The organism is Mesorhizobium sp. Root695 (assembly GCF_001428185.1).
Taxonomy (GTDB): Bacteria; Pseudomonadota; Alphaproteobacteria; order Rhizobiales; family Rhizobiaceae; genus Mesorhizobium.
Genome location: NZ_LMHO01000001.1, coordinates 563,626 through 620,292, shown reverse-complemented (window position 1 = coordinate 620,292; position 56,667 = coordinate 563,626). Strand labels below are relative to the sequence as shown.

Annotated in this window: 53 protein-coding genes and 1 pseudogene (2 of these 54 cut by a window edge); 28 read left to right on the top strand and 26 right to left on the bottom strand. The window is 63.0% G+C overall.

Annotation, left to right across the window (positions count from 1 at the left end):
• On the top strand, positions 1–300 hold the 3' portion of the coding sequence (locus ASD99_RS02980; RefSeq protein ID WP_056590194.1) for an MmcB family DNA repair protein. Its footprint begins 201 nt before the window's first position; 300 of the gene's 501 nt are visible here — the last part of the coding sequence; its start codon lies off the left edge, out of view; the stop codon is at positions 298–300.
• Between the two features lie 9 nt (positions 301–309).
• On the opposite strand, the gene nhaA is transcribed toward ASD99_RS02980, so the two are convergent.
• From nhaA to ASD99_RS02955, 5 genes are all read right to left on the bottom strand, one after another.
• Positions 310–1,518 carry a Na+/H+ antiporter NhaA gene (nhaA, locus tag ASD99_RS02975; protein WP_057142705.1) on the bottom strand — a complete coding sequence of 403 codons (1,209 nt, stop codon included), beginning with the start codon at positions 1,516–1,518 and terminating at the stop codon, positions 310–312.
• A 60-nt stretch (positions 1,519–1,578) separates the two neighbouring features.
• On the bottom strand, positions 1,579–2,142 hold the full coding sequence (locus tag ASD99_RS02970; RefSeq protein ID WP_056590011.1) for an ActR/PrrA/RegA family redox response regulator transcription factor: 564 nt from the start codon (positions 2,140–2,142) through the stop codon (positions 1,579–1,581).
• Positions 2,143–2,227: 85 nt separating this feature from the next.
• Positions 2,228–3,559 carry an ActS/PrrB/RegB family redox-sensitive histidine kinase gene (locus ASD99_RS02965; protein WP_057142638.1) on the bottom strand — a complete coding sequence of 444 codons (1,332 nt, stop codon included), beginning with the start codon at positions 3,557–3,559 and terminating at the stop codon, positions 2,228–2,230.
• Between the two features lie 118 nt (positions 3,560–3,677).
• Positions 3,678–6,137 (bottom strand): ATP-dependent helicase HrpB, encoded by a 2,460-nt coding sequence (gene hrpB, locus ASD99_RS02960; protein WP_057142637.1) that lies wholly within the window; start codon positions 6,135–6,137, stop codon positions 3,678–3,680.
• Between the two features lie 56 nt (positions 6,138–6,193).
• The gene (locus tag ASD99_RS02955; RefSeq protein ID WP_057142636.1) at positions 6,194–7,084 is read right to left on the bottom strand and encodes a DMT family transporter; all 891 of its coding nucleotides are present in this window, start codon (positions 7,082–7,084) and stop codon (positions 6,194–6,196) included.
• 28 nt (positions 7,085–7,112) lie between these two features.
• Here ASD99_RS02955 and ASD99_RS02950 point away from each other — a divergent pair, with 28 nt between their 5' ends.
• From ASD99_RS02950 to ASD99_RS02880, 15 genes are all read left to right on the top strand, one after another.
• Positions 7,113–7,802, top strand: a complete 690-nt coding sequence (locus ASD99_RS02950) for a PIG-L deacetylase family protein (protein WP_057142635.1) — start codon at positions 7,113–7,115, stop codon at positions 7,800–7,802.
• 284 nt (positions 7,803–8,086) lie between these two features.
• Positions 8,087–9,418 (top strand): ABC transporter substrate-binding protein, encoded by a 1,332-nt coding sequence (locus ASD99_RS02945; RefSeq protein WP_057142634.1) that lies wholly within the window; start codon positions 8,087–8,089, stop codon positions 9,416–9,418.
• A 124-nt stretch (positions 9,419–9,542) separates the two neighbouring features.
• Positions 9,543–10,490 carry a carbohydrate ABC transporter permease gene (locus ASD99_RS02940; RefSeq protein WP_056589993.1) on the top strand — a complete coding sequence of 316 codons (948 nt, stop codon included), beginning with the start codon at positions 9,543–9,545 and terminating at the stop codon, positions 10,488–10,490.
• Positions 10,487–11,437 (top strand): carbohydrate ABC transporter permease, encoded by a 951-nt coding sequence (locus tag ASD99_RS02935; RefSeq protein ID WP_056589989.1) that lies wholly within the window; start codon positions 10,487–10,489, stop codon positions 11,435–11,437. Before ASD99_RS02940 ends, ASD99_RS02935 begins: the two co-directional genes overlap by 4 nt.
• Positions 11,434–11,640, top strand: a complete 207-nt coding sequence (locus ASD99_RS02930; protein ID WP_056589986.1) for a hypothetical protein — start codon at positions 11,434–11,436, stop codon at positions 11,638–11,640. Before ASD99_RS02935 ends, ASD99_RS02930 begins: the two co-directional genes overlap by 4 nt.
• A 2-nt stretch (positions 11,641–11,642) precedes the next feature.
• Complete coding sequence (locus ASD99_RS02925) at positions 11,643–12,755, top strand: ABC transporter ATP-binding protein (protein ID WP_057142633.1); 1,113 nt, start codon at positions 11,643–11,645, stop codon at positions 12,753–12,755.
• Positions 12,748–13,761, top strand: coding sequence for an ABC transporter ATP-binding protein (locus ASD99_RS02920; RefSeq protein ID WP_057142632.1), 1,014 nt, complete (start codon positions 12,748–12,750; stop codon positions 13,759–13,761). The genes ASD99_RS02925 and ASD99_RS02920 overlap by 8 nt, the downstream gene beginning before the upstream one ends.
• 79 nt (positions 13,762–13,840) lie before the next feature.
• Positions 13,841–15,484: a dihydroxyacetone kinase subunit DhaK gene (locus ASD99_RS02915; protein WP_057142631.1), complete on the top strand. Its 1,644-nt coding sequence runs from the start codon at positions 13,841–13,843 to the stop codon at positions 15,482–15,484.
• A 72-nt stretch (positions 15,485–15,556) separates the two neighbouring features.
• A complete protein-coding gene (gene dhaL / locus ASD99_RS02910) occupies positions 15,557–16,159 on the top strand; it encodes a dihydroxyacetone kinase subunit DhaL (protein WP_056590188.1) in 603 nt (200 codons plus the stop codon).
• On the top strand, positions 16,156–16,545 hold the full coding sequence (gene dhaM, locus ASD99_RS02905; RefSeq protein WP_056589973.1) for a dihydroxyacetone kinase phosphoryl donor subunit DhaM: 390 nt from the start codon (positions 16,156–16,158) through the stop codon (positions 16,543–16,545). The genes dhaL and dhaM overlap by 4 nt, the downstream gene beginning before the upstream one ends.
• A gap of 22 nt (positions 16,546–16,567) precedes the next feature.
• Entirely contained in the window at positions 16,568–16,870 is a 303-nt protein-coding gene (locus tag ASD99_RS02900; RefSeq protein WP_056589970.1) for an HPr family phosphocarrier protein, read from the top strand.
• Between the two features lie 266 nt (positions 16,871–17,136).
• The gene (ptsP, locus tag ASD99_RS02895) at positions 17,137–18,711 is read left to right on the top strand and encodes a phosphoenolpyruvate--protein phosphotransferase (protein ID WP_057142630.1); all 1,575 of its coding nucleotides are present in this window, start codon (positions 17,137–17,139) and stop codon (positions 18,709–18,711) included.
• Positions 18,712–18,722: 11 nt separating this feature from the next.
• A complete protein-coding gene (locus tag ASD99_RS02890) occupies positions 18,723–19,145 on the top strand; it encodes a hypothetical protein (protein ID WP_056589964.1) in 423 nt (140 codons plus the stop codon).
• A 37-nt stretch (positions 19,146–19,182) separates the two neighbouring features.
• Positions 19,183–20,169 (top strand): dihydroxyacetone kinase subunit DhaK, encoded by a 987-nt coding sequence (gene dhaK / locus ASD99_RS02885; protein ID WP_057142629.1) that lies wholly within the window; start codon positions 19,183–19,185, stop codon positions 20,167–20,169.
• 70 nt (positions 20,170–20,239) lie between these two features.
• Complete coding sequence (locus ASD99_RS02880) at positions 20,240–21,262, top strand: nucleotidyltransferase family protein (protein ID WP_057142628.1); 1,023 nt, start codon at positions 20,240–20,242, stop codon at positions 21,260–21,262.
• A gap of 7 nt (positions 21,263–21,269) precedes the next feature.
• On the opposite strand, the gene ASD99_RS02875 is transcribed toward ASD99_RS02880, so the two are convergent.
• From ASD99_RS02875 to ASD99_RS02860, 4 genes are all read right to left on the bottom strand, one after another.
• Positions 21,270–22,247 carry a hypothetical protein gene (locus tag ASD99_RS02875; protein ID WP_057142627.1) on the bottom strand — a complete coding sequence of 326 codons (978 nt, stop codon included), beginning with the start codon at positions 22,245–22,247 and terminating at the stop codon, positions 21,270–21,272.
• Complete coding sequence (locus ASD99_RS02870; protein ID WP_057142626.1) at positions 22,244–22,678, bottom strand: lasso peptide biosynthesis B2 protein; 435 nt, start codon at positions 22,676–22,678, stop codon at positions 22,244–22,246. The genes ASD99_RS02875 and ASD99_RS02870 overlap by 4 nt, the downstream gene beginning before the upstream one ends.
• Before the next feature lie 19 nt (positions 22,679–22,697).
• On the bottom strand, positions 22,698–22,982 hold the full coding sequence (locus tag ASD99_RS02865) for a PqqD family protein (RefSeq protein ID WP_082583128.1): 285 nt from the start codon (positions 22,980–22,982) through the stop codon (positions 22,698–22,700).
• 414 nt (positions 22,983–23,396) lie between these two features.
• Complete coding sequence (locus ASD99_RS02860) at positions 23,397–24,209, bottom strand: DUF2259 domain-containing protein (RefSeq protein ID WP_244497591.1); 813 nt, start codon at positions 24,207–24,209, stop codon at positions 23,397–23,399.
• A 146-nt stretch (positions 24,210–24,355) separates the two neighbouring features.
• Here ASD99_RS02860 and ASD99_RS02855 point away from each other — a divergent pair, with 146 nt between their 5' ends.
• A complete protein-coding gene (locus ASD99_RS02855; RefSeq protein ID WP_057142625.1) occupies positions 24,356–26,263 on the top strand; it encodes a propionyl-CoA synthetase in 1,908 nt (635 codons plus the stop codon).
• A 178-nt stretch (positions 26,264–26,441) separates the two neighbouring features.
• Here the strand turns inward: ASD99_RS02855 and ASD99_RS34515 are convergent, their stop codons facing one another.
• Positions 26,442–26,738 (bottom strand): hypothetical protein, encoded by a 297-nt coding sequence (locus ASD99_RS34515; protein WP_244497589.1) that lies wholly within the window; start codon positions 26,736–26,738, stop codon positions 26,442–26,444.
• Between the two features lie 42 nt (positions 26,739–26,780).
• Here ASD99_RS34515 and ASD99_RS34510 point away from each other — a divergent pair, with 42 nt between their 5' ends.
• Positions 26,781–27,023 (top strand): hypothetical protein, encoded by a 243-nt coding sequence (locus ASD99_RS34510; protein ID WP_244497588.1) that lies wholly within the window; start codon positions 26,781–26,783, stop codon positions 27,021–27,023.
• Positions 27,023–27,424, top strand: coding sequence for a hypothetical protein (locus ASD99_RS34505; RefSeq protein ID WP_244497586.1), 402 nt, complete (start codon positions 27,023–27,025; stop codon positions 27,422–27,424). The genes ASD99_RS34510 and ASD99_RS34505 overlap by 1 nt, the downstream gene beginning before the upstream one ends.
• A 175-nt stretch (positions 27,425–27,599) precedes the next feature.
• Here ASD99_RS34505 and ASD99_RS02845 read toward each other — a convergent pair whose 3' ends face one another.
• The 6 genes from ASD99_RS02845 to ASD99_RS02820 form a co-directional block, all read right to left on the bottom strand.
• Positions 27,600–29,987, bottom strand: a complete 2,388-nt coding sequence (locus ASD99_RS02845) for a polysaccharide biosynthesis tyrosine autokinase (RefSeq protein WP_057142624.1) — start codon at positions 29,985–29,987, stop codon at positions 27,600–27,602.
• Between the two features lie 236 nt (positions 29,988–30,223).
• Positions 30,224–31,120, bottom strand: a complete 897-nt coding sequence (locus tag ASD99_RS02840) for a UTP--glucose-1-phosphate uridylyltransferase (RefSeq protein ID WP_056589945.1) — start codon at positions 31,118–31,120, stop codon at positions 30,224–30,226.
• A 74-nt stretch (positions 31,121–31,194) separates the two neighbouring features.
• Positions 31,195–32,163 carry a glycosyltransferase family 2 protein gene (locus ASD99_RS02835; protein WP_056589941.1) on the bottom strand — a complete coding sequence of 323 codons (969 nt, stop codon included), beginning with the start codon at positions 32,161–32,163 and terminating at the stop codon, positions 31,195–31,197.
• Positions 32,153–33,103 (bottom strand): glycosyltransferase, encoded by a 951-nt coding sequence (locus tag ASD99_RS02830; RefSeq protein ID WP_057142623.1) that lies wholly within the window; start codon positions 33,101–33,103, stop codon positions 32,153–32,155. The genes ASD99_RS02835 and ASD99_RS02830 overlap by 11 nt, the downstream gene beginning before the upstream one ends.
• Positions 33,103–34,098, bottom strand: coding sequence for a glycosyltransferase family 2 protein (locus ASD99_RS02825; protein ID WP_056589936.1), 996 nt, complete (start codon positions 34,096–34,098; stop codon positions 33,103–33,105). Before ASD99_RS02825 ends, ASD99_RS02830 begins: the two co-directional genes overlap by 1 nt.
• A gap of 40 nt (positions 34,099–34,138) precedes the next feature.
• Positions 34,139–35,311, bottom strand: a complete 1,173-nt coding sequence (locus ASD99_RS02820) for a glycosyltransferase (RefSeq protein WP_057142622.1) — start codon at positions 35,309–35,311, stop codon at positions 34,139–34,141.
• A gap of 292 nt (positions 35,312–35,603) precedes the next feature.
• Between ASD99_RS02820 and ASD99_RS02815 the strand changes: the two are divergent.
• Positions 35,604–36,653 (top strand): annotated as a pseudogene (locus ASD99_RS02815) (polysaccharide pyruvyl transferase family protein); the annotation flags it as partial.
• 225 nt (positions 36,654–36,878) lie between these two features.
• Here the strand turns inward: ASD99_RS02815 and ASD99_RS02810 are convergent.
• The 8 genes from ASD99_RS02810 to ASD99_RS02775 all read right to left on the bottom strand — a co-directional run bounded on the left by ASD99_RS02810 (position 36,879) and on the right by ASD99_RS02775 (position 46,352).
• Positions 36,879–38,345, bottom strand: coding sequence for a lipopolysaccharide biosynthesis protein (locus ASD99_RS02810; RefSeq protein WP_057142621.1), 1,467 nt, complete (start codon positions 38,343–38,345; stop codon positions 36,879–36,881).
• Positions 38,342–39,511 (bottom strand): glycosyltransferase, encoded by a 1,170-nt coding sequence (locus ASD99_RS02805; protein WP_057142620.1) that lies wholly within the window; start codon positions 39,509–39,511, stop codon positions 38,342–38,344. Before ASD99_RS02805 ends, ASD99_RS02810 begins: the two co-directional genes overlap by 4 nt.
• A 369-nt stretch (positions 39,512–39,880) precedes the next feature.
• Complete coding sequence (locus tag ASD99_RS02800) at positions 39,881–40,960, bottom strand: glycosyltransferase (protein WP_056589925.1); 1,080 nt, start codon at positions 40,958–40,960, stop codon at positions 39,881–39,883.
• A 44-nt stretch (positions 40,961–41,004) separates the two neighbouring features.
• On the bottom strand, positions 41,005–42,336 hold the full coding sequence (locus ASD99_RS02795) for a UDP-glucose dehydrogenase family protein (RefSeq protein WP_056589922.1): 1,332 nt from the start codon (positions 42,334–42,336) through the stop codon (positions 41,005–41,007).
• A gap of 67 nt (positions 42,337–42,403) precedes the next feature.
• Positions 42,404–43,267 carry a family 16 glycosylhydrolase gene (locus ASD99_RS02790; protein WP_057142619.1) on the bottom strand — a complete coding sequence of 288 codons (864 nt, stop codon included), beginning with the start codon at positions 43,265–43,267 and terminating at the stop codon, positions 42,404–42,406.
• A gap of 151 nt (positions 43,268–43,418) precedes the next feature.
• On the bottom strand, positions 43,419–43,814 hold the full coding sequence (locus ASD99_RS02785; RefSeq protein WP_057142618.1) for a hypothetical protein: 396 nt from the start codon (positions 43,812–43,814) through the stop codon (positions 43,419–43,421).
• 289 nt (positions 43,815–44,103) lie between these two features.
• Entirely contained in the window at positions 44,104–45,126 is a 1,023-nt protein-coding gene (locus ASD99_RS02780) for a glycosyltransferase (protein ID WP_082583127.1), read from the bottom strand.
• Positions 45,127–45,221: 95 nt separating this feature from the next.
• The gene (locus tag ASD99_RS02775; RefSeq protein ID WP_057142617.1) at positions 45,222–46,352 is read right to left on the bottom strand and encodes a nucleotidyltransferase family protein; all 1,131 of its coding nucleotides are present in this window, start codon (positions 46,350–46,352) and stop codon (positions 45,222–45,224) included.
• A gap of 517 nt (positions 46,353–46,869) precedes the next feature.
• On the opposite strand from ASD99_RS02775, the gene ASD99_RS31725 reads away from it, so the two are divergent.
• The 6 genes from ASD99_RS31725 (at position 46,870) to ASD99_RS02750 (ending at position 52,732) form a co-directional block, all read left to right on the top strand.
• Positions 46,870–47,022: a lasso peptide gene (locus ASD99_RS31725; RefSeq protein ID WP_013891488.1), complete on the top strand. Its 153-nt coding sequence runs from the start codon at positions 46,870–46,872 to the stop codon at positions 47,020–47,022.
• Positions 47,023–47,154: 132 nt separating this feature from the next.
• Positions 47,155–47,469, top strand: coding sequence for a PqqD family protein (locus ASD99_RS02770; RefSeq protein ID WP_056589910.1), 315 nt, complete (start codon positions 47,155–47,157; stop codon positions 47,467–47,469).
• Between the two features lie 43 nt (positions 47,470–47,512).
• Complete coding sequence (locus ASD99_RS02765; RefSeq protein ID WP_244482907.1) at positions 47,513–47,971, top strand: lasso peptide biosynthesis B2 protein; 459 nt, start codon at positions 47,513–47,515, stop codon at positions 47,969–47,971.
• The gene (locus ASD99_RS02760) at positions 47,968–49,902 is read left to right on the top strand and encodes a lasso peptide isopeptide bond-forming cyclase (RefSeq protein ID WP_057142616.1); all 1,935 of its coding nucleotides are present in this window, start codon (positions 47,968–47,970) and stop codon (positions 49,900–49,902) included. The genes ASD99_RS02765 and ASD99_RS02760 overlap by 4 nt, the downstream gene beginning before the upstream one ends.
• A complete protein-coding gene (locus ASD99_RS02755; protein ID WP_057142615.1) occupies positions 49,899–50,879 on the top strand; it encodes a serine kinase in 981 nt (326 codons plus the stop codon). The genes ASD99_RS02760 and ASD99_RS02755 overlap by 4 nt, the downstream gene beginning before the upstream one ends.
• 8 nt (positions 50,880–50,887) lie before the next feature.
• The gene (locus ASD99_RS02750) at positions 50,888–52,732 is read left to right on the top strand and encodes an ABC transporter ATP-binding protein (protein WP_057142614.1); all 1,845 of its coding nucleotides are present in this window, start codon (positions 50,888–50,890) and stop codon (positions 52,730–52,732) included.
• A 17-nt stretch (positions 52,733–52,749) separates the two neighbouring features.
• On the opposite strand, the gene ASD99_RS02745 is transcribed toward ASD99_RS02750, so the two are convergent.
• Complete coding sequence (locus tag ASD99_RS02745; protein WP_244482906.1) at positions 52,750–53,094, bottom strand: exopolysaccharide production repressor exox; 345 nt, start codon at positions 53,092–53,094, stop codon at positions 52,750–52,752.
• Between the two features lie 533 nt (positions 53,095–53,627).
• On the opposite strand from ASD99_RS02745, the gene ASD99_RS02740 reads away from it, so the two are divergent.
• Both ASD99_RS02740 and ASD99_RS02735 read left to right on the top strand, forming a co-directional pair.
• Positions 53,628–54,305: a sugar transferase gene (locus ASD99_RS02740; protein ID WP_056589893.1), complete on the top strand. Its 678-nt coding sequence runs from the start codon at positions 53,628–53,630 to the stop codon at positions 54,303–54,305.
• Positions 54,306–54,405: 100 nt separating this feature from the next.
• Entirely contained in the window at positions 54,406–55,671 is a 1,266-nt protein-coding gene (locus ASD99_RS02735; RefSeq protein ID WP_056589890.1) for a polysaccharide biosynthesis/export family protein, read from the top strand.
• 470 nt (positions 55,672–56,141) lie between these two features.
• Here ASD99_RS02735 and ASD99_RS02730 read toward each other — a convergent pair whose 3' ends face one another.
• Positions 56,142–56,667: the final stretch of an O-antigen ligase family protein gene (locus tag ASD99_RS02730; protein WP_056589887.1), read on the bottom strand. The gene runs 788 nt beyond the window's last position; only the last 526 of its 1,314 coding nucleotides appear in the window; the start codon falls outside the window, past its right edge — the gene reads right to left on this strand; it ends in the stop codon at positions 56,142–56,144.

Here is a 56,667-nt window from a genome sequence, read left to right as displayed (position 1 = left end):
AAATCCTCGATCGAGGATTTCCGGGTCGACCGCAAATGGCCGGACTACCGGCTGCACTCCGACCGCTTCTTCTTCGCCACCCATCCCGGCGTACCCTCCGAGATCTTTCCGGAGGAGTGCGGCTTCATCCTCTCCGACGGCTACGGCGCCGAGATCCTGCGCGATGCGCCCGAACACCGCATGGCGGCGGCAACGCGCAAGGCGCTGATGCTGCGGATCGCGCGGGCCGGTGCCTCTCGGCTGCTGGCGGCGGAACTTGCCGGTGTGTCGGTGCCGGCGCTGGAGGGTGAAAGCGAGTAGGTTTTCGCCTTACTCTTCGCTCTCTTCCACCCCACCAACCGGCGGCGCCATCAAAAGCACGGCAGCCCCCAGGATGGCGGCGATGAAGGAGCCGGCGAGGATGCCGACCTTGACCGCGTCCTGCAACGCCACATCACTGGCGAAGGCGAGCAGACCGATGAACAGGCTCATGGTGAAGCCGATGCCGCACAGCAGAGAGATGCCGATCATATGCGACCAGCCGGCATTGGCGGGCAGGTCGGCAAGACCGAACCGGATGGCAAGTGCCGAGGAGCCGAACACGCCGACCAGCTTGCCTATAACCAGGCCGGCGGCGACACCCAGCGTCAGCGGCTCGATCAGCGCGCCAAAGCTCAGGCCGGCAAGCGAAACGCCGGCATTGGCAAAGCCGAAGATCGGAATGACGACAAAGGCCACTATCTTGTGCAAGCCGTGCTCGAGCCGATGCAGCGGCGAATGGTCGAGATCGTGGCCGATCCCGGCGGAGCGCTCGAGCGGGATGGTGAGCGGGATGGTGAGCGCCAACGCCACGCCGGCAAGCGTGGCATGGACGCCGGATTTCAGCACCAGCACCCACAGGATGACGCCCAGCACGAGATAAGGCACCAGCGTCATCACCCGCATGCGGTTGAGCACGACGAGCGCGGCAATGACCGCGAAGGCAGCACCCAGATAGGCGAGCGAAAGGCCGCTGGTGTAGAAGATGGCGATGATGATGACGGCGCCGAGGTCATCGATGATGGCAAGCGCGGTCAGGAACACCTTTAGCGAAGCCGGCACGCGGCTGCCGAGCAGCGACAGCACACCGAGCGCGAAGGCGATGTCGGTGGCGGTCGGGATGGCCCAGCCGGACAGTGCCGCCGCGTTGTTGCGGTTGATGGCGACATAGACGAGTGCCGGCACCACCATGCCGCCGGCCGCGGCGATGCCGGGCAGGACGCGGCGCGGCCAGGTGGAAAGCTGGCCGTCCAGCATCTCACGCTTGATCTCCAGCCCGACGAGCAGGAAGAACACCGCCATCAGCCCATCATTGACCCAATGCGACACGCTGAGCGGGCCGAGATAGGCGTGGAGCGCGGAGAAATAGGTTTCGGCCAGCGGCGAATTGGCGACGATCAGGGCAAGGGCGGCGGCCACCATCAGGATAATGCCGCCGGCCGCTTCGCTCTCGAGAAATTCGCGGAAGACGGAAACCGGCCGCTGCTTCAAGTCCTGCATGTCGCCTCCGTCATGCCGCCTGTCGGCCGGCGTCATTGCGCAAGATGCGCAAGTCGCGCCTCAGCGCGGCGCGCGCTTGGCCAGTATCCGCTGCAAGGTGCGGCGATGCATATTGAGCCGGCGCGCCGTCTCGGAGACATTGCGCTCGCACATTTCATAGACGCGCTGGATATGCTCCCAGCGGACGCGGTCGGCCGACATCGGGTTTTCGGGAGGCGCCGCGCGCTCACCGGCGGTGCGCGTGAGTGCGGCGAAGATATCGTCGGCGTCGGCGGGCTTGGAGAGATAATCGACAGCACCGAGCTTCACCGCCGTCACCGCGGTGGCGATGTTGCCGTAGCCGGTCAGGATGATGGTGCGGGAATCCTGACGCTTTTCGCGGATGGCCGCGACCACGTCGAGGCCGTTGCCGTCGCCGAGCCGCATGTCCACCACGGCATAGGCGGGCGGATTGGCGCGCGCCTTGGCAACCGCCTCCTCGACGTTCTCGGCCGTCTCGACCACGAAGCCCCTGGTTTCCATGGCGCGGGCCAGACGCGTGAGGAACGGCTTGTCGTCATCGACGATGAGCAGCGAGGTGTCCTCGCCTTCAACCATTGCGCCAATATTTTCGTCGCCTGTCATAGTCTCAAAATTCCTGATGCCTTAATTTTACGCAGATATAGTTCCTGAACCTCATTGTCCAATTTTTAGAGCTCCTTCAAGGCTCTCAGGCGGTATCGAACATGCTGGCCGAAGTGATTTCCGGATTGAGAAACACACCGCGCGGCCACGATATCTGTACCACGGCGCCCTCGCCCAGGCCGCTCGAATTGCGGAAATCGAGTGTCGCGCCCGAGCGTTCGAGCAGCGTCTTGGCAATGAACAGGCCGAGCCCCAGGCCGCCGCCGGCTTCATTGCCCTGGCGCGTCGACATATAGGGCTCGCCGATGCGGTCGATGATCTCGGCCGGAAAGCCGGGTCCGTCATCGATGATCGAGAAGGTCACAGAGGCGTCGTCCCAGCTCCAGCGCACGGTGACGCTCTTGCGGGCGAAATCGACGGCGTTCTCGACCAGATTGCCGAGGCCGTAGATGACGCCCGGATTGCGGCGACCGACCGGCTCCGGCCCGATGCGTTCGCCGGGCCGAAGCTTGATCGAAATGCCGAAATCGCGGTGCGGCGCGGTGACCTCCTCGACCAGCGAAGTCAGCGGCAGCCGCGAAAGATGCGCCTCGCCCTCGGTGGACAGGCTGGTCAGCCGCTTGAGGATTTCGCGGCAGCGCTCGCTCTGCGAGCGCAACAGCGTCACGTCTTCCCCGTATTTCGGATCCTTGCCGAGCGCCTTTTCCATCTCCTTGGCGACAAGCGCGATGGTGGCAAGCGGCGTGCCAAGCTCGTGCGCGGCCGCGGCGGCCAGTCCGTCGAGCGCCGAAAGGTGCTGCTCGCGCTGCAGCACCAGCTCGGTGGCGGCAAGCGCATTGGCCAGAAGCCGGGCTTCGGCGGCCACCCGAAAGGCGTATATGGCGGTGAAGGCGATCGAGGACAGCACCGCCATCCACATGCCGGCGACATAGATGAAGGGCATCGCCAGCGGAGCGTCTTCGTGCCATGGCAGCGGCAGATGGACAAAGACCAGAAACGTCGCCGCCGACATCACCAGCCCGCCGAGGATGGCGGTCAGGCGCAGCGGCAGCGATGTCGCCGAAATGACGACAGGCACGGTCATCAGCAGCGAGAACGGATTGGTCAAGCCGCCGGTCATGTAAAGCAGGCCGGCTAGCTGCAGGCTGTCGAAAATGAGGATGCCTAAGGCCGCCAGCGGGGTGAGCCGGTGCGCCGCCGGAAACCGGAAGGCGAGAAACAGGTTCATCCAGGCCGAACAGGCGATCAGCGCGAAGCACAGGCTGACCGGAAACGGAAACTTCAGGCCATAGGCGACGACGAGCACCGTCAGGCTCTGACCGACAATGGCAAGCCAGCGCAACCGGATCAGCGTGTTGAGGCGCAGTCTCTGGCTCTGCTGGAAATCGGGCGAACGCAAAACGTTGATCATGGCCATGGATTACAGCCGTCGGACTGGAAGCGCTAGGTCCCGCTCCAATCCGAGGAATCGGATTGGAGCTCTACTTCTTGTTTGAGCATGATCTTTTCCAAAAACCGGTTCCCACTTTTTGGGATCATGCTCGCGGTTTGGCCCGGGCGGTGGCGGCGGCGAGCAGCGGGTTTTCCGGCCAGACATGCTTGGGATAGCGGCCGCGCATGTCGGCGCGCACATCGGCCCAGGAGCCGCGCCAGAAACCGGGCAGGTCACGCGTCGTCTGGATCGGCCGGTGCGCCGGCGACAGGAGTTCGAGCGTCAGCGGCACGCTGCCATTGGCGATGGCGGGATGCCGGTCGAGGCCGAACAACTCCTGCACGCGAACCGCCAGCACCGGCCATTCGCCGTCATAGCGGATCGGCACATGGCTGCCCGACGGGGCGTCGAAATGGGTTGGCGCCAGCGTATCGATCCTGCGCTGCAGATCATGCGGCACGAGTGTGGCCAATCCGGCCGAGACAACGCCCGCATCGATGGCGGCAAACGATGCCGCGCCGGACAGGAACGGCAGCAGCCAGTCGTCGAGGCGCTCGATGAGGGCGGCATCGGCCATATCGGGCCAGGGCGCGCCGAGGCCGCGATGCAGCCAGCCAAGCCGCTGGCGCAGCGTTTGCGCCTCCTTGCTCCAGGTCAGCAGCGACAGCCCGTGCTCGCGCACCGCATCTGTTATTGCGCGATCGGCGTCAGCGCCGGTTGGCGGCGGCAGCATGCGCTCGGCAAGCGTGATGGCACCCAAGCGCACGGTTTCGCGCACGCGCACGGCGCGCTTGTCGCGATCGAAGCTCGTTTCACGGCGTGTTTCGATCCTGCCTGAAAGCGCGGCGCGGACATCGTGCTCACTGATGGCCGCCGCCGCCGTGATGCGCGCATTCTGTGCCTTGCCCTGCAGGTCGGCGACGACCAGAAAAGGCTCGCCGGCCAGCGCGTCGGCGGCGTCGAGCATGGCGCCTGAGCCATTGGCCAGCACGAAACGGCCGCGCTCGCCGCGCGCCTTGGCCACCCGATCCGGCCAGGCGTGGACGAGAAGCGCGCCGACGGCGGCAGCTTCGCTGCCCTTCGCCCCGCCAGCCTGCCGCGCCAGCCGTTCGGCGAGCTGCTTGGCGGCTGTAGCGCGCGGCGATCTTTCCTGGCGAAAGCGGATCAGCCGTCGCTCCAGATCGGCGCCGTCGCCACCAAGGCCGCGTTCGGTGAGCAGCACGGCAAGCATCGCCGCCGCGAAGGCATGGCCGCTCTTCGCTGCCTCGGCGACCATATGCGCCAACCGCACCGGCAGAGCGAGCTTGCGCATCGCAGCACCCGTATCCGTCAGGCGCCCTGTCTCGTCGATGGCATCCAGCGCGCGCAGCAGCACCCTTGCCTCGTTGAGCGCCGGAGCGGGCGGCGGATCGAGAAAGGCGAGCCCTGCCGGATCGGCAACGCCGAAGGCGGCGCAATCGAGCAGCAGCCCCGACAGGTCGGCCTCGAGGATTTCCGGCGGCGTGAAGGCGGGGAGTGCAGCCGTCTGCTCGGCCCGCCACAACCGGATGGCGATGCCAGCTTGCGTGCGCCCGGCACGGCCGGCGCGCTGGTCGGCGGAAGCCCTGCTGACGCGCACGGTTTCCAGCCGAGTCAAGCCGCTGGCCGGCTCGTAGCGCGGCAGCCGCGACAGGCCGGAATCGATGACCACGCGCACGCCGTCGATGGTGATCGAGGTTTCGGCGATCGAGGTCGCCAGTACCACCTTGCGACGGCCCGACGGCGGCGGCTTGATCGCCGCGTCCTGCGCCTTGGCGTCGAGCATGCCGTAGAGCGGCACGATGTCGGTTTCAGTGCCGACCTTGCCGGCCAGCCGCTCGGCGGTGCGCTCGATCTCGCGCTGACCGGGCAGGAAGGCAAGCACGCTGCCGCTCTCGTCGGCAAGGGCTGCGCGGATCGCCTTGGCCATGGCGTCCTCGATCGTGGTGCCAGCGGAACGCTCGTCATAGCGGATGTCGACAGGGAAGGCGCGGCCTTCGCTTTCGATCACCGGCGCGCCCGACAGCAGCTTGGCGACACGCGCACCGTCGAGCGTCGCCGACATCACCAACACGCGCAGGTCCGGCCGCAGCGCACCCTGCACGTCGAGCGCCAGCGCGAGACCAAAATCGCCATCGAGCGAACGCTCGTGGAATTCGTCGAAAATGACAGCCGAGATTCCAGGCAGTTCGGGATCGTCGAGGATCATGCGCGCCAGAACGCCTTCGGTGACTACCAGTATCCTGGTCTTTGCCGAGGTGCGGTTTTCCATCCGCATGGCATAGCCAACGGTGGTGCCGGGCTCCTCGCCCAACAATTCGGCCATGCGGCGGGCGGCGGCGCGGGCGGCGAGCCGGCGCGGTTCGAGCAGCACGATCTTGCCGGCACCCAGCCAGGACGCGTCGAGCAGCGCCAGCGGCACCAGCGTCGTCTTGCCGGCGCCGGGCGGCGCCACCAGCACGGCGCTGTTGCCATGGCCGAGCGCTTCGCTCAGCGCCGGCAGCACGGCGGATACCGGAAGCTCCGGCAGGGGTTTTGTGGTCATCGCGTCCGCATATCAGCGGTGGTGGTGGCCGTGCAACTTATCGCACCAACGCCAATTCAAAGCCGGGTGCGCGAAAACGGGTTCCAGCGCACCGTGCCCAACCGCGCTTCCTCGCGCACCATGGTCAGCAGGCCGGCCCCACCGACGACCGCCAGGCCGATCAGCGACAGCCCGTCGGGGTATTCCTGGAAGAACAGCGCGCCGAGGATCACCGCCCAGACGATCTGCGAATAATGCGTCGGCGCGACCCGGTTGGCGGGTGCGTATTTCATGGCCAGCAGCTGCAACAGCTGGCCGCAGGCGGTGAAGGCACCCGCCGCCACCAGCCACAGCAACTGTTTCCCGCTGGGAGCGGTGAATGCGGTGGCGGCGGCGCCGATGCCGTTGAACAGCAGGCCGTAGCCGACCAGCACGCCCAGCATGGTCGTGCGCTTTTCCTGCTGCGCCAGCGAGCGCATCAGGATGACACTGGTGGCGGCGAGGAAGGCAACCCCGAACGCGGCAAGGTGGCCGAGATTGAGTTCGCGAAAGCCCGGCCGCACCACCAGCATGACGCCGGCAAAACCGGCAACCACCGCCAGCCAGCGCCAGGGGCCGACCTTCTCCTTGAGGATCAGCGTGGAGAGGATGGTGACGCAGAGCGGCGCCAGGAAGATCAGCGCATAGGACTCGGCCAGTGGAATGGTGGTGAAGGCGTAGACGCTGAGCACGCCGGACGCGATGCCGGCCCAGGCACGCGCCTGCACAGCCCAAGGCCTCTTGGTGCGCCAGAAATCACGCCAGCGCTCGTCCGCCGGGCGCGTGAAGAAGAGAAAGCAGCCGGCAAACAGCGTCGTGAAGAAGCCAATCTCGAAGACCGAGAATTGTCCGCCCAGGCTTTTGACAACGGCATCGCTGCCCGAATAACTTGCGTAGGCGATCAGGGCGAGCAGGATTCCGTTCGTCACGTTGTTCCATTTCCGGGGAGAGAGTGGTTTGAAAATCCTGGCGCTCGGTGCGCATCCGGACGACATCGAGATCTTCATGTTCGGTACGATGGCCGCCTATGCCGCGCAAGGCGCAGAACTCACTTTTGCCATAGCCACGGATGGTGCCAGGGGCGGCAAGAGCGATCCCGCTGTTCTCGCCCGTGTCCGCCGCGAGGAAGCAACGGCCGCGGCCGCGCTGCTTGGGGCGGCGCCGCGCTTCCTCGACTTTCCCGACGGCGAACTGGTGGCCGATGCCGCGCTGATCGAGGCGCTGAAAAAGCTGATTCGCGAAACCGGACCAGATCTGGCGATCACGCACGCGCCCAACGACTATCACGCCGACCACCGCGCGCTGTCGGACGGCGTGCGCATCGCGGCGTCGTTCGGAGTTCCGGTGCTGCATGCCGACACGATGGGCGGCACCGGTTTTTCGCCGACGCACTATGTCGACATTTCACCCCAAGCCGAGATCAAGGCGAAGGCGATCCGCATGCATCAGTCGCAGGATCCCCACCGCTTCGTCGACGGCGCGCGAACGCAAAACCTCTTTCGCGCCGGCCAGTGCAACGGCGTTCAAGGCTCGTTGGCCGAAGCCTTCCGCTTCGAACCGACGTTCCCCTTCGCCGACATCCGCGCGCTGCTGCCGCCGGCGCCGCCGATCCGCAAGGTCATGGTGAGCACCAAACGAGTCGGCTGAGAGCCGCTACGATTTTGCAGCCGGGTCGGAACGAGCCCGCACGGCTTCGATAGGGGGCGGATCCGACTCGTGATCCGCACTTTTCCCAACGTTTTCCGAGACCGATGCAAGCATGCTGCGGCGCAGCAACGAATTCGCTTGCCTTGTTTAGTAAAAATTGCATCACTAAACAAATTACTAAACATCTGCGGTGCTGTCGCGCCGCCATGTTTGGGCCCCTGAGGAGAGGGGTTGAGGGCTCTTGAAACCGTCATCCGGGCGCGTTTCGCAAATGGGAGGAAGGCATGAAATCGAGCTTGAAACTGGCGTTGGGACTGACCTCGGCGATTACCGCGTCGACAACCGTCTCGAACGTCGCGCACGCTGAAGACCTGACGCTGTGCTGGGCCGCCTGGGACCCGGCAAACGCGCTTGTCGAACTGTCCAAGGATTTTACCAAGGAAACCGGCATCGGCATGAAATTCGAGTTCGTGCCGTGGACCAACTATGCCGACCGCTTCCTCAACGAACTGAATTCGCACGGCAAGCTGTGCGACCTGATCATCGGCGACAGCCAATGGATCGGCGGTGCCGCCGAAAACGGCCACTACGTCAAGCTGAACGACTTCTTCGACAAGGAGAAGATCAGCATGGACGACTTCGTCCCGGCAACCGTCGTCGGCTATTCGGAATGGCCGAAGAACACGCCGAACTACTGGGCGCTGCCGGCCATGGGCGACGTCGTCGGCTGGACCTATCGCAAGGACTGGTTCTCCAAGCCGGAGCTGCAGAAGGAATTCAAGGAGAAGTACGGCTGGGATCTCGGCCCGCCGACCACCTTCGACCAGCTGAAGCAGGTTGCCGAATTCTTCCAGAAGCGCGAGATCGACGGCAAGACCGTCTACGGCGCCTCGATCTACACCGAGCGCGGTTCTGAAGGCATCACCATGGGCGCCATGGACGTGCTCTACAGCTATGGCTTCCAGTACGAGAACCCGAAGAAACCCTATGAGATGGAAGGCTTCGTCAACTCCGACAAGTCGGTGAAGGGGCTGGAGTTCTACAAGGCGCTCTATGATTGCTGCACGCCTCCGGGCGCCTCGAACAGCTACATGGGCGAAGGCGTCGATGCCTTCAAATCCGGCCAGGTGGCAATGCATATGAACTTCGCCTTCACATGGCCGGGCCTGCAGAAGGACGAGAATGTCGGCGGCGACAAGATCGGTTACTTCGTCAACCCGAAGGGGCCTGACGGCGACCAGTTCGCCCAGCTCGGCGGCCAGGGTATCTCGGTGGTGTCCTATTCCGACAAGCAGGAATCGGCCCTGAAATACATCAAATGGTTCGCCAACAAGGACGTACAGGCCAAGTGGTGGTCGCTCGGCGGCTATTCCTGCCTCAACGCGGTGGTCAAGGATCCGGCCTTCCCGGCCAGCCAGCCCTACGCGCAGACCTTCCTCGACTCGATGGCCATCGTGAAGGACTTCTGGGCCGAGCCCAGCTACGCCCCGCTGCTGCAGGCCTCGCAGAAGCGCTTCCACGACTATGTCGTCGCCGGCCAGGGGTCGGCCAAGGATGCGCTCGACGGCCTGGTCAAAGACTGGACGCAGGTCTTCCAGGACGACGGGAAGATGTAACCGGGGCAAGATGTAACCGGCTCCTCCCGAGCTAGGCCCAAGCGTCCCGTGCCGCCTTGGCACGGGACGCGGTTCAGATAAGTTCCATGACAGAGACGACCAAGTGACCGAAGCAGGACTCACCATGCTCAATCGGACTGCGGAGAACGTTGCCCGGGCGACCCCGGAACCGTTGGCCCGCAAGGTCCGGGGCATCAGCGACAAGGGCCTCGCCTGGCTGTTCATCTCGCCGACGATCCTGTTGCTGCTGGCCATCAACATCTTCCCGCTGTTCTGGGCGATCTATTTGTCGTTCACCAACTACCGCGCCAACCGGCCGAACGAAGTGGTAAAAAATCTCGGCTTTGCCAACTACCAGCGCATCCTTGGCGACAAGGATATCTGGATCGCCATGCAGACGACGGCGCATTTCGTGTTCTGGACCATCCTGTTGCAGACGCTGATCGGCTTCACGCTGGCCTGGCTGATCGACAGGAAGTTCCGCGGCCACGCCTTCTGGACGACGCTGATCCTGGTGCCGATGATGCTGTCGCCGGCGGTGGTCGGCAATTTCTGGCGCTTCCTCTACGAACCGCAGATCGGCCTGTTCGCCTACGCGATTTCCTTCTTCACCAGGATTCCGCCGACCGATATCCAGATGCTCTCCAACGTCTCGCTGGCGCCGTGGTCGATCATCATCGTCGATACATGGATGTGGACGCCTTACGTGATGCTGATCTGCCTCGCGGGCTTACGCTCCATCCCCGAATACATCTACGAGGCGGCCGAGGTCGACCGCGCCTCGAACTGGCGGCAGTTCTGGTCGATCACGCTGCCTATGGCGCTGCCCTTCATCATGCTGGCGGTGCTGTTTCGCGGCATCGAGAACTTCAAGATGTTCGACATGGTCAATCTGTTGACCGGCGGCGGGCCGGGCTCGACCACCGAGGTCGCCTCGATCACGCTGAAGCGCCAGGCTTTTGAGAGCTGGCGCACCGGCTATTCCTCGGCCTTCGCCATCATCCTGTTCGTCGCGGTGTTTGGTCTAGCCAACATCTACGTCAAGGCGCTCAACAAGGTGAAGCAGAGATGAGCCTGACCACAGCCCATTCGGTCGTCGCACCCTCGGCCAACTCGAAGCGCATCGCCGGAACGATCATCGTGCTCTACGCGCTGATCTCGATCGTGCCGCTGCTGTGGATCTTCGCCACCAGCTTCAAGACGCCGCCGGATTCGATTGCCTATCCGCCCAAGATCCTGTTTCAGCCTAGTCTCGAAGGCTACTGCAATTTGTTCACGACGCGGACGCGGCAGACGCCGGACTATATCAACTCGCTGGGACCGGCGACGGGCTTCTGCGACGAGACCACGCGCAAGCGCAACATGGTGATCGCCGGCCCCTCCAACTTCCTGCCGCGCTTCGTCAATTCGCTGATCATCGCCTTCGGCTCGACCTTCTGCGCCGTCTTCCTCGGCACGCTGTCGGCCTACGGCTTCTCGCGCTTCAAGGTGCCGCTCGCCGACGACCTTCTGTTCTTCATCCTGTCGACGCGCTTCATGCCGCCGATCGCCGTCGCCATTCCGATCTACCTGATGTACCGCGAGCTTGGCCTATCGGACACCGCGCTCGGCATGATCCTGCTCTATACGGCGGTCAACGTGTCGCTGGCTGTGTGGCTGCTGAAAGGCTTCATCGACGAGATCCCGCGCGAATATGAGGAGGCGGCGATGATCGACGGCTATACGCGGCTGCAGGCCTTCTGGCGCACCGTGCTGCCGCAGGCGACGACCGGCATCGCCGCGACCGCGATCTTCTGCCTGATCTTCGCCTGGAACGAGTATGCCTTCGCGGCGCTTCTGACCTCCGGCACGGCGCAGACCGCGCCGCCCTTCATTCCGACCATCATCGGCGAAGGCGGCCAGGACTGGCCGGCGGTAGCAGCCGGAACGACGATCTTCCTGGTGCCGATCCTGGTCTTCACCATCCTGCTCCGCAAGCAATTGCTGCGCGGTATCACCTTCGGCGCGGTGCGCAAATGAGCTTGATCAACCCCCAGAAGCGCAAATCGCGCTGGCCAGCCTGGGCACGGCGCGGCCTGATGGAAAACATCGCCACGGCACTGATCGCCATCGGCTTCCTGATGCTGTTCCAGCCCTTCGCGCTGTCGCTCTACACCTACTCCTTCATCACCATGCTCGCCGGCACCGTGATGTTCATCATCGTCTCCAAGTTCCCGGAATAGTCATGGCCGAAATCCGCGTCCAGCACCTTAGAAAGGCCTTCGGCGATTTCGTCGCCGTGCAGGATTCCAACTTCGTCGTCGAGGATGGCGAGTTCTTCGTCATGCTCGGACCATCCGGCTGCGGCAAGACGACGACATTGCGCATGATCGCGGGGCTCGAATTGCCAACAGGCGGCCAGATCCTGCTTGGCGGCGACGACGTCACCATGCTGCGGGCACGCGAGCGCGACATCGCCTTCGTCTTCCAGCTGTTCGCGCTCTATCCGCACATGAATGTGCGCAAGAATATCGGCTTTCCTCTGCTGGCGCAAGGTATGCCGTCAGCCGAAATCCGCACCCGTGTCGAGGAGACAGCGAAGCTACTGCGCATCGACCATCTGCTCAACAAATCGGTCTCCGGCCTTGCCGGCGGCGACCGCCAGCGTGTGGCGCTCGGCCGCGCCATCGTGCGGCGGCCAAAATGCTTCCTGATGGACGAGCCACTCGGCACGCTCGACACCGAATTCCGCGATCTGATGGTCCACGAGCTGCGCGAGCTGCACAACCGCATCCACGCCACGACTGTCTATGTCACGCACGACCAGATGGAAGCCATGTCTATGGCCGACAAGATCGCGGTGATGAACCATGGCGTCATCGAACAGTTCGGAAGCCCACGCGAAATCTATGACCGCCCGGCGACAATGTTCGTCGCCGACTTCATCGGCTCGCCGCCGATGAACTTTTTGGGATTCGGCGGCGGGCTCGCCAAGGGGGCAAGGGAGATCATTGTCCAGGGCGCGAAGGTGGCGGTACCGGAAGTGCGCGAGGATATCGCACCTAGCGACATGGCGCTTGGTATCAGGCCCGAACACATCCGCTTCGACGATGCTTCCAAGCTGCGCGGCGCCATCTACGGCACCGAATATCTCGGCACAACGCAGATCGTCGCGGTGGAGACGGCGGATGGCATCATCAAGGCACGCGTGCCGGCCGAGATCCGGCTCTCCACCGGCGACCATGTCGGCCTGGCGCTGAGCAGCGCACGGCTGTCGCTGTTCGAGAAAGGATCCGGCCGCGCGGTGAGAACCGCGATCCACGATGTGGCCTCGGAACGGAGGGCCCAGCATGGCTGACGTGCACATCAAGAACGTGACCAAGAATTTTGGCGACCATGCCGCCGTCGACGCTCTCGACCTGCACATATCAGATGGTGAATTCGTCGTGCTGCTCGGGCCGACAGGGGCCGGCAAGACGACGACGCTGCGGCTGATCGCCGGGTTGGAACGGCCGGATTCCGGCACGATCGAAATTGGCGGCCACAATGCCACGACACTGTCGCCGGCCGAGCGCGACACGGCCTTCGTGTTCCAGCAGTACTCGCTCTATCCGCATCTGTCGGTGTTCGACAATCTCGCCTTCCCGCTGCGCTCGCCGGCCCGAAAGATGCCGGAAGACCAGATCCGCCGCCGGGTCGAGGAGGTGGCGAAAATGGTGCGCATCCATCACAAGCTCGCCAACCGCTCGACCAAGCTTTCGGGCGGCGAAATGCAGCGCGTCGCCATCGGCCGCGCGCTGGTGCGCAAGCCTTCGATCTATTTGATGGACGAGCCACTGTCGTCTCTCGACGCCAAGCTGCGGGCGGATCTGCGGCTCGAGCTGAAACGCATCCAGACCGAACTCGGCGCCACCATGCTCTACGTCACCCACGACCAGATCGAGGCGATGACCATGGCCGACCGTATCGGCATCCTCACCGAGGGCGTGCTGGTGCAGATCGGCTCGCCGCGCACCATCTATTCCGAGCCGGCAAACCTGCATGTCGCGGCGAGGCTCGGCCAGCCGGCGATCAATCTTCTGCCGACCGGACTGCTGCCCGATGGCGGCGCGCCGGCGGGAACCAAAACCATCGGCGCGCGTACCGAGCACCTGACGATCGCGAAAGCCGCGAATGGCCATGCCGACGGCGTCGTCGACTGGGTCGAGCATCTCGGCGACCAGAACCACCTGCATGTGACGGTGGGCCAAAAGAAGCTGGTGACGCTGACGGACCCCGACACGGATCTGGCGCAGGGCGACAGGGTGGTAATCCGCTACCGGTCGCCGCTGTATTTCGGTGCCGATGGACAACGACTGATGTGAACGGCTTCGGTGCTTCCTTCCCAAGGTTCAGCACCGGTTTTTGATTGACGATTGCGGATACGGGGCTGGACGAAATTCGATGAAGCACTTTTTCAATCGCAGGGAAACGATCGTCACCGAGGCGCTGGATGGCCTGTTGCGGACCATTGGATCAGGCGATCTCGCGCGTCTCGACGGCTATCCCGAAATCAAGGTCATCCTGCGCGCCGACTGGGACAAGACGAAAGTCGGCGTCGTCTCCGGCGGCGGCGCCGGGCACGAACCATCGCATGCCGGCTTCGTCGGCAAGGGCATGCTGACGGCGGCGGTCTCGGGCGAGATCTTTGCCTCGCCGAGCGTCGAGGCGGTGCTGGCGGCCATTCGCGCGGTCACCGGTCCGGCCGGCTGCCTGCTCATCGTCAAGAACTACACCGGCGACCGTCTCAATTTCGGCCTGGCGGCCGAGAAGGCGCGCGCCGAAGGGCTTCGCGTCGAGATGGTGATCGTCGCCGACGACATCGCGCTCCCCGACATTGCCCAGCCGCGCGGCGTTGCCGGCACCTTGTTCGTGCACAAGATCGCAGGCCACCTGTCGGAGGCCGGCCACGATCTGGCGTCCGTTGCGGCAGCCGCTCGCGCGGCGGCGAAGGACATCGTTTCGCTCGGCATGTCGCTGTCGTCATGCTCGATCCCGGGCCAGCCGCACGAAGACAGGTTTGGCGAGAACGATGGCGAACTCGGCCTCGGCATTCATGGCGAGCCGGGCGTCGATAGGATTGCGGTGCAAAGTGCCGACAGGCTGGTCGCGATCATGGCTGAGCGCCTCGCGGCACGGCTTGATCCCAAGGCCACCTACGCCCTTTTGATCAACAATCTCGGTTCGGTGCCGCCGCTCGAAATGTCTGTTATCGCCAACGCGGTGCTTGCATCGCCGCTCGCCAAAACCATCAAGCTGACGATCGGCCCCGGACCGCTGATGACGGCGCTCAACATGAACGGTTTCTCGCTGTCGCTGCTCCGGCTCGACGCCACGCGCGAGACGGCCTTGTTGGCGCCGGTCGGCCCGCACGCCTGGATGCCGGCAAAGCCTGTTGTGTCACCCGTCATCCTGCCGATGGCGAAACCAGCCGGACAGAGCGCGGCACGCAAGCCCAGTCAGAATGCGCGGACAAGATCCCTTGTCGTCACGGTCTGCGAAAGGCTGATCGCGCTCGAAGCCACTTTGAACGGGCTGGATGCCAAGGCGGGCGACGGCGACACCGGTTCGACAGTGGCGACCGGCGCGCGCAGTATTCTCGAGCGGCTTGATATGCTGCCGCTTGCCGAACCTGCAGCCACCCTTGGCGCGATAGGCGACATTCTGAGCGCATCCATGGGCGGCTCCAGCGGCGTGCTGCTGTCTATCTTTTTCACCGCGGCGGCGCAAGCGTTGGACAGCGACGCGAACCTTGCCAAGGCGCTGCTTGCCGGCCTTGAGCGAATGACTTTCTATGGCGGCGCGAGCATTGGCGATCGCACCATGATCGATGCCCTGGAACCAGCCTTGAAAGCGCTCGACTCCAGCGGTCTGGAGGAAGCGGCAGAAGCCGCTCGGCGCGGTGCCGAGGCCACCGCCGCCATGGACAGGGCGAAAGCCGGACGGTCCGCCTATGTCGGCAGCAAGCTGCAAGGCGTGGTCGACCCCGGTGCTCATGCGGTGGCCGAAGTCTTCGCGGCGGTCGCCGCGCTGCATGCAGCGGCCTGACGCATGCTCCAGTTGTCGAATGACCGTTCTTTCGATACTGCGGGCGGCATGGAAACCGGGAATGCGGGCGACATGGCGGCGTTGAACCTTGCCAGGCTGATCGCGGCCGCCGCGGATACGATTGCCGCGCACGCCGAGGAGTTGACCACGCTCGACCAGGCGATCGGCGACGGTGACCACGGGCTGAACATGAAGCGCGGCTTCGAGGCCGTGCGGGCCGAAGCCGCGGCGTTTTCGGCCAGGCCGTTGCCCGAAGCCCTGAAGGCGATCGGCACCAAGCTGGTGATGACGGTCGGTGGCGCCTCCGGCCCGCTGTTCGGCACCCTGTTCCTGGCGCTCGGCAAGCAGATTTCGGCGGCGCCCGACCGCGCCAATCTGACGGCGGCTTTCGGCAAGGCCATCGAAGCTGTGGCAGCTCGCGGCAAGTCGCAGGTTGGACAAAAAACCATGCTCGACGTGCTTCAGCCGGTGCACGACGCGCTGCTGCAGGGAAAGACAGCGCCGGAAATCGCCGATATCGCCGACGCTGCGGCCAAGGCGACCGTGCCTATGAAGGCCCTGCGCGGCCGTGCGTCGTTCCTCGGCGACCGTTCGATCGGCCATATGGATGCCGGCGCACGTTCGACCACGCTTCTGGTGCGCACGATCGTCGAAACGCTGGAAGGTCAGCCATGAGCAATGTCGGCATCGTCATCGTTTCGCATTCGCCGCTGGTCGCCGAGGGCACGGCCGACATGGTGCGCCAGATGGTGGGCGACGAAGTGCCGCTTGCATGGTGCGGCGGAAACGGTCATGGCGGGCTTGGCACCAATGTCGAGGCGATCATGGGCGCCATCGAGAAGGCCTGGTCGGAAGCCGGCGTCGCCATTCTGGTCGATCTCGGCGGCGCCGAGACCAACTCAGAAATGGCGGTGGAGATGATCGGCGAGCCACGGTCGCAAAAGATCATCGTGTGCAACGCGCCGATCGTCGAAGGCGCGGTGATGGCGGCGACCGAAGCCTCCGGCGGCGCCTCGCTCAGGGAAGTGGTGGCGACGGCGCATGAATTGTCGCCGTCGTGATTGAACAGGAATTTTGAAAGACATGTCCGTATCCGCCGAAGCGACCGTTGTGATCACCCACGAGGTGGGCCTGCACGCGCGTCCTTCGGTGAAGTTCACCAAGCTGGCCAAGACCTTTGCCGCCGAGGTGGAAATCGCGCTGGCCGCCAATGGACCATGGTTCGACGCCAAGAGCATCGTCAAGGTGATGGCGGCCAAGGCGCCGAAGGGCACGGTGCTGCACATCAGGGCCAGCGGCGACGGCGCCAATGATGCCGTCGACGCGCTGGTCGAACTGGTGCGGCGCGATTTCGATGAAGGCGCGGACCATGTCCGGACCGCTTAGGCTTAAGCCGCATTTCTCACACTCGATGTGGCCTGCGCCGGTTCAAGAAGCCGGCAGGGTAGGAGCCGCGCGACGAGCGATGCGGCTCCATCGGGCAAGCGCGGCGACGCCGCCTGCCGGTTTCTTCAACCGGCCCTTTCGGGTTGCCTTTCGGCGGGCATCTACGGCGACGGGCGGCTCAACCGTATGTCTCTATACGCTTTTCGCCGCCCGTCGCCGTATATGCCTCGCCGAAAGAGCAACGCAGGCCGCATGGAGTTCGAGAAATGCGGGTTAAAGGCATTTCGGCCTCGGCCGGCTATGCCGAGGGGCCGCTGTTCGACCTCGACAAGACTGTCGTATCCTATGTCGGCAAGGAAACAGCCGACGACGAGAAGGCCGCGCTCGAAACCGCAATCGCCATCGCGGCGGGCCGCCTTACAGTATTGATCGAGATGGCCGTGGGCGATGCCGCCGACATTCTCGAGTTCCAGATCGCCATGCTGGGGGATAATGCGCTGAGCAGCCCGGCCTTTGCCGCGATCCGGACCGGCCTGCCTGCCGACAAGGCCTGGCGGCAGGCGCTCGACGCCGAAATCGCCGGCTACGATGCTTCCGACCAGGATTACTTTCGCGCGCGTGCCGCTGACATCCGCGACATCAGGGACCAGGTGCTGCGAGCCCTGTCCGAGGATGGCGACGTCCCGGCGCCAGCCGGTGCCATCCTCTACGGCGAGGACATCGCGCCGACGCGCTTCCTCGAAACCGACTGGACCAGCGGCGGCGGCATCGCGCTAAAGGCGGGCAGCACCGCCAGCCACGTCGCCATGCTGGCGCGCTCGCGCGGCGTCCCCATGGTTGTGGGTCTTGGCAGCTCACCGGCCCATCCTGCCGGCATCGCCTTGCTCGACGCCGAACATGGCGGCATCGTGCTGTCGCCGTCCAAAGCCGAAATCGACGCCTTTCGCCAATCCTCTTCATCATTCTCGGCGCGCCGCGACCGGGCTGGAACGTTCCTGGCGCGGCCGGCGGTGACCAAGGCCGGCACGATGGTGCGTGTGCAGGTCAACATCGCCGACCCGTCCGATGTCGACGGCATCGACATCGCGACCTGCGACGGCGTCGGCCTGATGCGCACCGAATTCCTGTTCGGCAGGACTCTGCCGGATGAGGAGACGCAGTATCGCGCCTATCGCAAGGTGCTGGAGTGGGCCGGCGACAAACCGGTGACGATCCGCACCGTCGATGCCGGCGGCGACAAGCCGGTGCCGGGCTTCACCGTCGCGGAAGGCAATCCATTCCTCGGCCTGCGCGGGATCAGGCTGTCGCTGGCAAGACCCGAGGTGTTTCGTGTACAGATCCGGGCGCTGCTGCGCGCCGCCGTCCACGGCAGTCTGAAAGTGATGTTTCCGATGATCGCCATTGTGGAGGAATACCGGCAGGCAGCGGCGATGTTCGCCGAGGAGCAGGCGGTGCTTGCCACGCGCGGCATCGTGCACAAGATGCCGCCGCTCGGCATCATGGTCGAGGTGCCTTCGGTGGCGATCGTGCCCGAAGCCTTTACTGATGCCGCCTTCTTCTCGATCGGCTCCAACGACCTTACCCAGTATGTGATGGCGGCGGCCCGCGACAACGCTGCGGTGGCACATCTCAATTCGGTCCGTCATCCGGCCGTGCTGCGGCTGATCGCTGCCGTGACCGCGTTTGGCCAGCGGGAGAATATCCCTATCAGCCTGTGCGGCGATGCCAGCGGCGACCCAGCCTCGATCCCGTCACTGCTCGAGATCGGCCTGCGCGATCTTTCCGTTGCACCGGCGCAACTCGCCATGGCCAAGGCGGCCATCGCGGATATTTCGGTCTAGGCGCGGCTGGCATGGTCGACAAGGCACCCGAACCCGGTTCCGAAGAGGCGATCCGCGCCTACAAGACGATCCTGTCGCACGTCATCGACCAGCGCCCGTCCGGTATGCGCCAGCGCCTCGCCGATGCGCTCGGCAAGCACCGCAGTTTCGTCACGCAGATTTCCAGCCCGGCCTACTCGATCCCGATTCCATCAAAACATTTGCCGGCTATATTTTCCGTCTGCCATTTCAGCCCGGCCGAGCGTGACCAGTTTCTCGCTGCCTATCACCAGGCGCATCCAGGCAAGATGTCGATCGCATCGGGCATGCGCAAGACGCGGCATGTCTCGCTGATCGTGCCCGATTTCGGCGACGACAAGCAGAACGCCGCGCTCGACAGGGCGGTGAACGATTTTATCCAGAAGATCACCAGCATCACCGGAAAAGGTAGCTGATCGCTTTGTATAAGGCCTATTTCGGGAGGAGACGGCCGTGAAGAAATTCATGAACTCGGTGGATACGGTGCTGACCGAGAGCCTCGACGGTTTCGTGGCCGCCCATGCCGACATCCTCGTGCTTGGCGACGAGCACAAATTCATCCGCCGCAAGGCCTTGCGGCCGGGCAAGGTGGCGCTGATCTCCGGCGGCGGTTCCGGTCACGAGCCACTGCATGGCGGCTTTGTCGGTCACGGCATGCTGGACGCCGCCTGCCCCGGCCAAGTGTTCACCTCGCCAACACCGGACCAGATGCTGGCGGCGGTGCAGGCCGTCGACACCGGTGCAGGCTGCCTGTTCATCGTCAAGAACTATGAAGGCGACGTGATGAATTTCGACATGGCGGCCGAGATGTCGGAAGGCGTCCAGCAGATCGTGACCAATGACGATGTCGCCGTCGAGAATTCTTCTTATACGACGGGCCGGCGCGGCGTCGCAGGCACGCTGGTGGTGGAAAAGATCGTCGGCGCGGCGGCAGAACATGGCCTGGCGCTGGCACCGTTGAAGGCGCTCGGCGACCGCGTCAACGCTGCCACCCGCTCGATGGGCGTAGCGCTGACCAGTTGCACCGTGCCGGCGGCGGGCAAGCCGACTTTCGACATCGGCGACGGCGAGATGGAGTTTGGTGTCGGCATCCATGGTGAGCCCGGACGCCGGCGCGACACGTTGAAAAGCGCGGATGCTATCGCGCAGGAGATCTGCGCCGCGATCCTGGGCGATCTCGGCGACAAGGCGAAAGGCCCGGCGCTGCTGTTCGTCAATGGCTTCGGCGGCACGCCGCTGATGGAACTCTATCTGATGTACAACAGTGCGCGGGCGATTTTCGAGAAGCACGGCGTGACGGTGACCCGTTCACTGGTCGGCTCCTACGTCACCTCGCTCGACATGGCCGGTTGCTCGATCACACTCACCATGCTCGACGACGAGACGACCGCGTTCTGGGACGCGCCGGTACACACGGCGGCCCTACGCTGGGGCATGTAATGCTGGCTTCCACCCCGCTTTTCTGCAACCATCCTAGACAATCCCTTTAGCCGCAACATTGTCTGGGTTGATGCTGCCATCTCTCACCCCTGCGGAAGAAAAGCTGCTGCTGCGCTATGCCGATCCGGAGGCGGCGGCAGTCGAGGAAGATTTGTCGGCAAAGACTTTATCGGCGCTGCTCGACAATGCCGAATTTCACGGCATCCTGCCAATCATGCTACGCAAGCTGCAGCAGCGCGGCGACGCGCATCTGCCAGCGGATGCAGACCTGCACGGCAGGCTGGACGATCTGCGCCAGAAGGGAACGATCGCCACCGGCCAGTCGATGCTGCTGCAGTACCATGGCGACCGCATCATGAAAGGGCTGGCGGCGGACAATGTTCCGGCGCGGATCGTCAAGGGTCCGGTCTTCGCGCGAAAGCTCTACCGCAACGTCGCCGACAGGCCGTTCACCGACATCGACATCCTGGTCGAGCCCACCAACCTTTCGCGGGCAAACCGGGTGATCGCGGCATGCGGCTTCGAGCTTGGCAGCAATGAGGCTGAATCCTACGAGCTGCAGGAGTTCAAATGGCTCGAAAAGGAGAATTCGAGCCTGCTGGTCGAGCTGCATGGCGACCTGGTGCATGACACCGGCATGCGGCGGCGCCTGTCGCTGGGGTTCCGGGAATTGCGCGCGATCGACGGCGAAGCGACAGACACGCCGGCGGCACTTTTGACGATCGCCATCGTGCACGCCGCCGGCGGCCACAAATTCCATCGGCTGCAGCTTTGCGTCGACGTGCTGCAAGGCGTGCGAGCGCTGCAGTCACCCGAAGCGGAAAGACGCCTGTTCGACGCTGCCCGCATGACCGGCATCGAGCTTGAATTGGCTGTTGTGCTCAATGTGACCGGCCAATTGTTCGAGGAGAGCCGCGCGCTTGAGCTCGCCGGCCGGATCAAGCCCGATCTCTCGATACGGCTGGCCAGGCGGTTGATCAACACGAACACGCTGCTTAGCGTCAACTCCAGGGACAAGCTTGGTTCGCGCCTGCGCCGCGACGCCTTCCGGTGGATCCAGCGGCTGGCCAAGGCCAGGCCGCAGATTGCCTGACTTGATTTCAATCCAGAGCGGCGCTGATCAGCGTCGCCGCGTCGGCCGGGCGCGCGCCCACCTCCAATCGGAAGGTCGGCACCGAATTGACCAGCCCGGCGATGGTCGCCAACCGGCGTTTTTGCATCGGCAGCAGCCCGGTCATGCCCGTGCGGACATTGTCCACCGCCAGCGCCACCATTGCGTCGGTCCTGGCCATGGCGACGAGTCGGGTCTGGCTGTCGGCGGAGCGCGCCAGGTGGAGAAGGGCCGCCACCGGCCTGGCGGACGCGTTTTCGACCCGCACGATCCCGGCCAGCCTTTCAAGCGAGGCGGGCTGCTCGCCGTTGCGATCCCACGTCTGGCGAAGGCATGGCGCCACCTGCGGGATCATCTCGGCTGTCTTCCGGTGGATCTTGACGGCGCGCGGCAAGCCCCAGGCCACGACCTTGCCCGACGCGACATTGACGATCATGGCGTCGTCGGAGCAGAGGCCAAAGCCTTGTGTTGCCAGCGCCAGCGACGTCGTGGTCTTGCCGGTTCCGCTCGGGGCATGGATCAGCACCACTGCGTCGCTATCCGGCAACGTCAGGCCCGCGGTGTGAAGCATATGCTGGCCACCGGCGTCGAGCGCGGCGTCCAGGACCAGCATCGAGGGCGTCCACGCGGCTTTCGTACCGGGGCGAACCCGGAGCTCTGCCCAACCCTCCCCGCCATTGATCGCAACCGTCTGACGCCCGGGAAAGACGAGATGGACGGTGCCGCCGTCCTCGATCATCCGGCAGGAGCCATCCTCCGGCACCTCGCCAGCGAAGACGAGCGATCCATGGGGTGTCTCGTCCAGGGTCTCTGTTTCGGTGATCCCGAGACGAAAGTCAGGCTCGACCGGTTCCGCGACACGCAAGCCTGCGAGCATCCTGTCGAGATCCTGCCATAGCTCGGAGCGCTCGGCTGATATGCCGAGGATCTGGCCGTTGAGGCCATAACACGCTGAAGGTCTGGTCAAGTGGGACGCACCTTTTGGGCATTGGCATGGTGACGGTAGATCTCGACCATGCCGGGAAGACTGTCGCTGACCACCGGCCTGCCGTCGAGGCAGACCCAGCAATGCGCCGACATGCGCGGCGCCTGCATCGACTTCGGATCGACGCCGAAACGCAGGTCCGGATCGAAGCCGGCAAGGCGCAGGAAACGATGACCGAGCAGGCCCTCTCTCAGGCACCTGCGGTCGCGCATCAGCCAGGGATGGCGAACGGCGCGGTTGACGGCGGCGACGATGTAGGCGGATGGCAAGCCGCGATAGGGCGTCGACGAGGTGAGCGGCGCCCATTTGAGCACGTCCTCGAAGCTGCGGTTGGCGACCAGGACCGGCATCAGCCGTGCGCTTGCCCAGAGGTGGCAGCGAAACAAAGCGCGCAGGAGAGGACCGTCGGCCATCAGGCGGCACCCTTAGCCATCAAGCACCTGGCGCGGCGAGGATACCTTCCGAGACCAGGTCCGTGGCCAGTGCCGCGATGTCCTGGTCGAGCGTCCCCTTGTCGACCTCGAACTCCTCGCAAAGCAGGTCGACGATCTGGTCGAGGTTGCGCGCGCCGTCCACCTTGTCGAGAAAGGCTTCGGTCGTGCCGTTGCACGTGTAGAGCTGGCCGCTACGCGCCAAAAGCACGACGGCGCCATCGCCGACATGCTGGACCGAAGCGTCTTCCGCCAGCCGCAGAACCGTTTCAGAGGCAATTTCCATCACGAACCCCACCAAGCCATGCAAAACCCAGAATTCAGATAGCGCGGCGAGGGAACCATGTCTATCAGACGACATGGGGGACGCCCGTGCGGCTCGTGCGGCGATGCGTTCCGACAGGCCCTCGCCAAGTCGCGAAAACGGCACGGCTGTCTGTTCCCGGCCGGCATCGTCCCAGAAATAGTCGTCGACGCGAGGTGACAAGCAACTGAACCGATCGGCTGGACTGTTGCTTTTCTTCCCTAGAGTAAGGTAAAACCTGCCTGGGTCTGGGGAGATTGCGTATGCGTTACAATTGGGAACGGGCTCCGACGAGCTTCGAACGTCACAGAAAGGCGCTGGCGACGGCTATTTTGATCGCTGGCGGCATTGGCCTAATGCTTGTGGCCTTGCCGATCTAGTTAAGCTTCGGGCTTGTCAGTGCGGCTGCCCTGTCACGGCAAGGAAGCGGCGATCGCGCCCCTCGAAACCCTGGCTGAAACGCTGCACCAGCACGACGATCACCGTCGGCTTGCCGGCCGGGGTGAATTGGTAGGATTCCGACAGGCTGTAGGAGGTCGGGCAGTTTCTCGAGCCCGGCACGGTCTTGTCCTCGTGCAGGATCTTGAACGGCTTGCCGTCCTGCCCTTGCAACGTCGGCCGGAAGCCGAGCGCCTTGCCAGATGTCTCGCCCTGCTGCGTCGCTGTGAAACTCGCCGAACAATCACTCGTGCTGGCTGCAAGGATCTCGTCGAGGCGGATGGTCGAAATGCCCGTTTCGTCATAGAGCGGCGACAGCCATTTCTGCGACACCCGTTTGAGGCGGGAAATGTCGTTGTAGGCAACCATCTCACCCGGAAAGGTGAACTTGTCGGACACTGTCTGCTCGCCCAGTGAGGCAATGGCATATCTGGCAAGGATGGGCGCCGCCTGTGCCGCGGCCTGGGCTCTCGCCTGCTCCAGCGTCAGCGTCGCCTCTTCCGTTTCGTCGACGATAACGATCGGCTTGCCGCCAACGAACTGATCCGTACGGGTATCGATGACGTCGATCTGCGACCAGCCGGAGTCCGAGGCGCCAGCGTCGAGCGTTCCATATTGCTCGAAGGCGAAATAAGCGCCATCGGGCGAAAAGCCGATGACACGCCGTGCGGCGGCATCGCCAGCCTGAGCGGTTCCAGCGGGGATCGCAAGTGCCGCGCCGATGACCGATGAGAGCGCAAAGCGTCCGATGATCCGCACAGCAGCAAACATCGCCGCTCCAATCCCGTATCGCAAATTCATAGCTGCTTGCCCCCAAGCGCCCGGTCGATGTCATCAGCACAATGGCGTCTATTTGCGGCCAAGGTTAGAGCGCGCTATCTGGAGGGGAGGAAAAATCATTCCTGGGGAGGATACGGATGGCTTCACGCTATCACGAGGTCTACGACGGCTGGAAACGCGACCCGGAACAATTCTGGGCGGACGCGGCCGAGGCGATCGACTGGTATTCGCCCTGGGACAAGGTGTTCGATGCCACGGCCGGTGTCTATGGCCGTTGGTTCACCGGCGCCACCTGCAACACTTGCTACAATGCCGTCGACCGCCACGTCGCCGGCGGGCGCGCCGACCAGATCGCGCTGATCCATGACAGCGCCATCACCGGAACGGTCAAGAAATTCACCTATGCCGAGCTCAAGCGCGAGGTGGTCGCGCTCACCTCGGTGCTGAAGAATCGCGGCATTGGCAAGGGCGACCGCGTCATCATCTACATGCCGATGGTGGCCGAGGCGGCGATCGCCATGCTGGCCTGCGCCCGCATCGGTGCCGTGCATTCGGTGGTCTTCGGCGGCTTTGCCTCGCATGAACTTGCCACCCGCATCGACGACGCCAAGCCGAAGCTGATCATTTCCGCGTCCTGTGGCCTGGAGCCGGGCCGCGTCGTCGCCTACAAGCCGCTGCTCGACAAGGCGATCGAGATCTCCCGCCACAAGCCGGACGCTTGCCTGATCCTGCAGCGCGACCAGTTGCGCTGCGAGTTGAAGGAGCATTTCGACATCGACTACGCCGATGCCGTCGCCCGCGAACGGGCGGCTGGCGCCAATGTCGACTGCGTGCCGGTGCTTGCCACCGACCCGCTCTACATCATCTACACATCGGGTACGACCGGTCAGCCCAAGGGCATCGTGCGCGACAATGGCGGCCACATGGTCGCGCTGAAATGGACGATGGAAAACGAGTTCGGCGTCAAGCCGGGCGAAGTGTTCTGGGCAGCATCCGATGTTGGCTGGGTGGTCGGCCATTCCTACATCGTCTACGGGCCGCTGCTGCATGGCTGCACCAGCATCCTGTTCGAGGGCAAGCCTGTCGGCACGCCGGACGCCGGCACTTACTGGCGGGTGATATCGGAGCATGGCGTCGTCGCCCTTTTCACCGCGCCGACCGCGTTCCGCGCCATCAAGGGGCAGGACCCGAAGGGCGAGTTCATTTCGAAATACGATCTGTCGAAATTCCGCACGCTGTTCCTCGCCGGCGAACGCGCCGACCCGGAAACCATCAAATGGGCGGAGCAGAAGCTGAACGTGCCGGTGGTCGACCATTGGTGGCAGACCGAGACCGGCTCCCCGATGACGATCAATCCCGCCGGGCTTGGCCTGCTGCCGGTGAAATACGGCTCGCCCGGCGTGCCGATGCCCGGCTACGACATCCGCGTGCTCGACGATGGTGGCCACGAAGTGCCGCGCGGCACGCTGGGCAATGTGGTGATCAAGCTGCCGCTGCCAGCCGGCTGCCTGCCGACGCTATGGAATGCCGATGCGCGGTTCCGCCAAGCCTATCTCGACGAGTTCCCCGGCTTCTACAAGACGGCGGATGCCGGCATGGTCGACGAGGACGGCTATCTCTACGTCATGGCCCGCACCGACGACATCATCAATGTCGCCGGGCACCGGCTGTCGACCGGCGCCATGGAGGAGGTGCTTTCCGCCCATCCCGATGTGGCCGAATGCGCGGTCATCGGCATTGCCGACGCCATGAAGGGCCAGGTTCCACTTGGCTTCGTGGTGCTGAACGCGGGTGTGACGCGCGACGTCGGCCTGATCGAGAACGAAGTGGTCGGTCTGGTGCGCGAACGCATCGGCCCGGTCGCCGCCTTCAAGACGGTGGTGACGATCAAGCGCCTGCCCAAGACACGCTCGGGCAAGATCCTGCGCGGCACCATGCAGAAGATCGCCGACAAGGAGGAATGGACCATGCCGGCAACGATCGACGATCCGATCATCCTCGACGAGATCACCGCGGCCCTGAAGGAGCGTGGAATCGACCTTTGAGCCGCTGAAGGATTTGGCTTGTCGAGGTGGCTTTTCTGATCGACGAGCAATCTCTTATTGTGCAACGCAGCAATGCATCCTACAGTTTTTCGCGGGGGCCACCGATAAGGTCGCATGTCTCAGCAGAAGATTACATTTGGCGGGGTCGACATCCTGCGGTTTCCCGCCGCCGTCATGGTCATGGTTTACCACTATGGCTTCTGGGTGTGGGCGTATCCGGACGGCGTTTCGGCGCGCGCCACGAGCGGTATTCCCCAGCAACCGGCAATAGGCGCCTGGGTCGAATCCGGCTCGGCGTCCAGATCTTCTTCGTCATCAGCGGCTTCGTCATCGCCTTCAGCGCCGAAAGGTCGACGCCCTTGCGGTTTTTCGAAGCAAGGGTGAAGCGGCTGGCGCCGGCGGTGTGGATCTGCGCACCGGTCACCGCCGTCGTGCTTTTGATCGTCGGTCTCAGTTGGCCGACGGATTCCGTCATCCGGCTCGTCCGCACCGGCCTGTTCGCCCCTATGCGCCTTGGGTGGACAGCGTCTACTGGACGCTGGGCATCGAGATCGCCTTCTATGCCATCGTCTGGATCCTGCTCAGGCTCGGCCGCTTCCATCAGATAGAAATGGTGGCCGTTGCCATCGGCCTAGTCAGCACGCTGTTCTGGTGCCTGTACTACCCGCTCGACTGGGCCGACCTTGCCGAAACACGCACGCTCGACCTGCTTCTGGTGCATCACGGCGTTTTCTTCGCGACCGGCGTCATGCTTGGCTGATGCGCTTCAAGGCGGTGACCGCCGCTCGCCTTGCCTTCTGCGCCCTGTTCCTGGGCGGCGGCGTGCTGCAGATCCCCAGTTCGGTCGACGTTCATATCCTGAAGGTGGGGCGAGAGATGCCGTTCGCACCGCCGATCCTCATCTTCCTCATCGCCATTGCCTTAATGGCATGGTCACTGCGGCTCGACCTGCCCTGGAGCGGCTGGCGCCGCATCGGGCTGATGACTTATCCGCTCTACCTGCTCCACGATGTCGTCGGCGCGGCCCTGCTCGGCGTCCTGGTCCGCGCCGGGCTGCCGCATCTCGTCTCGATGGTGATCGTCGGCGCGACTGTCCGTGCAGGAGCCCTACTGTCAAGCCTCGGGTTTCCGAACTACTCGACACTGGCCGCCATCCGTTAGCGGACGGGCTGACTGCCGTCAGAATCGCCGACGAGCTGCTCCTGGAGCGGACCGGCTCCCAAGGCATGTCGCGGCTTTGGCGCAACGACATGTCTGAAAACAAAGACTTAAAGCGCGCCGACCCTCATCCCTCGCAATGCGTGGAGAAAAGGGCCTGCTTGGGCAACGGCCGATATCAGACCGGCGCCTTGCCACGCACTTCCGACTTTTCCAGATAGTAGCTCGAGTATTTGTCGAAGAACTTTTCCGAGCCGCCAAATGATCCGTATTTGGCCAGCTTTTTCAGGTCGACCTTGTTCAGCACCGCGCCAACGATCTTGTTGGCGACATAGGGTTCGGATTCCAGCATCGACCTGACCATCGCGCGCGGCGTGCGGCCCCATTCGGTGACGAGCACAAAACCGTCGACCAGCGGCGCGAAGGCCTTGGCGTCGACCACCGGTCCGAGCGGCGGCAGATCGACGACGATGTATTCGAACGTGTCCTTGGCGTTCTCGATGAAGCGCCGCATGCCGGCCGAGGAGAGAAGTTCGCTGGTATGCGAGAAGTGCCCGCGCAGCACCGCCGGGATGATCGCCAGCTTCGTCTGCCTGTCGATCTTGCCGACGGACTGCCAGGTCTGGCCGTTGACCACCGCTTCCATCAAGCCTTGCTCGGCTTCCATGCCAAGCCCTCGGCTGAGGCCGGGATTGCGCAAGTCACCGTCGATCAGCAGCGTCTTGGCGCCGTTGGCGGCAAGCAAGCCGGCGAGATTGGCCGCGACCGTCGACTTGCCCTCGCCGGGAAGCACCGAGATGATGCCGATGACGCGGCTGCCTTGCCCTTCCATGACGACGTCGAAGGCTATCTTGGCGCTGCGCAGCGTTTCGGAGAACATCGAGGCAGGCGAATCGATGCTGACCCGCATGCGCGCTCGTTTTTCCGCGGCCGACAGCGATTTGGCGGTCTTGGCATCCACCTGGGTCTCGCCCGGCTTTTCTTCCTTGCCGAGCTTGCCGCCGATCGACGGCAGATAGCCGAGGAATTTCAGGCCGACGCGGTCGCGTACATCTTCGGCGGTCCTGAAGAAGCGTTCGTTGAACTCGTTCAGGCCGCCGAAGCCGGCGCCCATCAGCATGCCAAGAACCAGTGAAAGTCCGAGCACGACGATTGTGCGTGGGCTTGACGAGGCCATCGGCATCGAAGCGTCCGAGATGATGCGAATCTTGCCAACCGGGAAGGACTGCTGCTGCGCGGCTTCCTCATAGCGGCCGAGGAATGTCTGATAGAGCGTGGTGAGCGCCGTCGCCTGCTGATCGAGTTCACGCAGCTTGACTTGCGTCTGGTTGTCGACGGAACTCTTGCCCTGTGCTGCCGCGACATTGGCCCTGAGCGCGGTCTCGCGCGCCAGCGCCACCTCATATTCGTTGCGATAGCTTTCGGTCAGCTGCTTCAGTTCGCCGAAAATCTGCGTCGATATGTCGGCCTTCTCCTTGGCAAGCGCCACCGCCTGCGGATGCTCGGGGCCGAAATTCGCCTCGACGTCCTGCAGCCGCTTGGCCACCGTTAGATAGCGGGTCTTGAGCGCCGCGATGACCGAGCTGCTCGGCTGGTCGCTCGATATGGCGGCATCCTTGAAGGCGTTGTCGGAGCCGCTGTCGACAATCGTCTTGTACTGCTGGTAGCGGGCGCTGGCACGCGCGGTATCGGCCTGCGCCACGATGAGCTGGGCGTTGAGATCGGAGAGCTGCTTGTCGCTCATCAGCTGGCCATCGCTGTTGGCGGCCAACCCATGTTCGGCCCTGAATTTCTCGACCGCGAGCGATGCCGCCTGCGAGCTCTGGCGCAATTCCGTCAACCGGCCCTGCAGCCAGACCGCCGCCCGCTCGGTGGCGTCAAAGCTGGCATCGAGCTGATCGGCGAGATAGGCATCGGCATAGGCTTTGGTGATCGCATGGGCCAGGGCCGGATCCGTCGCCTGATAACCGAGGTTGATGACGAAGCTTCGCCCGGTGCGCGCCGCCTGGATCTCGTTTTGCAGCTTGAGGATCGCATAGTCGCGACGCGACGTGGCGATCAGCGCGTCGCGGGCTGCCGGGTCGAGCTTGCTGAAGTCAGCACCACCGGACATGGAAGGGCTGGGGCGGACATACTGGATCACGCTGCGGACCAGACCGACGCCCTTCGCCAGAGCCGATACGGGCGGATTCATGAACGCATCGTTCTGGTCGAGCTTCAGTTTGTCGACGACCACGGCGGCAAGCCGCGTCGAGGTCAGGATCTCGATCTGACTCAGGATGGCGGAATCGGTCTGCATGGTTGTCGACGCCGCCGAAATATCATCGACGATCTTGTTCAAGCCTTCGTCGATCAGCACGCTCGCGACCGACTGATATTTGGGCGGCGTTGTCTGCAGATAGAGCAGACCCAGAAAAACACCGATGACAGCACACACGGCAACCACCTTGGCCTGCCGTGCGGCCATGCCAAGCAGCCGCTCGATATCGATGAAGTCTTCACCGTCTCCTGCGTCCGAATTCGGCAATGGCATCCTCTTGTCGAGAGGAAAGTTGGCATAATTCATCTTCGGTCCAATTCTAGAGCCGGTCCCATTCCGATTGATCGCAATGGGCTCTATCTCACTGTTTGAACATGATCTTTTCCGGAAACCGGGACCCACTTTCCGGGATCATGCTTTGGCTTGCAGGCGCCTCGAAGATCGGGAGCATCGCCAGGAGCAACGCAAGCGCCGTGCGAGACGGCGAGGGCTTGGCGGCCCCTCTTCGCCAACCACCCGACAATACTCCCGAAAGATGGGCATTATGCGGCTTCTTCCTGGCGTTCATGCGACCGGACGAACTCCTGAAGCATCTCGAAGACCGGCCCCTTCATGTCGTCGCGCGACAAAGCGAAGGCGATGTTGGCCTGGATGAAACCTTCCTTGGAACCGCAGTCGAACATACGACCCTTGAAAGGCTGGGCGAAGAACGGCTGATCCTTCGACAGACGGACCATGGCGTCCGTCAGCTGGATCTCGTTGCCGGCGCCGCGCTGCTGATTGCCCAGAAGCGCGAAGATTTCGGGCTGCAGGATGTAGCGGCCGTTGATGTAGAAGTTCGACGGCGCGTTGGCCGGCGCCGGCTTTTCGACCATGCCCGTCACCTCGAAACCGCCGCCGATCTCGGCGCCACGGCCGACGATACCGTATTTGTTGGTCTCGCTTGGTTCACAACGCTCGACGGCGATCACATTGCCGCCGGTGCGCTCGTAAAGGTCGACGGTTTCTGCGAGGCATCCTCGCCCGCCGAAGGACACCATGTCCGGCAGCAGCAAGGCGAAGGGCTCGTTGCCGATAACCTCGCGCGCGCACCAGACGGCGTGCCCGAGGCCCTGCGGCGACTGCTGGCGGATGAAGCTGGTGGCGCCGGCCACAGGCAGCATGCTTTCGAGCGCCTCCAACTGGGTCTTCTTGCCGGTCTGCTCCAGCGTTCCGATCAATTCCGGATGCAGGTCGAAATAGTCCTCGATCACCGCTTTGTTGCGACCGGTCACGAACACGATGTGCTCGATGCCCGCCTCGAAGGCCTCGTCCACCGCATATTGCACGACAGGCCTGTCGACCACGGGAAGCATTTCCTTCGGCATCGACTTGGTCGCCGGCAGGAACCGTGTTCCAAGCCCCGCCACCGGTATCACGGCCTTCCTGATTTTCTTCATCGCAAATTCCTTCTGAGGAGATCGACTTCAGTCCATTCACAGGCCACGAAAAATCCCTCCATGTGCCTGCATCTTCACCTCCCCACCCCAACGGCAAACTGTGCCGCCATTCTTCGCAACCGCACCGCGATCGGCATGCCCATATGCCTGACCGCTGCCGGGTCGCTGAGCGCCGTCCGGATCGCCTTGAGCGGGGACCGCGCCTTGATGTGCTGAACCATCGACAGGAACGAGGCGGCCTTGCGCAGGCTGCGGCTGCGCCGGGCAAACGCCGCTTGCGCGGCCTCATCCATCTGATGGGTTTGGGCGAACACGGCATCCGCCTTGCGCATCGCTTCGACGTGGTGAAGCTCGAGCACGCGCGAGATGGAGCCGCTGCGGATATGATAGGCATAGCCGATATCAGGCTCGACGACGCATTTGCCGCCCTTGGCCAGGGCGCAGGCAAACAGGATGTAGTCTTCGCCGATCCTCAGCTTCTCGTCATAGCGAAGCCGGTTCTCGTTCAGGAACTCGCGCCGGAAGATCGGCTTGAGATAGCCGAGATTGAACTTCGATTCGAAGACGACGTTGCCAGCGATGTAGGTGGCCAGGGAAATCTCGCGCAAGCCTTCCAGATAGTGCCGCGGGAACATCGTGTCCTCGACGACACCGTCCTCGCGAATGACCTGCAGATTGTCGATGGCTATCTGGGCACCGGCCGTTTCGGCGCGCGCGATCATCTTGGCGATGCGGTCGGGGAAGACCGCGTCGTCGGAATCGAGAACCGCGATCCATCTGCCACGGGCGGCGTCGAGGCCGGCATTCCTGGCGCCGCCAGGGCCGCGATTGCTGGCCAGGGCGACGACGCGGACGACATCCTGCGGATGGGCCCGCGCCACGTCCAGGGTCGCATCGCGCGACTTATCATCGACGACGATGATTTCGACGCTGACATTTTTCTGGGCGATGGCGCTGGCGATCGCCCGATCGAGGGTCGCCTCGGCGTTGTAGGCGGCAATCACAAAGGAAACATCGGGGACAAAGGAGACGTCAGGCTGCACGCTTGCCTCCTTCCTGTGGCGAAGGCTGGCCGTAAAGGCGGATTTCGCGGATGCCGACGAGGCCGCTGACGACGCCGACATGCATGATGCCGCGCAGCACGCTGCGGTTCCTGCGAACCGGACTGACGACGACCGGAAGTGCCGAGGCGAAGCAATAGATGGCCTTTGCCGACGCCAGGCCGACCTGCTTGACCAGACCGATGCCGCTGGCGGTGCTGCCCAGAAGATGGCCATGCGTCTGCCCGACACGGAAGCGGCGGCGACCGAGCCAGTCGAATGCCGCCCTTGAGCGCGGCACCACCTCGTCGACCCAGGCCTCGGGCGAGAAGGCGATGCGGCCGCCGGCCTTGTACATCTGGTCGAAGAACTCGGTGTCCTCGCCGCCGGTCTGGCCGCGCGCCAGGCTGAAGCGGCGGCCGCGCAGGCTGTCCGATCCCATCCGCAGCAGAACGTTGCAGGTGTAGCCGGTCCGGATCTCACCGCGCACCCAGACGGGTAAGGTCGAGTGGAAATCGCCGCGCCGCATCCAGTCCGGTGCATCCGGGCGATAGCGCGCCCTGACCGGACCGAGCACGGCGGCGGCACCGCTGGCTTCAGCCGTCGCGACCAGCCCGGCGAGCCATGCGGGTGTGGCAGTCTCGTCGTCGTCGATGAAGGCGACGAAATCGGCCATGCTGGCGTCGAGGCAGGCGTTGCGGGCGATCGAGATGTTGCGCGCCGGGGCATGCTGATAGTGGATCGGCACCGTCAATTCCTGCGATAGCGCCGTCACTAGGTCGCTTGCGGTCGGGGTGTCGTCATTGTCGGCGACGATGATGCGGATATCGAATCCCGCCGGCATCTCCATGGCGTCGAGCGAGCGCAGCGTGTCGGCCAGTTCCGACCGGCGGAACGTGCAGACGCCGATGTCGATGCTGCGGTTCTTGGCCTGCGCCGTCATCACGCTACCCCGCGCCGCGACCCGAGGCCGAGAAGCTGCAGCCAGAAGCCGACCGACCAGCCAAGATGCATGACCATAGCCGAGACGCCGGCCAGCGCGACGTCGGCCTTGCGCTGGCGGAGCGCCGTCACCAGTCCGTAGCCCAGGCACACCGATGCCCACAGCAACAATGGCACCGCCGCCAGCCAATGCACGAACGAAAAGGCCGCCAACAGCACGACCGGAAACACCAGCAACGGCACCATCTGCCGGACCTTCGGGATAACGCGGTGCTTCAGCACGTTCTTGGCGCGGCCGCGGCCGTAGCCGAGATACTGGAAATAGAGGCCGCTGAGCGAGGTGCGCGGATAGTAGACCATCTGCGTCTTGCCGCTCATCCAGATCTTGTAGCCGGCCTTGCGGAGGCGATAATCGAGTTCGGCGTCCTCGTTGTGGCTGAACGTCTCGTCATAGCCGCCGACAGCGCCGAAGGCCGATATCCGCATCAGTGCATGATGGCCGTGGTCGATCCACTCTCCCCCGGAAAGGTGCCGATGCTTCGAGCCGCCGGTGCCGAGCTTGGAATTCTGTGCCGCGGCCGCCGCCTTCTGCACGGTGCCGCTGCCGCTGGTAAGCATCGAAACGACAACCGAATCTGCCCCGGTGGCCAATGCTTCCTCGACCAGCCGGTCGCAATAATCGTCGGGATAGCCGCCATGCGCGTCGATCCGGATGAGATAGTCGGCACCCTCGCCAAACGTGCCGACGGCGAGATTGATCGCCGCGCTTTGTATGCGCCGCTTGTTGTGGAGCAGGATAACGCGCTGGTCCTTCGCAATGACGTTCTCGACGATGGCCAACGTGCCGTCGGTGCTGCCGCCATCGGCGACAATGATCCTGGCGCCAAGCCTTGCCGCGGCAGGTCGCAATTGATCGAGCAGCACGCCGATATGGGCGGCTTCGTTCAGGCACGGGATAACGATCAGGCTGGACGAGGGTTTTTTAGTCTGCGTCATCCGCCTCTGTCCATCTTGCCTCTGTCCATCTCTGGCCATCCTATGCCAATGCCTCGGCGGCAAAGGAGCCGGGCACGGCGGTCAGGCTGCGCAGCCGCTCGACAAGCGCCCGGCAATCGCCGCGGTCGTAGCTCCAGGTCCTCGGGTTGCGGGCCAGAACACGCCCCTTCAGCCTGGCGAAGCGATGCTCCTCCATCTTGCCGAGCGCGGCTTCGAGCGCCTCGGGTGACGCATCGGGCAGGAGCACGCCGATATCCTGCTGTTTGAGGAACCGCCCGGTCTCGGTGTTGCCCATCGAGATCGGCACCGCGCCGAAACGGCAGCCTTCATAGAGCCGGTTGGGCAGAAGCCATTCTGAGTTCTGCCCCGCTTCGAAGAAATCGATCGCCCAGGAAAAATGGACGTCGTTATAGATCGCAGCCATGTCCTCCGGGTTGCGGTAGGGCCCGCGAAACGACAGCCATGGTTCAGCTTCGACAAAGCCATTGAAATCCGGGAATTCGGACAAAGCTGGACGGCCGCGCAGCACGATCTCGAAGCGCCCATCCATGCGGCGGGAGAAATCAGCCAGCAGTTCGAGCGAACGGCGGCAGCGCAGCGCGCCGAACCAGCCGATCCGCCATGGCGGGCCGACCGGACTCCCTTCGGCCTCGGGGGCGCCGGGCAAAATCGCCGCGGCCTCGAAATACTTGTTCTCGACCAGCTCGATGGGTGCAGCGACCTGGCCGAAGGGCTCGAAATAATTGGCGATGAAGGCAGGCGAACTGGTCACCAGCAGCTTCACGTCCCTGGCCAGAAAGCGTTCTGTGGCGCGCAGCGCCTTGCCCAGGCCATCGTTGCGAAGCACGAGACGGTGAATGTCGAGGCACTCGTAAACGATCGGGACCGACGCACTGAAGGCCGATCTGGCGCGGCGGGCCAGCGCCAGCATTTCCAGGTTGCGCGCGATGATGAGATCGGGCCTTGGCACGCCGCCAAGCTTCGAGCCTATCGATAGGGCAGCCTTGGCGACCGCCGCGAGGCGTTGGCCGAATCGCCCGTCACGCGTCGCGCCGAGGTCGATCGGCCGCAATCCCTCGACATCCGCGATCGGATTCGTGGTGCGACGGAAGCCGGCCAAGGTGACCTGGGCCCCACCTGCCCTGAGCATCGTGATCCGCCGGCGCACGGCCGGGTCGGAAACGTCGTGCACAAGGTACAAGACATGCAGCATGAAAACTCGACCGCTGTTGGCCCACCCAAAGGAATGCTAGTACAGCTCTTGCTGCATCGCAACATTTTTGCTGCATCGATCGACGTTTTCTGTTGCACTGCAAAATTGATGCGTTAATCTCGGGCCTGCTTGGGTCCACTTGGACCGTGCGTTGGTCACCAGCATGGTGCGGCGCCCTAAATCGTGACGCGGAGCGCATCGGGATCGTCCTGGCGTGCAGCATTTTCGGTCACCATGCCCGTCTGCACCGCTGGCCTGGCCGCGGAATCTGCTGACGAAATGAGGTAATTCCATGAAGATCGTGGTCGAAAACACCGTCTGCCTGAACACCGGGGATGCCGCGATTCTCCTGGCGATCCGGCACATCCTCAAAGCAGTCGCCGGGAGCGACCCGCGGTTCTTCATCTTCGATAGCCAGCCCGACGTCGCGGCGAGGCTCTATTCGAAGAAAGACTATCCGGACCTCGAATTTCACAAGCTGCTATCGGAGTCCATATTCAAGTACCAGCACGGGCGCGGGCTGAAGAACCTGCTCAAGCCCGTCTACAACAAGATTATCCTTCAGGGTCTGCGTTGGTTTGGCAGCAGCGCGCTTGGCACGTTTTTCAGCCGCAGCGATCGTCGCAGCCTCGATATCTACACTGGCGCCGATCTCGTGGTCACGACCGGCGGAACCTATCTCGTCGAGAACTACAATCTCGAACGACGCCTCAATCAGTTCCGGCTTGATGCCATATTTGGCAAGGATCCGGTCTTCTTCACGCAATCCCTCGGCCCGTTCAACAAAAGTTACAACCGCCAGGAGCTTGGCCCGATCTTTGACCGCAGCCCGCTCATCCTGCTGCGCGATGAACGGTCGCGGACCCATATCCAGGATCTGGTGAAGGATCTCGGCAAGTGCCACGTGGTGGCCGATGCCGTATTCGCCCTGGCCGATACCGATAGGATCGGCAAGTCACTCGCTTCCAGCCAGCCGCCGGCGCCGACTGGCCGCGTCGCCATTTCCGTACGTCACTGGAACTACGTCAGCGACGGTGAAGGCGGCATGCGCCGCTATCTCGATTCGATCCGCGAGATCGCGACGATCCTTGTCAGGGACCATGACAAGGAGGTGACCTTCGTCTCCACTTGCCAGGGTGTACCGGAATATGCCCACGACGATTCCAAAACCGCACGGGCAATCGTGGCCGAGCTCGATCCGGAGATCGCCAAGCATGTGACGGTGGACGCTGCGTTTCACACGCCGGACCAGTTGATGGCATTGGTGAAAGGCTTCGACTTCGTGGTCGCCACGCGCATGCACATGATGATCATGTCGCTTTGTGTCGGCACGCCGGTGCTGCCAATCGCCTATGAGTTCAAGACCAAGGAAGTGGCCAAGCGGATCGGTGTCGCCGACGTGGTGCTCGACATCGACACGGTGACGCCTGAGGAAGCGAGGGAAAAGCTCGGTAGATTTGCGGGAAACCTCGACCTCTACCGCCAGACCAGCCTTCAGGCCGTGCTTGAGGAACATGCTTCGGCAATGTCAGCCACAAACCTGCTGGCGCCGTTGATCGACGGTCGCTCAGCGGATGTTGCGCGCGGCATTGGACAGGGTGGTGAACAACGCGCGGCGCGACTGGGGGACGGCAAGCATGAGAACGAGACCGATCCCGTAGTTGAGGGCAGCCGCCAGAAAGACCGCGAGCAGGTCTGACTGGCCGGTCAGCGACGCCGGCAACCACAAGTACGCGAGCCAGGCGAGCAGGGACGAGGCAATGAAAAGCCCCTGCATGACCAGGAAGTCGGCGGCAGTGACGGGACCGACGCGATGGACCAGCACGGCAAGCACGGGAACGCGCAGCACGTAACCGCTGATGGCATAGGCCGCGGCAACGCCGACGGCACCCCAGTGCAAGCCGACGATGAAGGCGGCGACGGTCGTCAGCGACGAATAGATGCCCCAGTGGAACATGGTCTTCGTCTTGCCCTGACAGATGAATATCCATCCGGTCGTGCTTGAAACGGACTGAGTCAGGCTGGCGATGCCCAGCCAGGCGAAAATCGGCGCTACTGGCGCCCAACCCGTGCCGAAGAGAAGTCCCACCACCTGATCGGAGGTCAGCGTCAGCGCCGCGACCCCGGGCATGGTAACGGCGGCAAGCATCCAGTTGGTCCGCACATAGATGTCGCGAAATCGAGCCTTGTCCTCATGGATGCGGCTGAGCAGCGGCACCATCACGCGTGTCAGCGGCTGGTTGATGTTCTGCAGCGGGAACAGCAGGAGCTTATAGGCACGGTCGTAATAACCGAGCTCGACCGCGCCGGAGTATTTTCCGATGAGAATGTTGTCGAGATTGCGCGAGAAGAAGTTGGCAAGATTGAAGCCCGTCAGATTGGCGCCGAACGACAATATGTCGGCATCGACTTTCAAATCCGGCCGCAGCGGCGTCCACCGCGCCACCCGCCACGCGGCCGCCAATGCGACAATCGCCGAAACCGCCGGGCCGATGACCAGCGACCAGTAGCCAAGCCCCGCATAGGCCGCGATTGCGGCGGCCAGAAGTCCGGCGGCGGCGCTTATCACGTCGTTCAGGGCGAGCTGGCCGAATTGCAGGTGGCGATTCATCAACGCCAGCGGCACCGCGGCAAGACTGCCAAGCAGCAGTGGCAAGGCGGAGCCAAGGGTAATGCCGGACATGCGCTGATCGCCGTAGAATGCGGCGATGGCAGGCGCCAGGCCGGCCACCACCACGGCACTGCCCAACCCGACGAGCGCACTGATCCAGAACACCTGGTTGAGCTGCTGGTCGCTGATGTCCTTGCGCTGGACCACAGCCTGCTGGAGGCCCAGGTTTTGAAGCAACCCAACAAAGGCCACGATCGGCCCGACGGAAGCCACCAGGCCGAAATCCTCGGGAACGAGCAGACGGGCGAGTACGATGACGGAAAGAAACTGGATCGCCATCTTGAAGCCCTGCGCACCGATCGTTACCAGCCCCCCACGAAGGGCGACACGACCGAAATGGGGGGGCGGCGGATTGGCATTCATGAACCGAACCTCGTTTCGCCAAGCTGCTTGGCGATCTGTGCGAAACGTTCGTTCAGCACATCCGCGTTGAAGTCCGCCTCGATCTTCTTGCGCGCGGCGAGGGCGATTTGCTCGCAAGGCTTCGGATTGTCGGCAATCCAGGCAAGTTTGCTGGTCAGCGCCGCAATGTCTCGCTCAGGCGCGAGAAAACCCGTCTTGTGATCCTCGATCAGTTCGGGAATCCCAGAGTGATACGTGCTGACCACCGCCAGGCCGGCAGCCATTGCCTCCATCAGTGAAACCGGAATGCCCTCCAGATCGCCGTCGCGTGCGGCGACGCTAGGCAGCAGGAAGACATGGGCATCGCGCAGGCGCTGTTTCACTTCGCTGTGCGGACGGGGGCCAAGAAAAGTCACTCTGTCGGCGATGCCGAGATTCGCGGCGATCCCCTTCAGCTCCTCGAGAAGTTCTCCGCCGCCGATCACCGAATAGACCCAGTTGCGCCGCGGCAGGCTGGCGAGCGCGTGAAGCGCATATTCGATACCCTTTTTTTCGGTCAGGCGGCAGACCGAGATGAAAGAAAGCGTGCCCTGCTCCCATGAACGCCACCGAAAATCGATCTCGCTCGGCCGCACGCCCATATGGTGAACCATAACCTGCGTCGGCGGTGCACCAACCTCGATCAAGGCATCTCGGAAAAACGCATTCACCGGCAGTTGAAGAGCGCCCTTTTCGAACACAATTTTGTAGCGCGCGAGCGTATTGTCATGCAGCGGCTCGCCGACATCGCGGCCATGAAATATCGTCATAAGGGGAGCGGAAATCCTGCCTCGCTTGATGGCACGGGCCACGCGCATGCCGTTGTTGCCGAAATGAGCGACGATCACGTCGGCATTCTGCAATTTTCGCGCATAGGCGATGTCGATGGCGGTGGAGAGTTTATCCCAGAACCTGCCAGACCACTTCCTGAGCAGTGGGCGATAGCGGCCCAGGCCACCCCACCAGCATACGACCTTTCCCGGCAACGCCTGCCAGCGCGAGTCGTCGATATTGCTGTCCTTGCCGAAGGACATCTCGTTGCAGACGACGCCGACTTCCATGCCGCGCTCAAGGCACCCGGCTATCTGGTCGAGAACGAAAGTCTCGGACAATGAGGGAAACTTGTCGACTACGAAGCAAATCTTCATCGGCAGGATATGCTCGTGCGAATACCGATCAAGCAGCCCGTTGCGAACCGCCCGCCTTGGGAGCGGACAGGGGGCACGGAAACCTCGCAAGGTGGCTGCAGGTCGACCGCGCCGGGAGCCGGTGCGCGTCCAGCGACGGCCGGGCCGAAAACATTGTGCCCAAGGCACAAGACATGCAGCATGGAATTCTACCGCTGTTGGCCCACCCGCGGGGACGTTAGTACAGGTCTTGTTGCACTGCAACATTTTTGGTGCGGCGGAGCCAGATTTCCGGCACGTGCAGCCAACTGAGGCATGCCGCCCAAGGGTCGCGACATCCACAAACACAGCGTAAGCGCGTCAATGGAATCCGTCTCGAAGCGACGCCTTTTAGGCGGCACGCTCCAGGCTGCCACGCCTGGCGTTGCCGAGAACGTCGAGGAACGTTGCAAATTGACGGTCCGGGTTCATTTGCGACCGCTCCGAAAACTGAAATGCCGCCGCCGATAGCCGCTTGTACTCGGCCTTGTCGCTCCACAGCCGCCTGACCGCCGCGACCCAATCGGCGAGCGGCGCGTCGTAGTCGAGCACGACGCCGCCATTGCCAATCGCTTCCGGCAAGCCACCGCGCCGCGATCCAACGACTGGAATACCGCTGCAATGCGCTTCCGACGCCACCCGGCCCCAGGCCTCTTCCCACTTGCTGGGGGCAAGCAGGATCCTGGTGCGACCATAGACAGTCTTCATGTCGTTGGTGCGGCTCTCCAGTGTGACATTTTTTAACGGCGCGATCGTTTCCTCGATCCGGGCCCGATGATCGTCGTCAAGCTTCCAGCTTTCGACGAACAGGAACGGGATTTCGGAGCACGCCGCGGCGATGCGGACCGCAAGATCGAAGCCTTTTTCCTCATAAGGATTGATCATCGTGACAAATTCACCGGTCGTCTGCGTGCTGTAGAACGCCGGATTGATGGTCGGCGGGATCACAGTTGAGTCGATGCCGAACTTTTCCTTGTAAGTGCGTGCGGTGAAATCGGAGTTGGCGATGTAGACCGCCGAATGAAGTTCGCGCAAGTCACCGGCCAGTTCGTGGAATTCGACATTTCTCAGATAGACAACCAGCGGCACGCCGAGCGCCTGCAGCTCTCTGCCGATCGGCACCGACTTGTGGCATTGCACGACCGCGACATCCGGACTCAACCTCTCGACCGCGAAGCCGGCCGCTTCCCAGGGAAACCAAGCCCGCACCACCGGATAGCCCGGAAAATTGTCGATGACCGCGCGCTGACGAAGCAGCTTCATCTTGGCGCGCGCCTTGAAGCCGAAGATGCCATCGCCGAACAGTGCTGCCAGAACGGAAGCCTCGTGACCGTTCTCGCGCAGCTGTTCGACCAGATGGTGGGTGCTCGATTGAACGCCGCCGCTGAATTGCGGCGTATAGCCGTTGCCACCTGCAAAAAGAACTTTCATGGACCTGGCTCCTTGTTGCGCCGCCCTGTTATCCCGCCTTGCCGTCACGCCGCCATTCTGCCGATCGAGTGATATTCGATGCCATGGCGGGCGATGACCTTGGGGTCATAAAGATTGCGGCCATCGAAGATGATCGGCGTGGTCAGCGCGTCCTTCATTGCGTCGAAGGCGGGCGCGCGAAAGCTCTTCCATTCGGTGGCGATCAGCAGCGCATCGGCGCCGCGCAGGGCCGCCTCCTTGGTGCCGCACAGGAGCAGGTCGTCGCGCAGCCCGTAGATGGCCTGGCATTCCTGCATCGCCTCGGGATCATAGGCCTGCACATTGGCGCCGGCCTGCCAAAGCGCTTCCATCAGCACACGCGCCGGCGCCTCGCGCATGTCGTCGGTGTTGGGCTTGAAGGCCAGACCCCACAGCGCAAAGGTCTTGCCTTTGAGATTGCCCTTGAAATAACGGTCGACCTTGTCGAAGAGAACCGATTTCTGTGCGTTGTTGCGCTCCTCGACCGCGCGCAGCAACTTGGCGTCGAACTTGACGCCCTCGGCGGTCTTGATCAGCGCACGCACGTCCTTCGGGAAGCACGAGCCGCCATAACCAAGACCCGGATAGATGAAATGGTAGCCGATGCGCGGATCACTGCCGATGCCCTTGCGGACCTCCTCGATGTCGGCGCCGAGCTGCTCGGCCAGATTGGCCATCTCGTTCATGAAGCTGATCTTGGTCGCCAGCATGCAATTGGCTGCGTATTTGGTGAATTCGGCGCTGCGCACATCCATCACAATCATCTTCTCGTGGTTGCGGTTGAACGGCGCGTAGAGCTCGCGCATCACCGCCTCGGTGTCCTCGCTGTCGGTGCCGACAATGATGCGGTCCGGCTTCATGCAGTCCGCGACCGCGGACCCTTCCTTGAGGAATTCCGGATTGGAAGCGACGTCGAAGGCCAGGTCCTCGTGACCTCTTTTCTTCAATGTTTCGGCGATCCTGGCCTTCACCTTTTCGCAGGTGCCGACCGGCACCGTCGACTTGCCGACGACGATCTTGGGTTGGTCCATCTCGCGGCCGATGGTCTCGGCGACGGCCAGCACATATTTGAGGTCGGCCGAGCCGTCCTCACCGGGCGGCGTGCCGACGGCGATCATCTGGATCTCGCCATGCCTGACGGCAGCGGCGGCATCGGTGGTGAACTTGATGCGGCCGGCGGCATGGTTCTCCCTGACAAGGTCTTCCAATCCGGGTTCGAAGATGGGAACCAGGCCCTGGTTGAGTCGCTCGACCTTATCGGCGTCGATGTCGACGCACACCACATTGTGCCCGACTTCGGCAAGCACCGCCGCCTGCACGAGGCCGACATAGCCAATTCCAAACACCGTCAAATTCATTCGGTTTCATTCCCATGCAAGGCAGCGGACCGCTTTCGGCCCGGCCAGTTCCAATCGACTTTCCCGACTACTTTACGCTACATGCCAGCGATTCCGGAAACTGACAGGGTTCGCCGAGCGCCGTAAAAGCAACGCGCTCGACCTGCAGCGAGAGCTTGCGGCCCGGATCGGCGAAGGCTCCCATCCAACCCTTCATCGTATCGCTTCCCCAAAAGCTGAAGAAGATCTTCTGCGCATGGGTCGGCAATTTCGCCGGATCGGTGATCGTGTTGACCAGCTGACCGTTCAGATACCAGCGCAAGCTGTCCTTCTCCCAGACGAAGGCATAGTCGTTGAAGGCCTTCTCGGTGCCCCCCGACACGTCGACCAGTTTCTCGTTCTTGCCCTTGCCTGCGATGTAGGCGTTGACTTGCACCTTGGAGGTGTCCTTGGTCAGTATCTCGAAGTCGATCTCGTCCCAGGGCTGCTTGTCGGTGGGGCCGATATACGTGAAGAACGCCGCGTTGAGGCCGGAGCCGGTGTCGGTCTTCAGCCGCGCCTCGTAGGTGCCATAGCCGAAGCGCTGCTTGGTCTGGATCTCGCCGCAGACAAACTCACGGTCTTTCAGCTTCTGCTTCTCGAAGCCGAGCGACAGCACGCCGTCCGACAGGCTGACCTGTCCCTTCGACCAGGTGCAATTCTGATGGCTGCCATTGTTCCAGCCGTCGGAAGCATACCAGCGCGCACGATCGAAGCTTTTGAAATCATCGACAAAGGACGGCGATGTCGGAATGTCCTGGGCATAGGAGGGGGTTGCCAAGAAACTGCCAAGGGCGGCTAGCAGCAACGCACCGAGCGGAACCAGTCGCCGCCGGCCGGCTTGCCCGGTCCGGTGCGTGAACGGCGATGTGTCGATTGCAGTCGTGGACGTAGTCCTCGGATTCGAATTCATACCAAACTCACCTTTGCGCTGTGCGTCCCCAACCCAAAGTCGACGTTCGAACCGCTCCTGAACGGGCCAACCTTGACCTCCTCCGTGACCCTCTCGAATTGCTTTTCCTGCCTCGCATCAAATCTGTTGCAACAGTTCCGTGCCTTCATTTTCAACCTCTGCCGGTGCCTGCCGGCCTGGAGAATTCGGCCGTGGCGGCCGAATCGGCATTCTCGTCGAAGACCATATCCACCGAATGACGGAGCTCTTTCATCATGCCGGCCTGGCGCGACAGCGCCGCGATGCGGCGTTCGCAATTCAGGATCGACGTCGTCAGTGCGCTGACTTCGGATGACCGACGGTCCGAGGCCGAGCCGTTTTCCATCGCTTCGACCAGGAAGGCGGCGTTGGTCGAAGTCGTCCGGTAGCGATTCTCAAGCCCGACCCTCTCGGCCTCGATCTCGGCCGCGATCTGCTCGAACAGCTTTGCCAGACGATCGAGACGCGAAACATCGGCCTGCCGGTCGCGGGCCGGTTCCCTTGATCTGAAACCGAATATCGAGGCCATGAACTCCGATTCCTGTCATCGCCGCCTTGTGGGCCGGGCTTCTGGCCGATCCCCGCAGCCGGGCTCAAAAAACTCGTGTTGCGTTGTCCTGCTCCTTTGAAGGAGAGACATCAGACCAATCCGATCGGGGGCCAGTTCGGCTGGTCGTCCAATATGCTGCACCGCAACATAGACTGCCATCGTCGGAGCCGCGAGGCAACCATCAATTCGTAAACTCATAAATCCGGCCGAAATGGTTTGCGTGATGAATGTGCCCCTGCGGACAAACCGTAGGCGCCCGGCACCGCTCTCAACGTTCCTTGCCCGCGCTGGTTCCGGCCATCAGAAAACGCAGCGGCGGCACATGCTTTTGCCTGGACATGAGACCGACACGGCGAAACAGCGCCTCGAGCTTGTCGGAAGCCACGCCATGGACGATGGGAACGAGGTTGGATTGGCTGGCTAAAGCGTAAGCCGCGGCCGATGCCAGGCCCCGCTCGGCCTTGACGTCGAGGAAATTGCGCAGCCGATACTTGTCGCGCACGTGCCGCTCGTGCCGCCGCAGCACCGCTTTCGAGCCTTCCGGCAGGCTGTCGATCGCCAGCAGCGCCAGGTCCGCATCGGCCAGACGCTTCAGGTCCTGAGTCTTGTGGCGGCCGCTCAGCGAATCGGCGCGGACGATGGCGCCGTAGCCGCAGGAGCGAATGACCTTGAACCGCGCCCCGCGGGCGACTGCGCGGGCGTAGAGCTCGTAGTCCTCGCCCAGCCGCAGGCTCTCGTCGTAGCGCAACCCATGGCGGTCGAGGAAGGCACGGCTGATGACCGGCTTCAAAAAGCCCAGTTCGCCCCTCTGCACGCGCCGCCTGGAGATGTTGCCTTCGACGAAGCGCTCGAAATCGAGGAATTCCGGATCGGCGGCAAATTTAGGCGCGACGATTTTCGTCGCATCGCCTGTCGCATCATCCCTGATCAGCATGATGTTGTCGGCCGCGAAATCCCAATCGGCGCCGGCAAACAGGCTGCTAAACCGGCCTTCGAGGAAGAAATCGTCGGCATCGAGAATGCTGATGAACGGCGATTTCGAGCGGGCGATCGCAGCATTGCGGGCAAAGGAGGGGCCGCGATTGACGTCGAGGCGCATCACCGTGAGCCGCCGGCTGCCGTCATCGGCGGATCGCGCGACATCAGCTGTGTCGTCGGTGGAAGCGTCATCGACGACGACGACCTCCGCCACTTCCGGTTCGCGCAACGCGGACGCGATGGCGACAGCGATTGTCGCTGCCGCGTTTTTTGCCGCGATGATCACACAGACCTCGGATTTCGTCATCGACATGGTCTTGCCTCTCGTACCGGTGATATCGATTTGCCCTCGCCCCATACTCGTTCGACGCCCGATAGAATTGCCATCAGCGCCCAATCTGTCTTCATTCAGCGATTGCCTGGCCGTTCAAAGATGCGGCGGCTGATGTCGGCGGACGCCGCCCAGCCGGCTTCGGCCAGATAGCGGATCGGCGCGCGGCCGCACAGTTCCCACAGCACCGTTCGCCGCTGCGGCCAGCGCAGCGACGGCAGCCACGGCGCGATGACCATGCTGAGCAGATCCTCGTTGCCGATGCGCGACAGGATCCGGGTCGCGCGCTGCGACAGCAGCGTGCCGGCGCCGCCAAGTAGCACATCGGCGGTGCGCAGGCCAAGCAGCAGCGTGTCATCCAGGCCCTGCGCGGCTGCGGCATCAAGCACACGCTGCTGATCCATCTCGTCGAGGCGGCTGGCGCTGGCTCTGATATCGCAGACGTAGCCCGCACAGGGTTCCCGGTTGAAAAGCGCCTTGGCGACACTGATGCAGGACAAAAGCAAAGTGTCTGCGATCGAGGTGAACGGCACTACCCCGCCGGCGATTTCGACCTGCCGTTTGCGCCGGAGAAACCCGTCCGCGTAACGCGGGCTCGGTGAGCCGGGCTGCTGGAGGCGGTAGTGAAGATCGACCGTGGACGGCCTCGGCCCGTCGCCGCGGGTCATATGCTGTTCACCGAGGAAGCGGACCCACCAGACGGAGCGCGACTTGCCCGATACCTCGTAGCCGATTGTGCGAAGCGCATCACGCGCCCTGAAAAACTCGGCCGGCGAAACCAGGATGTCGACATCGCCCGAGGGCTTCATGAAGTGGTCGTCATAGAGCAACTGCTGCTGGAACGGACCCTTCAGAAAGACGAAATCGATGAGGCTGGCACGCAGCACGTCATGGATCGCCATCGAATCCATGATGCAGGACGCGTTCATCGAAACTGTTCTCCTGCGGTAGGTTTCGAGCCACTGGAAAAGCTGCGGCGGCCTTTCCTGTGCGGGTGCGCGCGACAGAACCTTGAGGACAAAGGTCGCGACCTTGTTCAGCCTGGTAATGTCGGAAACGTTGGCACCGCCAAGGCCAGGCATCGACACGTCGCCCGCGGTGGCGCGCGGCCCGGCGAAATACAACCGCAGGCAAGCCTGCACATAGGCCACCTCGCCGGCACAGTCGGCGGTGCGCAACCGTTCGTATGAACCATCCGGCAAGGCCACTTAGCGCACAGTCTCCCAAAGAAAGCGGTTTGCGCGATGCTTATGCTGCAACTGCGAAGCAAGCATCACCAAAAACCTCGATGCCGTAAAGCCTTTCCTTCTGCAGGGCTCAATTCTACAACCATCGCGTTTATCGACATCGGCTGAGAGGTAGTGAAAAACGCAGTTGAAACATCCCCCACCAACGCGTCTTCAATCCATCCTCAGCAAGGTTTGCCAAATAAGACTCTCCGCATTAGCAACGCCTAAAAAAGAGGCGCCTAATAGAACATTATGCAAGCAAAATCAAATGCTTAAGGAATCGACGTCGCCATGACCGTTGTGCCCAAGGAATCAGATCGAAAGAAGTCAGGTTTTAGGCATGGCTCACACATATGGTGACGCCCGCAACCCGTAATTGATTAACGCTTGGTAAATCAGGCTTGACTCATACATGCTGCCATGCAGCTATTGCACTGCAGCATGTACGTGCTGACGGCACTCGACAGGCCGCTTCCAGTCCTTATCGGAGAGTAAAATGGAACAGAATGTTGAAAAGCATGAATACGAAACGCCAAGTCTGACGGTGCATGGTTCGATTGAAACCATCACCCAGGGCGGCGGCGGCAACACGGCGATCGACGCATCGTTTCCCGCGCACACGCCGATCGGCGACCTGACGTTCTCCTGAACCTATCGCAGTTTTCCGGAGTGACGACGTTGGGACTCTGGATCCAAAAAAATAAGAGAGTCGGGGGCAAAGCCTCCGACTCCATTTTCATTGCCTGGAACTGCCCGTGCGCATCGTAAGCGAGGTTTTGGGATGAACTGGAAGCTATCCGGCCACGATTTGGCCGACCACGATTTGGTGAGTGCGACCAAGGATGCCGTGGCTTGCGAGTTCGGCAATGGCCTGGCGCTGCTGAATCTCAAATCCAACATCTACTACAGCCTGAACGGCGTCGGTGCCTTTATCTGGGAGCTGATCCAGGAACCCAGGTCGATCGCCGACATCCGCGGCGCCGTGCTCGCGCGCTACACTGTCGACCAGGAGCGCTGTCAGGCAGATGTCGACGCATTGCTGAAGGGCCTGGCGGACAACGGGCTTGCGAGGCTGCATCATGAGGCACTTGTCTAAGCCGGTTCCGCACAAGGCCATGGTTTTGCGGCGGGAATCCGCGATGGAAACAAGCCCCAGGCAGACGAAGCGGCGGGGAAGCCGGCGCAGTCTGTTCAGGGTTTTCTCCCTGAGCGGCGCGGAAATGATCTTCCTTGGCCGCTGCCTGCTGGTGGTCGCGGCGGTTCGGCTGGGATTGACGCTGCTCTCCTACCACCGCATTCGCAGCCTGGTGACGCGGTTCGACGCGCATCGATGCGCCTCGATGGGCGAACTGCGGCGTGTCGCCTGGGGCGTTGCCGCCGCGGCCCGTTTCGTCCCTTGTGCCACGTGCCTGACCCAGGCGCTTTCGGGTCAGTACATTCTCGCCCGCCAGGGCAATGAATCGAGGATACGCATAGGCATCGAACGCGGCACGGGCGAGCAACTGAAAGCACATGCCTGGCTGGTCAGCGACAACCATATCGTACTTGGCGGATCGATCGACGGTTTCGCGCATCTCGTCGATCACGGCAGCCGATGAGCGGCGTCGCCGGAATTCTGCTGCGACAAGGACATCCACTGGGACACCCACCGGCGGTTGCGACGGCCGACATCCAGCAGATGCTGGCGCGCATGCGCCATCGCGGCCCTGACGGCAGTTCGTGGTGGCTGGACGCCAACATCGCCCTTGGCCACGCCTGGCTCAACACCATGGATGAATCCGGCCCCGGTCCGCTGACGATGGCTGGCGGCAAGCTCGCTATCACCGCCGATTGCCGGCTGGACAACCGTGACGAGCTACTGGCCAGGCTCGGCATCCGCGACCCGTCGGTCGCAGACGCGATCGTGCTGATGCGGGCCTATCTGCGCTGGGGCGAAGCCTGCACGGAGCATCTGCAAGGCGACTTCGCCTTCGCCATCTGGGACGGCGAGCGGCAATCGCTGTTTTGCGCGCGCGATCATTTCGGCGTCAAGCCGTTCTACTACCACGCGGCGGACCGACGGTTTGTCTTTGCGTCCGAGATCGGGCCGATCCTTGGCGTCGAGGGGGTCGGGGCGCGCGCCAGCGAGCACCAGATCTCCGGTTTTCTGGCCGGGCTTCCCGATGACCCGCAGTCCACTCCCTACAGCGATATATTCAGCCTGCCGGCCCGCCACAGCCTCACCGTCACCGCGCAACAGGTGATGCTGCGCCGCTACTGGCAGATCGAGCCGTCGGCGCGGCCCTTGCGGTCGGATGCATCGGAGGAATTCGCCCACCTGTTCTCGCAATCGGTGCGCAACCGCATGCGGGGGACCTCGTCGGTCGGCGCGATGCTGAGCGGCGGCCTCGATTCCTCGTCGATCGCCTGTGTCGCCGGCCTGCAGAATGCCGCCGCACGCAGACCGAAGCTGCCCACCTTCTCGCTGATTTTCGAGAAGGGCTCGTCGATGGATGAGCGGCCCTTCATCGATGCCGTCCTCGACCAGCAGCAGTTTGACCCGACGCTGATACCGGTGGGCAACTATGCGCCATTCGCCGAATTCGAACGTGTGCTGGAAGAACAGCACGGAACGTTCCTGGCACCGGGCCTGACGCTCACCCGCGGCATCTACCGGACGGCCGGCGCCAAGGGCATCAAGGTGCTGCTGGACGGCCATGGCGGCGACGAGGTCGTTTCCCAAGGCCACGGCCATCTGCACGAGCTTGCCAATGCCGGCAGATGGATGGATCTGTGGCGCGAGGTGCGCAGCGCCTCCAACACCTATGGCGACAGCACGCTTGGCCTGTATTTCCAGTTCCTGACCCTCTACGGGCCGGCCTGGCGCATCGCCAGGCTGAGACATCTGGCCAACCGTGCCCTGAACAAGGTCCGCAAGCCGACGCAAGCGCCGCGCGGCCGAAGCTGGCGCGACCTGATCAATCCGGACCTGGCCAGGCGCACCGAGCTGGTCGACCGGTTCCATCGGGCCGGCTACATGCCGCCCGGCGTCCAGGCCAGCGACGCCTTGAGCCATCGCTGGATCCTGTCAAACGGATATGTCCCGCATGCTTTCGAGGTTCTCGACAAGGCCGCGGCCAATTTCGGCGTCGAGCCACGCTACCCCTTCTGGGACAAGCCGCTGGTCGAGTTCTGCCTGGCGCTACCGGGTGAGGAGAAGCTGGGCCACGGCTTTGGCCGCTATGTGCTGCGCCGCGCCATGCAAGACGTTCTGCCTGCGGCGGTGCAGTGGCGGCGCGACAAGATCGATTTCACCGCAAATCTCGTCAACGGCATGCTGCGCAACCATCGCGACCTCCTCGAACAGCTGCTGGTCTCGGATGCGAGCCGCATCGCGCCCTACGTCAATCTGCCTCAGGTGAGTGCTGCCTATGCGCGGCTGCTGCGCCAGCCCGATCAGGCAGCACCCCTGGATGTCCAGTATGTCTGGCGCTCGGCCTCGCTGTCGCTCTGGCTACGGCAGCTCCAGCACAGCGGGAGCCCAGCATGATGCCCCGCAACGAGCCGCTCGCCGCACACAGCGACGATCCCCGTCCGCATGGCCGGGTCGTGCGGGAACGCCGCTTCTACCGGGCCTATGGCCTGACCATCGCGTCCGAGGTGACGTTGCCCGAACTGGAGCCGGCGGCGCCGGGCGCGGCGGATGTCGTGATCGCCGTCGGCGCGATCGGCCTGCCAAAGCCCTCGGCCGCGACCGACTTCCGCTTCGAGCCGGACCGGCAATATCTGGCCTGGCATGCCGTCGGCGCGTTCCTGATCAGCGATGGCCGCCGCATCGACATCGAACCGGCGCCGGGCGTCGACGACACGCTGATCGCGTTTCCGCTCTTGGGTCCGGTCATGGCGCTGCTGCTGCACCGGCGGGGTCTGCTCGTCCTGCATGCCAGCGCCATTGCCATCGCCGGCACGAGTGCCATCTTCATGGGCGACAAGGGTGCCGGCAAGTCGACGACGGCAAGCGCGATGATCCGGGCCGGACATCAACTGCTTACCGATGACGTGGTGGCGCTGGACCTCGCCGATCCGGGTGAGCCGATGATCGTTCCGGGATTTCCGCAGATCAAGCTGGCGGCCGACGCGGCGGCGGCGATCTCGCTCGGGGAAGCGGACGTGCGGCCGCAAGTGCATCCGGCGATCGACAAGATGCAGCATCGCCTGAACGGCGGCTTTTCCGGCGACAAGGTGCCGGCGACCAGGATCTATATTCTTGAGCGCGGTGAAGGGCCCGATATCACGCCCTTGCCCGCCATCGCCGCCCTGCCGGCCATCATCAAATTCTCCTATGTGACGCGTTTCGGCCGCGCGGCCCTACCCGACGATTTCGCGGCGGCGCATCTTCGGCAATGTTCATGGATCGCTAACCATGTCGGCGTGTCCCGGCTGGAAGTTCCGACGGGCCTGGACAGGATCGGCGAAGCCGTGGACCTGATCGAAAGGGATCTGGCGGCTGGCAGTCGGCGGTCGTGAGCGCAATCATGTCGAAGTCCCCGATCCTTCGCCTGTCGCTGTTTCGAGACATTGCCGCATTCGGCGCCGCCATTGCCCAGATCGGTGGCCGGCGCGCCTGGACGGCACTGATCTTCCTTATCCTGGGCAGCCTGACCGAGGGCATCTCCATCCTGCTGCTCATCCCGCTGCTGCATCTGGTCGGACGCGCCGACCAGGATTTCGCCGTCAAGCTGCCGAACAATGATTTCGTGCGCTGGCTGGTGCCGGACGGCACGTTGCAACTGACCACGGTGCTCTGTGCACTCGTCGGGCTTGTTGCCGTGCAGGCGGCGTTCAACCGCTTCAAGTCGGTCTACATGGCCAAACTGCTGTTCGACTTCATCAACCGCGTGCGCATGAACCTGTTCGAGAGCATCGGCAAGGCGCGCTGGGGCGTTTTTACGCGCATGCGGAGTTCCGACCTCGATCATGCCCTGACCGGCGACATCGACCGCGTCCAGGGTGCTGCCTTCTCACTGTTGATGCTGGTGCAGATCGCCGTGCTTCTGGCCGGCTATCTGCTGATTTCCATGTTCATCTCACCGGTCATGACACTGTTTGCCATCGTCATCGGCATCCTGATGTTCGTGGCGCTGCAGCCCTTCCGGACGCGGGCCACTGCCTTTGGCCGGGTGCTGACCGCCAACCGTCAGGATCAGTACCGGACGGTCTCGGAATTTCTCGGCGGCATCAAGGTGGCCAAGAGCCTGAACGTCGAAGCCAGCTATTTCGCGCAACTTCAGTCGACACTGGAAAAGATGAAGACCGACAATGTCGACTATGTGCGCAACAGCACCATCGGCACCGCGGTGTTCCAGGTGGCGAGCGTCGTGGGCCTGAGCCTGTTCATCTATGTGGCGCTGGTCCGCTTCAACCTGTCGCTGGCCGAGATCGTCGTCCTGCTCTTGGTCTTCATGCGCATCGCGCCGCGCTTCATGGACATGCAGACGCAGGCTCAGCAGGTACTGATCAATCTGCCCGCCTACACGTCGATGCGCAGCCTGCAGGCACGGTTCGACGCCGAACGCGAGCCAGACGAAGCGGGAGCCGGGGAAGGCGACAAGCTGTCGCTCACCACCGGGCTCAACGTAAGGGACGTTTCGTTCTTCTATGGCGACGACCCCGTCAGGACGGTGGTCACCGGCATCACCTTCGGCCTGCCTGCAGGCAAGGTCACCGCGCTGATCGGCCCCTCCGGATCTGGCAAGAGCACGATCGCCGACATGCTGCTTGGCCTGCTTGAGCCGAGCGCCGGCAAGATGCTGGTCGACGGTGTCGAGATCGATGCGGGCAATCGCCGGCGTTGGCGCGACCAGGTGGCCTATGTGCCGCAGGACGTGTTCCTGCTGCATGACACGATCGCGGCGAACCTGCGCCTTGCCGCGCCGCAGGCCAGCGATGACGAGCTGTGGACCGCGCTGCGCTCGGCGCACGCCGGCGAGTTCGTCGAACGGCTCGACCTCGGGCTCGATACGGTGGTCGGCGACCGCGGCGCGCGGCTCTCGGGCGGCGAACGCCAGCGCATCGCGCTTGCGCGCGCGCTGCTGCGCAAGCCGTCGCTGCTCATCCTGGACGAGGCCACCAGCGCCCTCGACTGGCAGAACCAGTCGCTGATTGCCAGATCGATCGATGGATTGCGCGGCACGATGACGATCCTGACCATTGCGCACCGGCCGTCGATGATCGCCTTCGCCGACTGGGTGGTTGCGATGGAAAACGGCCGTGTCGTCGAGGTCGGCCAATATCAGCGGCTGAAAGAAAAAACCGGTAGCCGGTTGTCGAGGATGCTGTCGGGGGAACAGTCGGAACCCCAACCCGCCAACGTCGCCTGACGCCGGTCGGGCGCTGGTTAGTGCAGGCTGCGCCTGGCGCTGCCCAGCTTCTCGCCTTCGGCGACCTCGGGCGCATTCAGTTTTCGCTCAGCGTCACGAGCCATGTCAGCCCGCGTCGGCGCGCTCCTGGCGATCATGGCATAGATGAGCACGAAATAGCCCGCCTGAATGACCACGGCGCATATGATCACGCGCACCAGTATTGTGCCTATCGACGCGCCGCCCAGCCACGACCAGCAAACGACGATCGCCAAAGCGAAAATCATCCCGAGGATGAATTTTGGAAGTGCCATACCCAACAGCCCATAAACCGGCTCGGGTACATTTAACGATTGCCCCACCCGAGCGCCGTCCCTTGTCATGTGGGCTTGTTTAAGGTCGCCCACTCTCGACCGGTTGCTTCCGGCCTTTGATACCTGTCGCTACTCTGACAGGTATAATTTGCAATTCTATTAAGGCGAGCAGTAGGCGGCAAGGGCAACTGCGGATATTTTTGATCGAGCTTTTGCAATCGACTCTGCCATGGTGCAATGCACGCGACCGGATTCAAGCCGATCTCCGGCCATCCGCAGGTTTCAGTAAAATAGGCAATATTAGTAGTATTTTATACGGTTTGCCCCAAGTATCATGGCATGCTAAAGCACTAAAGTTCGCCGCGCCCTGGCAGATAGGTAGGGCTGCCCAGAAATCGCCCTAAAAAGGTCCTTATTTTTTCGACCGAGCCCGTTTGTTGTCACAAATGTGCTAAATATCCCGAAATTTGTGCATGTCTAGCTTATTATTTAGTCAATTCATGACGTGACTATTTCAAAGGGGCGGGAAATTGTGTGTTGCGCTGCAACATTTTTTTGGTATCGTGTGGTGAACCATTCGTTCAACGCATGGAGTTTACGGCATGAGGGACGCTGCCAAGTCGGCCACCGCGAGCTTTTCGCAGGCTGACATCGATTTTCCGCCGCCGATCGGCGGCCTGCTGAAACGCAGCTTCGATATCACCGGTTCACTGATTGGCTTGATCGCCCTCAGCCCGCTGTTTGTCATGATAGCGCTGCTCGTCAAGTTTTCCGACGGCGGCTCGATTTTCTACGGCCACAGGCGAATCGGGCGCGGCGGGCGGATTTTTCCTTGCCTGAAGTTCCGCACCATGGTTCCGGACGGCGACAAGGTGCTGGCAGCCTATCTCGCCACCAACCCGGACGCCAATGCGGAATGGATGGCGACCCGCAAGCTGAAGAACGATCCGCGCGTCACCCGCGTGGGAGCGGTGCTGAGGAAACTCAGCCTCGATGAGCTGCCGCAGATCATCAACATCCTGCAGGGCGATATGAGCCTTGTCGGCCCTCGTCCGGTGGTGCGCGACGAACTGGAGATTTATGGCACATCCGCCGTCTACTACCTGAAATCCCGCCCCGGCCTGACTGGCCTGTGGCAGGTCAGCGGCCGCAACGATGTATCCTATGACAGTCGCGTCGCTTTCGACCGCCACTATGTCGAGAACTGGTCGCTGTTCGAAGACGTTCGCATCATCATCAAGACCGTCCCGGCCGTGTGGATGTCGCGCGGCTCTTACTGATCAAGCCGGCGGCCAATGCCAGACATTGGCGCCGCCATTCGACGCAAGTTCATCGGGCGATGGGGCTAAAGCGGATCGGAACGTTCAGTTGAAAACAGATATGATCGAAGCCTTTCGCAGCGGCCCGGTTTCCGGCCGTCTGCGGCGGGCGCGTTTGCTGGCTACATGCCTTGCCGTGTCGCTCGTCATCCCCCACGTCGCGGCTGCCGGCGACTACCGCCTCGGATCGCAGGACAAGCTGACCATCCGCGTTGCCGAATGGCAGACCGTGGAAGGCACATTTCGTGACTGGTCGGCGGTGAACGGCGAGTACACGGTCGGTCCATCCGGCACACTGTCGGTGCCCTTCGCCGGCGAGTTGCCGGCATCCGGCAAGACCACGTCTGAAATCGCAACGGCGATCGGCGAGGCTTTGCAGAAAAAGCTCGCTTTGTCGGACAGACCGGAAGCCTCGGTCGAGATGGCACAGTTCCGGCCATTCTACATTTCGGGCGAAGTCCAGAACCCAGGCCAATTTCCTTATGTACCCGACCTGACGGTGTTGAAGGCCATCAGCGTCGCCGGTGGCATCAGGAGAACCGCCGACTACGGCCCTCAACTCGGCAAGGACCTGGTCACCGCCAAGGGCAACTTCGATGTCTCTGACGACCGGCGCATTCGGCTGGTCGTCCGGCGCGCCCGCATCGACGCGGACATGGCCGGCAAGGCGAGTTTCGACGTGCCTAAGGAGGTCGAGGGCGATCCGAGACTGCCAGCCATCGTCGCCGACGAGATGACGATCCTGACGGCGGACCAAACGGCGCTGAAGCTGAAGCTTGAAGCGCTCGACGATCTGAAAGGGGTTTTGGAATCCGAGATCGAATCGCTGCAGAAGAAGATCGTCAACCAGCAGCAGCAGGTCGACCTGTCACAGCAGCAACTCGCCAGCATCGGCACGCTGGCGCAGAAGGGCCTGATCGCCAACGCCCGGCTGCTGGATTCGCGACAGTCGGTCGCCGACCTGCAGGGCAAGATCCTGGACTACGAGACGGCCATCCTTACCGCCAAGCAGGCGATCAGCAAGGCGAAGCAGGACGCCATCGATGCCCAGAACACCTTGAGTTCAAGTCTCGCCACCGATCGGCAGCAGACCGAGGCCGACCTGAACGAGGCCGCGCTGAAGGCGAATATGCAGAAAGGCCTGATAGCCCAGGCCACCGATCCCGCGACGACGGCCGCCATGACAAATGATCAGCAGCCCACTCTGCTCTATTCACTGGTGCGCAATGTCGACGGCAAGACCAGCGAAATAGCCGCCAAGGAAGACACACTGGTGCTGCCTGGCGATGTGATCAAGGTCAAGCTGGCGCCGCTGGCCAGCCAGTAGCCTCGCGAACCCGGCACCACCCTAGTGTTTCAAACCATCCGGCACGGATGGGTTGGGGTGGTGTCTCTGTTTTAAATCTGAAATCAGCGTCGGCCGATGGTTTCGTCGCCTGTAGCAATGCGCGTGACGCGGACGGCATGCCGATCACGTCAGCGGGGGCGCTTCTGGCCAGCATTTAGCGTGGGTACCCCAAAATGATGATGTAGCCAGACGGCTGCGTGAATGGGCCGTTCTCTGTCAGAATATCGCGCGCGGGCTGCCAGATTGCGTTGGCGATCCGACTGCCCTCTTCGGCCAAGCTGTGAAGAAGCGTTTGTTACCGATCAACGTCGTCCGGGCATGTCTCAATAGCATATGGCATGAAACCTCCTATGCTTTGCGGCAAGCATATCGGAGTTCGGCCCAGATCGCGACAAGCGCGGCGTCGCTACGGTTTTGCGAACTCTGACTTCAGCCCGCGAGTTGATCACTCATGACGGACCGGCCGCCGCCGGACGGCCGGCATGCCGGGGCCAGTCAGCCGCGCCCCTGGCCGCCTCCGCCGGCTCCAGGGCCTGCGACCACCGCGTACGAGTAACGGGCAGCCGCGCCAGCTTGAAGAAGCTGAAATACATCAGGAAAGAGCCCATGATGTAGGGATTGAGGATCTCAACCTCGACGAAGGAGCGGATCAGCAGCAGCACCATCACGCCGACGAGGATCACCGAATCCGCTTGCCAGGTCCTGAAGATGACCGCCGAAACGTGGCCGTAGAGCGTGCGCAGCATGATCAGCGATACCAGCGTCGCCCCAACGAAGCCGAGTTCGACGAGGGCCTCGATATAGGTGTTGTGGAAGTGGAAGCCGGTGCGGTTGGTGATGTAGAACTCGTTCCAAAGCCGCTCGGCTTCGGCGAAGCCCTGCACCCAATAGGCGGCATAACCGACGCCGAGAATCGGCGATTTCTGCACAGCATTCCAGCCTTGCGCCCACAAATAGGTCCGCCCGGTGAGCGTA

What these genes read in the sequence shown, in the direction of transcription:
- nhaA (WP_057142705.1), bottom strand. Translation starts at nt 1,518, where the DNA reads ATGCAGGACTTGAAGCAGCGGCCGGTTTCCGTCTTCCGCGAATTTCTC.
- ASD99_RS02970 (WP_056590011.1), bottom strand. Translation starts at nt 2,142, where the DNA reads ATGACAGGCGACGAAAATATTGGCGCAATGGTTGAAGGCGAGGACACC.
- ASD99_RS02965 (WP_057142638.1), bottom strand. Translation starts at nt 3,559, where the DNA reads ATGGCCATGATCAACGTTTTGCGTTCGCCCGATTTCCAGCAGAGCCAG.
- hrpB (WP_057142637.1), bottom strand. Translation starts at nt 6,137, where the DNA reads ATGACCACAAAACCCCTGCCGGAGCTTCCGGTATCCGCCGTGCTGCCG.
- ASD99_RS02945 (WP_057142634.1), top strand. Translation starts at nt 8,087, where the DNA reads ATGAAATCGAGCTTGAAACTGGCGTTGGGACTGACCTCGGCGATTACC.
- ASD99_RS02940 (WP_056589993.1), top strand. Translation starts at nt 9,543, where the DNA reads ATGCTCAATCGGACTGCGGAGAACGTTGCCCGGGCGACCCCGGAACCG.
- ASD99_RS02935 (WP_056589989.1), top strand. Translation starts at nt 10,487, where the DNA reads ATGAGCCTGACCACAGCCCATTCGGTCGTCGCACCCTCGGCCAACTCG.
- ASD99_RS02930 (WP_056589986.1), top strand. Translation starts at nt 11,434, where the DNA reads ATGAGCTTGATCAACCCCCAGAAGCGCAAATCGCGCTGGCCAGCCTGG.
- ASD99_RS02925 (WP_057142633.1), top strand. Translation starts at nt 11,643, where the DNA reads ATGGCCGAAATCCGCGTCCAGCACCTTAGAAAGGCCTTCGGCGATTTC.
- ASD99_RS02920 (WP_057142632.1), top strand. Translation starts at nt 12,748, where the DNA reads ATGGCTGACGTGCACATCAAGAACGTGACCAAGAATTTTGGCGACCAT.
- ASD99_RS02915 (WP_057142631.1), top strand. Translation starts at nt 13,841, where the DNA reads ATGAAGCACTTTTTCAATCGCAGGGAAACGATCGTCACCGAGGCGCTG.
- dhaL (WP_056590188.1), top strand. Translation starts at nt 15,557, where the DNA reads ATGGCGGCGTTGAACCTTGCCAGGCTGATCGCGGCCGCCGCGGATACG.
- dhaM (WP_056589973.1), top strand. Translation starts at nt 16,156, where the DNA reads ATGAGCAATGTCGGCATCGTCATCGTTTCGCATTCGCCGCTGGTCGCC.
- ASD99_RS02900 (WP_056589970.1), top strand. Translation starts at nt 16,568, where the DNA reads ATGTCCGTATCCGCCGAAGCGACCGTTGTGATCACCCACGAGGTGGGC.
- ptsP (WP_057142630.1), top strand. Translation starts at nt 17,137, where the DNA reads ATGCGGGTTAAAGGCATTTCGGCCTCGGCCGGCTATGCCGAGGGGCCG.
- ASD99_RS02890 (WP_056589964.1), top strand. Translation starts at nt 18,723, where the DNA reads ATGGTCGACAAGGCACCCGAACCCGGTTCCGAAGAGGCGATCCGCGCC.
- ASD99_RS02880 (WP_057142628.1), top strand. Translation starts at nt 20,240, where the DNA reads ATGCTGCCATCTCTCACCCCTGCGGAAGAAAAGCTGCTGCTGCGCTAT.
- ASD99_RS02870 (WP_057142626.1), bottom strand. Translation starts at nt 22,678, where the DNA reads ATGGCCGACGGTCCTCTCCTGCGCGCTTTGTTTCGCTGCCACCTCTGG.
- ASD99_RS02865 (WP_082583128.1), bottom strand. Translation starts at nt 22,982, where the DNA reads ATGGAAATTGCCTCTGAAACGGTTCTGCGGCTGGCGGAAGACGCTTCG.
- ASD99_RS02860 (WP_244497591.1), bottom strand. Translation starts at nt 24,209, where the DNA reads ATGTTTGCTGCTGTGCGGATCATCGGACGCTTTGCGCTCTCATCGGTC.
- ASD99_RS02855 (WP_057142625.1), top strand. Translation starts at nt 24,356, where the DNA reads ATGGCTTCACGCTATCACGAGGTCTACGACGGCTGGAAACGCGACCCG.
- ASD99_RS34515 (WP_244497589.1), bottom strand. Translation starts at nt 26,738, where the DNA reads ATGACGGAATCCGTCGGCCAACTGAGACCGACGATCAAAAGCACGACG.
- ASD99_RS34505 (WP_244497586.1), top strand. Translation starts at nt 27,023, where the DNA reads ATGCGCTTCAAGGCGGTGACCGCCGCTCGCCTTGCCTTCTGCGCCCTG.
- ASD99_RS02845 (WP_057142624.1), bottom strand. Translation starts at nt 29,987, where the DNA reads ATGAATTATGCCAACTTTCCTCTCGACAAGAGGATGCCATTGCCGAAT.
- ASD99_RS02840 (WP_056589945.1), bottom strand. Translation starts at nt 31,120, where the DNA reads ATGAAGAAAATCAGGAAGGCCGTGATACCGGTGGCGGGGCTTGGAACA.
- ASD99_RS02830 (WP_057142623.1), bottom strand. Translation starts at nt 33,103, where the DNA reads ATGACGGCGCAGGCCAAGAACCGCAGCATCGACATCGGCGTCTGCACG.
- ASD99_RS02825 (WP_056589936.1), bottom strand. Translation starts at nt 34,098, where the DNA reads ATGACGCAGACTAAAAAACCCTCGTCCAGCCTGATCGTTATCCCGTGC.
- ASD99_RS02820 (WP_057142622.1), bottom strand. Translation starts at nt 35,311, where the DNA reads ATGCTGCATGTCTTGTACCTTGTGCACGACGTTTCCGACCCGGCCGTG.
- ASD99_RS02810 (WP_057142621.1), bottom strand. Translation starts at nt 38,345, where the DNA reads ATGAATGCCAATCCGCCGCCCCCCCATTTCGGTCGTGTCGCCCTTCGT.
- ASD99_RS02805 (WP_057142620.1), bottom strand. Translation starts at nt 39,511, where the DNA reads ATGAAGATTTGCTTCGTAGTCGACAAGTTTCCCTCATTGTCCGAGACT.
- ASD99_RS02800 (WP_056589925.1), bottom strand. Translation starts at nt 40,960, where the DNA reads ATGAAAGTTCTTTTTGCAGGTGGCAACGGCTATACGCCGCAATTCAGC.
- ASD99_RS02795 (WP_056589922.1), bottom strand. Translation starts at nt 42,336, where the DNA reads ATGAATTTGACGGTGTTTGGAATTGGCTATGTCGGCCTCGTGCAGGCG.
- ASD99_RS02790 (WP_057142619.1), bottom strand. Translation starts at nt 43,267, where the DNA reads ATGAATTCGAATCCGAGGACTACGTCCACGACTGCAATCGACACATCG.
- ASD99_RS02785 (WP_057142618.1), bottom strand. Translation starts at nt 43,814, where the DNA reads ATGGCCTCGATATTCGGTTTCAGATCAAGGGAACCGGCCCGCGACCGG.
- ASD99_RS02780 (WP_082583127.1), bottom strand. Translation starts at nt 45,126, where the DNA reads ATGTCGATGACGAAATCCGAGGTCTGTGTGATCATCGCGGCAAAAAAC.
- ASD99_RS31725 (WP_013891488.1), top strand. Translation starts at nt 46,870, where the DNA reads ATGGAACAGAATGTTGAAAAGCATGAATACGAAACGCCAAGTCTGACG.
- ASD99_RS02770 (WP_056589910.1), top strand. Translation starts at nt 47,155, where the DNA reads ATGAACTGGAAGCTATCCGGCCACGATTTGGCCGACCACGATTTGGTG.
- ASD99_RS02765 (WP_244482907.1), top strand. Translation starts at nt 47,513, where the DNA reads ATGGAAACAAGCCCCAGGCAGACGAAGCGGCGGGGAAGCCGGCGCAGT.
- ASD99_RS02760 (WP_057142616.1), top strand. Translation starts at nt 47,968, where the DNA reads ATGAGCGGCGTCGCCGGAATTCTGCTGCGACAAGGACATCCACTGGGA.
- ASD99_RS02755 (WP_057142615.1), top strand. Translation starts at nt 49,899, where the DNA reads ATGATGCCCCGCAACGAGCCGCTCGCCGCACACAGCGACGATCCCCGT.
- ASD99_RS02750 (WP_057142614.1), top strand. Translation starts at nt 50,888, where the DNA reads ATGTCGAAGTCCCCGATCCTTCGCCTGTCGCTGTTTCGAGACATTGCC.
- ASD99_RS02745 (WP_244482906.1), bottom strand. Translation starts at nt 53,094, where the DNA reads ATGACAAGGGACGGCGCTCGGGTGGGGCAATCGTTAAATGTACCCGAG.
- ASD99_RS02740 (WP_056589893.1), top strand. Translation starts at nt 53,628, where the DNA reads ATGAGGGACGCTGCCAAGTCGGCCACCGCGAGCTTTTCGCAGGCTGAC.
- ASD99_RS02735 (WP_056589890.1), top strand. Translation starts at nt 54,406, where the DNA reads ATGATCGAAGCCTTTCGCAGCGGCCCGGTTTCCGGCCGTCTGCGGCGG.